At 68.1% G+C, this 48904-nt stretch carries 46 protein-coding genes and 1 other RNA gene; 26 read left to right on the top strand and 21 right to left on the bottom strand.

The genetic code is table 11. The annotated features are described in order from the left end of the window. From ACR2JI_RS12280 to rnpB, 4 genes are all read left to right on the top strand, one after another. Window positions 1-366 (top strand): histidine phosphatase family protein (locus ACR2JI_RS12280; protein ID WP_526390349.1); only part of this gene is annotated, 366 nt, incomplete at its 5' end. Continuing rightward, a complete protein-coding gene (locus ACR2JI_RS12275) occupies window positions 363-1007 on the top strand; it encodes an SAM-dependent methyltransferase (RefSeq protein WP_526390348.1) in 645 nt (214 codons plus the stop codon). The genes ACR2JI_RS12280 and ACR2JI_RS12275, both read left to right, overlap by 4 nt. Before the next feature lie 13 nt (window positions 1008-1020). After that, entirely contained in the window at window positions 1021-2067 is a 1047-nt protein-coding gene (locus tag ACR2JI_RS12270) for a class I SAM-dependent methyltransferase (protein ID WP_526390347.1), read from the top strand. Window positions 2068-2110: 43 nt separating this feature from the next. Beyond that, window positions 2111-2531: RNase P RNA component class A (rnpB, locus tag ACR2JI_RS12265), an RNA gene on the top strand. A gap of 16 nt (window positions 2532-2547) precedes the next feature. Here the strand turns inward: rnpB and ACR2JI_RS12260 are convergent. Beyond that, the gene (locus ACR2JI_RS12260; RefSeq protein WP_526390346.1) at window positions 2548-4065 is read right to left on the bottom strand and encodes a CYTH and CHAD domain-containing protein; all 1518 of its coding nucleotides are present in this window, start codon (window positions 4063-4065) and stop codon (window positions 2548-2550) included. Window positions 4066-4262: 197 nt separating this feature from the next. On the opposite strand from ACR2JI_RS12260, the gene ACR2JI_RS12255 reads away from it, so the two are divergent. Together ACR2JI_RS12255 and ACR2JI_RS12250 are read left to right on the top strand one after the other, a co-directional pair. Continuing rightward, on the top strand, window positions 4263-6128 hold the full coding sequence (locus ACR2JI_RS12255; RefSeq protein ID WP_526390345.1) for a fatty acyl-AMP ligase: 1866 nt from the start codon (window positions 4263-4265) through the stop codon (window positions 6126-6128). A 28-nt stretch (window positions 6129-6156) separates the two neighbouring features. Beyond that, window positions 6157-6939: an enoyl-CoA hydratase/isomerase family protein gene (locus ACR2JI_RS12250; RefSeq protein WP_526390344.1), complete on the top strand. Its 783-nt coding sequence runs from the start codon at window positions 6157-6159 to the stop codon at window positions 6937-6939. On the opposite strand, the gene panB is transcribed toward ACR2JI_RS12250, so the two are convergent. Continuing rightward, window positions 6936-7775, bottom strand: coding sequence for a 3-methyl-2-oxobutanoate hydroxymethyltransferase (gene panB / locus ACR2JI_RS12245; RefSeq protein WP_526390343.1), 840 nt, complete (start codon window positions 7773-7775; stop codon window positions 6936-6938). The genes ACR2JI_RS12250 and panB overlap by 4 nt on opposite strands. Before the next feature lie 173 nt (window positions 7776-7948). On the opposite strand from panB, the gene ACR2JI_RS12240 reads away from it, so the two are divergent. From ACR2JI_RS12240 to ACR2JI_RS12230, 3 genes are all read left to right on the top strand, one after another. Beyond that, on the top strand, window positions 7949-9352 hold the full coding sequence (locus ACR2JI_RS12240; RefSeq protein WP_526390353.1) for a WS/DGAT/MGAT family O-acyltransferase: 1404 nt from the start codon (window positions 7949-7951) through the stop codon (window positions 9350-9352). Between the two features lie 80 nt (window positions 9353-9432). Continuing rightward, the gene (locus tag ACR2JI_RS12235) at window positions 9433-10986 is read left to right on the top strand and encodes an alpha/beta fold hydrolase (protein ID WP_526390342.1); all 1554 of its coding nucleotides are present in this window, start codon (window positions 9433-9435) and stop codon (window positions 10984-10986) included. A gap of 68 nt (window positions 10987-11054) precedes the next feature. After that, window positions 11055-12584, top strand: coding sequence for an alpha/beta fold hydrolase (locus tag ACR2JI_RS12230; RefSeq protein WP_526390352.1), 1530 nt, complete (start codon window positions 11055-11057; stop codon window positions 12582-12584). 9 nt (window positions 12585-12593) lie between these two features. Here the strand turns inward: ACR2JI_RS12230 and ACR2JI_RS12225 are convergent, their stop codons facing one another. Continuing rightward, complete coding sequence (locus ACR2JI_RS12225) at window positions 12594-12866, bottom strand: hypothetical protein (RefSeq protein WP_526390341.1); 273 nt, start codon at window positions 12864-12866, stop codon at window positions 12594-12596. Window positions 12867-13018: 152 nt separating this feature from the next. Here ACR2JI_RS12225 and glnA (ACR2JI_RS12220) point away from each other — a divergent pair, with 152 nt between their 5' ends. Genes glnA (ACR2JI_RS12220) through ACR2JI_RS12205 form a run of 4 tightly spaced genes read left to right on the top strand, consistent with a single transcriptional unit; the run spans window position 13019 to window position 18841 of the window. Then, window positions 13019-14359 (top strand): type I glutamate--ammonia ligase, encoded by a 1341-nt coding sequence (gene glnA, locus ACR2JI_RS12220; protein WP_526390340.1) that lies wholly within the window; start codon window positions 13019-13021, stop codon window positions 14357-14359. A 10-nt stretch (window positions 14360-14369) separates the two neighbouring features. Beyond that, entirely contained in the window at window positions 14370-17339 is a 2970-nt protein-coding gene (locus ACR2JI_RS12215; RefSeq protein ID WP_526390339.1) for a bifunctional [glutamine synthetase] adenylyltransferase/[glutamine synthetase]-adenylyl-L-tyrosine phosphorylase, read from the top strand. A 4-nt stretch (window positions 17340-17343) separates the two neighbouring features. Continuing rightward, complete coding sequence (locus tag ACR2JI_RS12210; RefSeq protein ID WP_526390338.1) at window positions 17344-17970, top strand: PaaI family thioesterase; 627 nt, start codon at window positions 17344-17346, stop codon at window positions 17968-17970. 10 nt (window positions 17971-17980) lie between these two features. Then, on the top strand, window positions 17981-18841 hold the full coding sequence (locus tag ACR2JI_RS12205; RefSeq protein WP_526390337.1) for a TIGR03619 family F420-dependent LLM class oxidoreductase: 861 nt from the start codon (window positions 17981-17983) through the stop codon (window positions 18839-18841). A gap of 26 nt (window positions 18842-18867) precedes the next feature. Here ACR2JI_RS12205 and ACR2JI_RS12200 read toward each other — a convergent pair whose 3' ends face one another. After that, the gene (locus ACR2JI_RS12200; RefSeq protein ID WP_526390336.1) at window positions 18868-19161 is read right to left on the bottom strand and encodes a helix-turn-helix transcriptional regulator; all 294 of its coding nucleotides are present in this window, start codon (window positions 19159-19161) and stop codon (window positions 18868-18870) included. A gap of 123 nt (window positions 19162-19284) precedes the next feature. Here ACR2JI_RS12200 and ACR2JI_RS12195 point away from each other — a divergent pair, with 123 nt between their 5' ends. The 4 genes from ACR2JI_RS12195 to ACR2JI_RS12180 are packed head-to-tail and all read left to right on the top strand — an operon-like array spanning window position 19285 to window position 24408. Further along, window positions 19285-20826, top strand: a complete 1542-nt coding sequence (locus ACR2JI_RS12195; protein ID WP_526390335.1) for a proton-conducting transporter transmembrane domain-containing protein — start codon at window positions 19285-19287, stop codon at window positions 20824-20826. Continuing rightward, window positions 20823-23423 (top strand): putative inorganic carbon transporter subunit DabA, encoded by a 2601-nt coding sequence (locus ACR2JI_RS12190; RefSeq protein ID WP_526390334.1) that lies wholly within the window; start codon window positions 20823-20825, stop codon window positions 23421-23423. Before ACR2JI_RS12195 ends, ACR2JI_RS12190 begins: the two co-directional genes overlap by 4 nt. Beyond that, the gene (locus ACR2JI_RS12185; protein ID WP_526390333.1) at window positions 23420-23743 is read left to right on the top strand and encodes a P-II family nitrogen regulator; all 324 of its coding nucleotides are present in this window, start codon (window positions 23420-23422) and stop codon (window positions 23741-23743) included. Before ACR2JI_RS12190 ends, ACR2JI_RS12185 begins: the two co-directional genes overlap by 4 nt. A gap of 38 nt (window positions 23744-23781) precedes the next feature. Beyond that, window positions 23782-24408 (top strand): carbonic anhydrase, encoded by a 627-nt coding sequence (locus ACR2JI_RS12180; RefSeq protein ID WP_526390332.1) that lies wholly within the window; start codon window positions 23782-23784, stop codon window positions 24406-24408. A 5-nt stretch (window positions 24409-24413) separates the two neighbouring features. On the opposite strand, the gene ACR2JI_RS12175 is transcribed toward ACR2JI_RS12180, so the two are convergent. From ACR2JI_RS12175 to glnA (ACR2JI_RS12165), 3 genes are all read right to left on the bottom strand, one after another. Beyond that, window positions 24414-25067 carry a hypothetical protein gene (locus tag ACR2JI_RS12175; RefSeq protein WP_526390331.1) on the bottom strand — a complete coding sequence of 218 codons (654 nt, stop codon included), beginning with the start codon at window positions 25065-25067 and terminating at the stop codon, window positions 24414-24416. Between the two features lie 131 nt (window positions 25068-25198). After that, entirely contained in the window at window positions 25199-25753 is a 555-nt protein-coding gene (locus tag ACR2JI_RS12170; RefSeq protein WP_526390330.1) for a hypothetical protein, read from the bottom strand. A gap of 101 nt (window positions 25754-25854) precedes the next feature. Beyond that, window positions 25855-27294, bottom strand: coding sequence for a type I glutamate--ammonia ligase (glnA, locus tag ACR2JI_RS12165; RefSeq protein WP_526390329.1), 1440 nt, complete (start codon window positions 27292-27294; stop codon window positions 25855-25857). Window positions 27295-27448: 154 nt separating this feature from the next. Between glnA (ACR2JI_RS12165) and ACR2JI_RS12160 the strand changes: the two genes are divergently transcribed. Together ACR2JI_RS12160 and ACR2JI_RS12155 are read left to right on the top strand one after the other, a co-directional pair. Then, window positions 27449-27907: an RDD family protein gene (locus ACR2JI_RS12160; RefSeq protein WP_526390328.1), complete on the top strand. Its 459-nt coding sequence runs from the start codon at window positions 27449-27451 to the stop codon at window positions 27905-27907. Between the two features lie 114 nt (window positions 27908-28021). Then, window positions 28022-28930: a hypothetical protein gene (locus tag ACR2JI_RS12155; RefSeq protein WP_526390351.1), complete on the top strand. Its 909-nt coding sequence runs from the start codon at window positions 28022-28024 to the stop codon at window positions 28928-28930. A 31-nt stretch (window positions 28931-28961) separates the two neighbouring features. On the opposite strand, the gene ACR2JI_RS12150 is transcribed toward ACR2JI_RS12155, so the two are convergent. Genes ACR2JI_RS12150 through sucB form a run of 5 tightly spaced genes read right to left on the bottom strand, consistent with a single transcriptional unit; the run spans window position 28962 to window position 33990 of the window. Next, the gene (locus ACR2JI_RS12150; RefSeq protein WP_526390327.1) at window positions 28962-29714 is read right to left on the bottom strand and encodes a DUF4191 family protein; all 753 of its coding nucleotides are present in this window, start codon (window positions 29712-29714) and stop codon (window positions 28962-28964) included. Window positions 29715-29720: 6 nt separating this feature from the next. Further along, the gene (gene lipA / locus ACR2JI_RS12145) at window positions 29721-30656 is read right to left on the bottom strand and encodes a lipoyl synthase (protein ID WP_526390326.1); all 936 of its coding nucleotides are present in this window, start codon (window positions 30654-30656) and stop codon (window positions 29721-29723) included. Continuing rightward, the gene (lipB, locus tag ACR2JI_RS12140) at window positions 30653-31339 is read right to left on the bottom strand and encodes a lipoyl(octanoyl) transferase LipB (RefSeq protein ID WP_526390325.1); all 687 of its coding nucleotides are present in this window, start codon (window positions 31337-31339) and stop codon (window positions 30653-30655) included. The genes lipA and lipB overlap by 4 nt, the downstream gene beginning before the upstream one ends. Before the next feature lie 13 nt (window positions 31340-31352). Beyond that, window positions 31353-32264: a TIGR01777 family oxidoreductase gene (locus tag ACR2JI_RS12135; protein WP_526390324.1), complete on the bottom strand. Its 912-nt coding sequence runs from the start codon at window positions 32262-32264 to the stop codon at window positions 31353-31355. A gap of 16 nt (window positions 32265-32280) precedes the next feature. After that, on the bottom strand, window positions 32281-33990 hold the full coding sequence (sucB, locus tag ACR2JI_RS12130) for a 2-oxoglutarate dehydrogenase, E2 component, dihydrolipoamide succinyltransferase (RefSeq protein ID WP_526390323.1): 1710 nt from the start codon (window positions 33988-33990) through the stop codon (window positions 32281-32283). A gap of 105 nt (window positions 33991-34095) precedes the next feature. Here sucB and ACR2JI_RS12125 point away from each other — a divergent pair, with 105 nt between their 5' ends. Continuing rightward, complete coding sequence (locus ACR2JI_RS12125) at window positions 34096-35049, top strand: alpha/beta fold hydrolase (RefSeq protein ID WP_526390322.1); 954 nt, start codon at window positions 34096-34098, stop codon at window positions 35047-35049. Between the two features lies 1 nt (window position 35050). Here ACR2JI_RS12125 and ACR2JI_RS12120 read toward each other — a convergent pair whose 3' ends face one another. Continuing rightward, complete coding sequence (locus ACR2JI_RS12120; RefSeq protein ID WP_526390321.1) at window positions 35051-36568, bottom strand: leucyl aminopeptidase; 1518 nt, start codon at window positions 36566-36568, stop codon at window positions 35051-35053. Between the two features lie 63 nt (window positions 36569-36631). Between ACR2JI_RS12120 and gcvT the strand changes: the two genes are divergently transcribed. The 3 genes from gcvT to ACR2JI_RS12105 are packed head-to-tail and all read left to right on the top strand — an operon-like array spanning window position 36632 to window position 39226. Continuing rightward, window positions 36632-37735: a glycine cleavage system aminomethyltransferase GcvT gene (gene gcvT, locus ACR2JI_RS12115; RefSeq protein WP_526390320.1), complete on the top strand. Its 1104-nt coding sequence runs from the start codon at window positions 36632-36634 to the stop codon at window positions 37733-37735. Window positions 37736-37768: 33 nt separating this feature from the next. Continuing rightward, the gene (locus ACR2JI_RS12110) at window positions 37769-38083 is read left to right on the top strand and encodes a hypothetical protein (RefSeq protein ID WP_526390319.1); all 315 of its coding nucleotides are present in this window, start codon (window positions 37769-37771) and stop codon (window positions 38081-38083) included. Window positions 38084-38119: 36 nt separating this feature from the next. Further along, on the top strand, window positions 38120-39226 hold the full coding sequence (locus ACR2JI_RS12105) for a branched-chain amino acid aminotransferase (protein ID WP_526390318.1): 1107 nt from the start codon (window positions 38120-38122) through the stop codon (window positions 39224-39226). On the opposite strand, the gene ACR2JI_RS12100 is transcribed toward ACR2JI_RS12105, so the two are convergent. The 6 genes from ACR2JI_RS12100 to ACR2JI_RS12075 all read right to left on the bottom strand — a co-directional run bounded on the left by ACR2JI_RS12100 (window position 39223) and on the right by ACR2JI_RS12075 (window position 43996). After that, on the bottom strand, window positions 39223-40410 hold the full coding sequence (locus ACR2JI_RS12100; protein WP_526390317.1) for a sensor domain-containing diguanylate cyclase: 1188 nt from the start codon (window positions 40408-40410) through the stop codon (window positions 39223-39225). The genes ACR2JI_RS12105 and ACR2JI_RS12100 overlap by 4 nt on opposite strands. A gap of 131 nt (window positions 40411-40541) precedes the next feature. Next, window positions 40542-40988, bottom strand: coding sequence for a pyridoxamine 5'-phosphate oxidase family protein (locus tag ACR2JI_RS12095; RefSeq protein ID WP_526390316.1), 447 nt, complete (start codon window positions 40986-40988; stop codon window positions 40542-40544). Between the two features lie 19 nt (window positions 40989-41007). Beyond that, window positions 41008-41754: an adenosylcobinamide-GDP ribazoletransferase gene (locus ACR2JI_RS12090; RefSeq protein WP_526390315.1), complete on the bottom strand. Its 747-nt coding sequence runs from the start codon at window positions 41752-41754 to the stop codon at window positions 41008-41010. Continuing rightward, the gene (gene cobT / locus ACR2JI_RS12085) at window positions 41751-42779 is read right to left on the bottom strand and encodes a nicotinate-nucleotide--dimethylbenzimidazole phosphoribosyltransferase (protein WP_526390314.1); all 1029 of its coding nucleotides are present in this window, start codon (window positions 42777-42779) and stop codon (window positions 41751-41753) included. Before cobT ends, ACR2JI_RS12090 begins: the two co-directional genes overlap by 4 nt. Next, window positions 42779-43318 carry a bifunctional adenosylcobinamide kinase/adenosylcobinamide-phosphate guanylyltransferase gene (locus ACR2JI_RS12080; RefSeq protein WP_526390313.1) on the bottom strand — a complete coding sequence of 180 codons (540 nt, stop codon included), beginning with the start codon at window positions 43316-43318 and terminating at the stop codon, window positions 42779-42781. Before ACR2JI_RS12080 ends, cobT begins: the two co-directional genes overlap by 1 nt. A 9-nt stretch (window positions 43319-43327) precedes the next feature. After that, window positions 43328-43996: a DUF3043 domain-containing protein gene (locus ACR2JI_RS12075; RefSeq protein ID WP_526390312.1), complete on the bottom strand. Its 669-nt coding sequence runs from the start codon at window positions 43994-43996 to the stop codon at window positions 43328-43330. A gap of 36 nt (window positions 43997-44032) precedes the next feature. On the opposite strand from ACR2JI_RS12075, the gene ACR2JI_RS12070 reads away from it, so the two are divergent. Both ACR2JI_RS12070 and ACR2JI_RS12065 read left to right on the top strand, forming a co-directional pair. Beyond that, on the top strand, window positions 44033-45106 hold the full coding sequence (locus ACR2JI_RS12070; RefSeq protein ID WP_526390311.1) for a glycerate kinase: 1074 nt from the start codon (window positions 44033-44035) through the stop codon (window positions 45104-45106). An 87-nt stretch (window positions 45107-45193) separates the two neighbouring features. Beyond that, window positions 45194-45562 carry an iron-sulfur cluster assembly accessory protein gene (locus tag ACR2JI_RS12065; RefSeq protein WP_526390310.1) on the top strand — a complete coding sequence of 123 codons (369 nt, stop codon included), beginning with the start codon at window positions 45194-45196 and terminating at the stop codon, window positions 45560-45562. Between the two features lie 87 nt (window positions 45563-45649). On the opposite strand, the gene ACR2JI_RS12060 is transcribed toward ACR2JI_RS12065, so the two are convergent. After that, window positions 45650-46288, bottom strand: a complete 639-nt coding sequence (locus ACR2JI_RS12060; protein ID WP_526390309.1) for an Rv0361 family membrane protein — start codon at window positions 46286-46288, stop codon at window positions 45650-45652. A gap of 85 nt (window positions 46289-46373) precedes the next feature. Here ACR2JI_RS12060 and ACR2JI_RS12055 point away from each other — a divergent pair, with 85 nt between their 5' ends. Further along, entirely contained in the window at window positions 46374-47351 is a 978-nt protein-coding gene (locus tag ACR2JI_RS12055) for a carbohydrate kinase family protein (RefSeq protein WP_526390350.1), read from the top strand. A gap of 4 nt (window positions 47352-47355) precedes the next feature. On the opposite strand, the gene asnB is transcribed toward ACR2JI_RS12055, so the two are convergent. Beyond that, a partial coding sequence (gene asnB, locus ACR2JI_RS12050) for an asparagine synthase (glutamine-hydrolyzing) (protein ID WP_526390308.1) occupies window positions 47356-48904 on the bottom strand: 1549 nt, incomplete at its 5' end.

Here is a 48904-nt window from a genome sequence, read left to right as displayed (position 1 = left end):
ATCGAGACCGACTTCGGCGACTGGGAGGGGCTCACCTTCACCGAGGCCGCCGAGCGCGACCCCGATCTGCACGGCCGCTGGCTGCGCGACACCGGTCTGCGGCCGCCGGGCGGCGAGAGCTTCGACGAGGTGCAGAGCCGCATCGAACGGGCCCGGGAGCGGATCATCGCCGAGCACGGCGCCTCGACGGTCCTGGTGGTCTCGCACGTGACCCCGATCAAGACCCTGCTGCGGCTGGCACTGGGTGCGGGTATCAGCATCCTGCACCGGCTCCATTTGGACCTCGCGTCGCTGAGCATCGCCGAGTTCTACCCGGACGACGGAGCCTCGGTCCGGTTGGTCAACGACACGTCCTACCTGCGATGACCGATCCGTCCGGCGACAGCTACGCCACCTGGGAACAGCACTACACGGCCAAGCCCCAGGTCTGGAGTGGGCGGGTCAACACCCGGCTGGCCGAGATCGTCCCGGAACTGGCCGGCACCCGGGCGCTGGACCTGGGCTGCGGTGAGGGGGCCGACGCGATCTGGCTGGCCGAGCACGGTTGGACCGTCGTGGCCGTCGACGTCTCCGACACCGCGCTCGCGCGGGCCCGCGCCGCCGCGCAGGACCGCGGGGTGGCCGACCGGATCGAGTTCTGTCAGTACGACCTCGACAGTGGTTTCCCGCCGGGACTCTTCGATCTGGTGTCGGCGCAGTTCCTGCACAGTCCGGTGGAGAAGGACCGGCCGACGATCCTGCGCCGGGCGGTCGCTGCGGTGGCTCCGGGCGGAACCCTGCTGATCGTCGACCACGCCGCCGCACCGCCGTGGGCGACCCGGATGCATGACCATGTGTTCGCCGGCGCCGAGTCGGTACTGGCCGGGCTGGCCCTCGACGACGCCGAGTGGGAACACGTCCAGATCGGTCGCGTCGAGCGCATCGTGAACGGACCGGACGGCGAGCCGGCGGCGCTGACCGATAACGTGGTGCGGATTCGGCGGTCCCGGCCGCCGCGAACGGGCTAGGGGGATTTCAGACGTGGACACACCGCTGGGCTCGGCCGACGCCTCGCTGCGCCGGGCCGTCACCCGACGCCTGCACCGCCGCGGGGTGGTCAAGGGGGAGATCGTCCTGCCGGCCGTGCCGGGCATGGTCGAGGAGTACGTCACCACCCTCGATGACACGTTCAAGGCGATCGGCGTGCACTTCTCGGATGAGGATTTCGACCATATGCGCGGCATCCTCAGGGCTCAGCTGGCCGAAGCGTATGCGGCATCACCGCGCTCCGACATCGTCATCGGCTACGAGTCACCGGTGGGACTGACCGCCACCTACACCATCAACACCCGCTGGTTCAGCGTCGCCGGGGCCTATGACAACTGGATCGCCACCCGCGAACCTCCGCTGTTCGGCACCGAGCCCGACGCCCGGGTGTGGGACCTGGCCGGCGAAGCCCCCGACCCGGCCGGCTTCCGGGTGCTCGACATCGGCGCCGGCACCGGGCGCAACACCCTCGCGCTGGCCCGTCGGGGCCATCCGGTCGAGGCTGTCGAGATGACCGGCGGATTCGCCGACATCATCCGGTCCGAGGCGGCCAGGGATTCCCTCGACGTCCGGGTGATCCAGCGGGACGTCTTCACGACCCTCGACGATCTGCGCACCGACTACCAGCTGATCCTGCTCTCGGAGGTGGTGTCGGACTTCCGCAGCACCGAACAGCTGCGCGGCCTGCTGGAACTGGCCGCGCACTGCCTGGCCCCCGGAGGGCGCCTGCTGTTCAACATCTTCCTGGTCCGCTCCGGCCACACCGTCGATGCCGCGGCGCTGGAGTTCGGCCAGCAGGCCTACACCTCGATCTTCACCCGGCGGGAACTGGCCGACGCGGTATCGGGTCTGCCCCTGGAACTGGTCGCCGACGATTCGGTCTACGAGTACGAGAAAGCCCACGTGCCGGCGGATAAATGGCCTCCCACCAGTTGGTATGAGAACTGGACCAGCGGGCTGGACGTCTTCGACGTCCCGCGCGAACAATGCCCGATCGAGATGCGCTGGCTGGTCTACCGCAAGGGCGCCCACGCGCAGTAGTTCGCGGATTAGGTCGGCACGGCAGTACGTTATCGGGTGCGGACGAGTTGGCCGGGCGACCGCGGCCCGACGTATGTCGGGTCGAGGAAAGTCCGGACTTCACAGAGCAGGGTGATTGCTAACGGCAATCCGAGGTGACTCGCGGGACAGTGCCACAGAAAACAGACCGCCACCGCACCCGTAAGGGCCGGTGGTAAGGGTGAAACGGTGCGGTAAGAGCGCACCAGCATTCCGGGTGACCGGGATGGCTTGGTAAACCCCACCCGAAGCAAGGCCAAGAGGCCGCACCCGTGCCTTCGGGCTCAGGGTGCGGCTGCGCAGGCGCTTGAGGGCTGCTCGCCCGAGCCTGCGGGTAGGCCGCTCGAGGTACCCGGCGACGGTGTGCCCAGATGGATGGTCGTCGCCGCGGCCCGGCGTCACGTCGGGCAGCGGAACAGAATCCGGCTTACAGGTCAACTCGTCCGCCCCCCGGGGGCGCTGTCAGGACTTGCGAACGCTGCGCCGCAGCGCCCGCAGGGCGTCGCCGAGTTCCCGCTCGCTTCGCCGGGCCAATTCATATTCCTGTTGGAAGAGCACGCCGTAGGTGAAGGTGTCCTCACCGGCGGCGTGTGCGGCGGCCACCTCCTCGAGCAGGTGCGTGCGGCTGATCACACTGTCCTGGTGATCGCCGAGCAGGCTCTGGATTGCCTTGGCCCGATCCGAGACCTTGGCGTCACCGGTCGCGGCCGCGACATAGCGAAGTCTCTTGGCGGCCTTGCGGATTCGATGCAGGGCTTCGTCGTGATCCTCGGCGGTGTCGGCAGCGGCCACCGCCCTGGCGGCCTTGCGCACCCGGTGGTAACTCGATGCGATGGTGGCCGGCGGATGTTCGGCATCGGGTGCGGAAACCGGAGCCGCAACGACCTCGTCGAGCGCGTCGAGCAGGCGGAAGTAGCGTTGTGAACGCATCGCCTTCAGTGCCCGGTTCAGACCCCCGTGATAGCGCTGCCAGGCGCCGTTGACAAGTCGTTCGCGCACCGGTCCGCGGACCAGATACGGCGGCAACGAATCCAGGGCGTCGCGGTAACGCTCGGCGAGCACCTCGGCATCCCGGGCGGTCCCCAGCACCCCGGCCAACTCGCGTAGCTCGACGAGGATCGAGGACTCCTCGGTCAGTCCGAAGGCCGCCTCGGAGGCTTGCAGAAGGCTGCGAATCTGACGGGTGGTGACCCGCATCTGATGGACCGCGTCGTCGGCGTCGGCCCGGACCGCACGGTCCCACTCCAGCAGACGGTGGACCTGCTCGGCGACGGCCCGATGCACCGGGTCGGCGGGCGGCGCCGGTTCCTGCCGATGGTCTTGCCGATCCGCCGCGCCCAGGACCTTGGCCAGTTTCGACCCGTGGCCGGCCGGTTTCGCGCCGGCGTCGAACAGCCGGTTGCCCAACCGCTTGAGCAATTCGGGGCCGCCATCGTGCACGCCGTGGGCCAACTCCAGCTCCCACTCGTGCCAGCGCTGTTCGGCCCCGGGGCTGCCGTCGGGGTTCATCGCCCATGCGCTGACCTCGTCATCGGCGAACTCGGCCAGCTCGGCCCCGTCGGCCCCGTACAGCCTCACCACGCTTCGAACCGTCGCGATCCGGGCCACCGGCACCGGTGCGCGCCCCCGCGCGATGGCTGCCACGATGTCGAGGAGTTCGGCGGGCACCTCGGCGCTATCCGCCTGCGACCCGCCGTCCAGGGACGCGTGCACCTCGGTGCGGGCATCGGCGCCGGCCGGCAGTTTCAGGTGCCAACCCGCATCCGAACCGCCGGTCCGGCGGCGCAATGTGATGTGGTGGCGGGCCAGGCCGTGGTCGGGTGTGTCGAAGTAGAGGGCGTCCATCGACTGCGCCGGAAACTTCTCCACCCGGGCCACCGTGGCGATCCCGTCGAACGACGGGAACACCGTCGACTCCGGAACGTCGTATTTCCGCTCAACCTCGACGAAGCGGGCGGTACCCGCTGATTTTGCGCCCATTTCCACCTTCACCAGCCATCGACCCGGACTGCATACGGTCGCCCGCACAGGGTGGCACACCAAAGTGAACACGACGCCGGCATCACCGCGTCCGGGACGGTCCGGGGACGGCGTCAGGGGCACTATCCCGGAAAGGAAATCGCGGCGCGCCCAAGCCCTGGGTGCATCTGGTGCCCCGGAACTCTTAGAATCCACAGATGCGCTGCGGAACGAATGACACCGCCGAGCGGGGTGATCGGCTGCGACTCGAGGATTACCTCGACGAGGCGGGCAACATCACCCTGCCCCCGGAAGTCACCATCACCTCGTTCCTCGACAGCAACATCGCCGAGCTCGGCGACACCGTGTCCTACCGCTACCTGGACTTCGAACATGATCCCGACGGCCGCCCCATCGAACTGAACTGGCAGGAACTGGGGGTCCGGCTGCGGGCGGTCGGGGCGCGGCTGCAGCAGGTCTGTGAGCCCGGCGAGCGGGTGGCGATACTGGCGCCGCAGGGATTGGACTACATCGTCGGCTTCTTCGCCGCGATCCAGGCCGGAAACATCGCGGTCCCGCTGTTCGCCCCGGAGCTTCCCGGTCACGCCGAGCGGCTCGACGCGGTGCTGGCCGACGCGACACCGACGGTGGTGCTGACGACCTCGGCGGGTGCGGAGGCCGTGAATGCCTTCCTGCGCAAGCTGCCGCGGGATCGCCGGCCCCGGGTCATCGCGATCGACGCCGTACCGGATTCGGTTGGCGCCACGTTCGTGCCCGCCGAGCTCAGCGGCGACAGCATCGCCTACCTGCAGTACACGTCGGGATCGACCCGGGCGCCCGCCGGAGTGGAGATCACCCATCGGGCGGTCTGCACCAACGTCGTCCAGATGATCATCTCGGTTGGCCTGGACTGGGACATCACCAGCATCAGCTGGTTGCCGCTGTTCCATGACATGGGCCTGTTGATGATCATGTTCCCGGCCCTGCTCGGCCGTGCCTTCACGCTGATGTCGCCCACGGCGTTCGTTCGCCGCCCGCATCGTTGGATCAGGGAACTCGCTGTCGAGGCCAAACGCGGGCGCACCTTCGCGGCTGCGCCGAATTTCGCCTTCGAGCTGGCCGCCGACCGCGGCCTGCCGCCCGCGGGTGAGGACCTCGACCTGAGCAATGTCGCCGGACTGATCAACGGCTCGGAACCGGTGAACATCGGTTCGATCGACAAGTTCAACGCCGCGTTCGCTCCCTACGGACTGCCGCCGGAGGCCATCAAACCGTCCTACGGGATGGCCGAGGCCACCCTGTTCGTCTCGACCATCGGCCCGCACGCCCGAGCAAGTGCGATCTACCTGGACCGGATCGAACTGGGTCAGGGGCGCGCGGTTCGGGTGGACCCGGACACCCCGAACGCTGTCCCGCAGGTGTCCTGCGGGCGGATTTCGCGCAGCCAGTGGGCCGTGATCGTTGATCCGGCCAGCGAGGCCGAGCTGCCCGACGGCCGAGTGGGCGAAATCTGGCTGCACGGTGAGAACGTCGGTCGCGGCTACTGGGGCCGGGCGCGCGAGACTGAGCTGTCGTTCCACAACAAGCTGCAGGTGCGGCTCGAACAGGGCAGCCACGCCGAGGGTGTCGCGATCAACGACACCTGGTTCCGCACCGGTGACATGGGACTGTTCCTCGACGGCGAGCTCTACATCACCGGCCGGATCAAGGATCTGGTGATCATCGACGGCCGCAACCACTACCCGCAGGACATCGAAGCCACCGTGTCCGCTGCCTCCAAGGCGGTGCGCGCCGGATTCGTCGCGGCGTTCTCGGTACCCGCCGCCGAACTGCCCGCGTCGGCCGGCGCGATCGGGGCCGGGGAGCGGCTGGTCATCGTGGCCGAGCGCGGGCCGGGCGCCGGTAAGGCCGAACCGGGGCCGATCGTGGACGCGATCCGCGCCGCGGTGTCGCGGCACCACACGCTGGCGGTAGCCGACGTGCGTCTGGTTGCCGCCGGCGCCATTCCGCGGACCACCAGCGGCAAGCTGGCCCGCCGGGCGTGCCGGGCCGAGTACCTGGCCGGGGAACTCGGGCAGCGGTAACCCGGCGTCACCGGATAACGTTCCGGACGTGAGCGAATACCAGACCCTGAGCTTCGACCGGACCGGACCGATCGCGCGGATCGTCCTGAACCGCCCCGATGCCGCCAATGGGATGAACGACGTGATGACCCGCGAACTCGCGGCCGTCGCCGAACTGTGCGCGGTGGCCGAGATCAAGGCCGTGGTGCTCACCGGGGCCGGCCGGTTCTTCTGCGCCGGGGGTGACCTCAAAGCGATGGCCGCGTCCCCACTGGGTGCGGGGTCATTCGTCAAGGGCATCGCCGACGATCTGCACCGGGCCATATCGACGTTCGCCCGCATGGATGCCGTCCTGATCACCGCTGTCAACGGCACCGCGGCCGGAGCCGGCTTCAGCCTCGCGATCGCGGGCGATCTGGTGCTGGCCGCCGACACCGCATCCTTCACGATGGCCTACACGAGGGCCGGACTGAGCCCGGACGGCAGCGCGTCCTACTACCTGCCGCGCCTCGTCGGCGTGCGCCGGGCGCAGGAGTTGATGCTGACCAATCGGACGCTGACCGCTGCCGAGGCCGCCGACTGGGGTCTGATCAACGACGTGGTGCCAGGCGCCGAACTCGAGGCCAGGGCGACGGCTCTGGCCGAGCAGATGGCTTCTGCGGCAAAGGGTTCCAGCAGCGCGGTCAAGAAGCTCCTACTGGCGTCGTTCGGGTCCGGGCTTGAGGAGCAGATGGAATTCGAAGGCCGGCTGATCGCGCAATGCGCCGACAGCGCCGACGGTGGTGAGGGCATCGACGCGTTCCTCAACAAGCGCACGCCGAGTTTCAGCTAGAAGCTGTGCTCCTCGGCGGGGAAGGCCCCGCTGGCCACCTCGTCGGCATAGGCGGTCACGGCGCGACGCAGCTCGGCGCCGACCTCGCCGAACCTCTTGACGAACTTGGCGGTCCTGCCGGTTGTGAGTCCGGCCATGTCCTGCCAGACCAGCACCTGAGCGTCGCAGCTGGGGCCGGCGCCGATCCCGACGGTCGGGATGGTCAGCTTGCCGGTGATCTGGGTGGCCAGTTCGGCGGGCACCATCTCCATGACCACCGCGAAAGCGCCGGCCTCCTGAACGGCGATCGCATCGTGCACGGTCTGTTCGGCGGCGTCTCCGCGACCCTGCACCCGGAACCCGCCCAGGCTGTTGACGCTCTGCGGGGTGAAACCGATATGAGCCATCACCGGGATCCCGGCCGCGGTCAGGGTGGCGATCTGGTCGGCGACCCGTTCGCCGCCCTCGAGCTTGACCGCGTGCGCGCCGGTCTCCTTGAGGAAGCGGGTCGCGGTGGCCAGCGCCTGAGCGGGGCCACCCTCGTAGGTGCCGAACGGTAGGTCGGCGATCACCAGGGCGTGCTCGGCGCCGCGGACGACGCCGCGAACCAACGGAATCATCTCGTCGATGGTGACCGGAACGGTGGTGTCGTAGCCGTAGACCACATTGGCCGCTGAGTCGCCGACGAGCAGGACCGGGATACCGGCCTCGTCGAACAGTCGCGCGGTGGAGAAGTCGTAGGCGGTGAGCATGGCCCACCTGTGCCCCTCGGACTTCCACCGCTGCAGGTGGTGGGTGCGGATCTTGACGGGAGAAGACGTGCGCGCGTCGGCGCCGTAGAGCGACTGCTCTGACATGACATGCCCCAGTGTTAGTCGGTTCGATCCTCGTGGCCCTTGTGCCTGTTCCGGCAGGGTCCCCGGGTTCGGGTGACGTTTTGATTATGCCACCGGCTTCGGGGCACCGATACATCTCGCCGAGTGCACTTCCTCACACCCTCTGCAGGCCTAGCATCGGTTCCATGCAGCATCTGCAGCGGCTCAGCGGCCTAGACGCCAGCTTCCTCTATCTGGAGACACCCACCCAACCGTTGCACGTCTGCTCGGTCCTGGTGCTGGACGCCTCGACCATCCCGGGCGGCTACAGCTTCGGGGGGCTGCGCGCCGAACTGGCCCGCCGGCTGGCCGCGATACCCACCTTTCGGGAGAAGCTGGCCAACAGCTTCCTCAACCTGGACCACCCGGTCTGGGTGGAGGACCAGGATTTCGACCTCGAGCGGCACGTCCACCGCGTCGGCCTGCCCGCTCCCGGTGGTCGCGCCGAGCTCGCCGAGATCTGCGGGCATCTGGCATCGCTGCCGCTGGACCGCCGCCACCCGCTCTGGGAGATGTGGGTCATCGAGGGCGTCGACGGCACCGATGCCCGCAAGGGCGGTCTGCTGGCGGTCATGACGAAGATCCATCACGCCGCCGTCGATGGGGTTTCCGGCGCCGACCTGATGTCCCAGCTGTGCAGTGTCGAACCGAATCCGCCGGCACCGGAGCCGGTGGCAGCCAGCGGTCCGGCCGATCAGTTGCGGATCGCGATCGGCGGACTCGGCCACTTCATCGGTCGTCCGATAGCGTTGGCTACCAACGTGATTCCCGCGACGGTGAACACCATCGTCGACACCGTGAAAAGGGTCACCGGTGGTGGCCCGGCGATGGCCGCACCGTTCGCCGCCCCGCCGACCCCGTTCAACGCCAGCGTCACCGCCCAGCGCAATGTCGCCTTCGCCGAACTCGACCTCAAGGACATCAAGACCGTCAGGAGCGCGTTCGGGGTGAAGGTCAATGACGTGGTGATGGCCTTGGTCTCGGGCGTGCTGCGCAATTACCTGCTCGAGCGCGGCGGGCTTCCGGAGTCCTCGCTGGTGGCGATGATCCCGGTCTCGGTGCACGACCGCTCCGACCGGCCGGGCCGCAATCAGGTGTCGGGCATGTTCTCCAGCCTGGAGACCCAGATCGACGACGCCGGCGAGCGACTGATGGCGATCGCCGAAGACAACAGTGCCGCCAAGGAGCACAGCTCTGCCATCGGTGCCACGCTGCTGCAGGACTGGAGCCAGTTCGCCGGACCGGCCCTGTTCGGTCTGGCGATGCGGCTCTATGCCAGCAGCAACCTCACCGAGACCCGGCCGGTGCACAACCTGGTGGTGTCCAATGTGCCCGGCCCGCAGGTCCCGCTGTACTTCCTCGGCGCAGAGGTGAAGGCGATGTACCCGCTGGGTCCGATATTCCACGGGGCGGGCCTGAACATCACCGTGATGTCGCTCACGGGCAAGCTCTACGTGGGCGTGATCTCATGTCCGGCCCTGCTGCCGGACCTGTGGGATCTGGCTGATGGTTTCGCCGTCGGGCTGTCCGAACTGCTGGTGGCCGCCGAGGCCGGCTGACGTCCCGGCTGCCGTCGACCCAGACCCGCCAGGCGGTTGGCCTACCAGGTGATTCCGTCGGCCATGGCAGCATGTTCGCCATGAGGCCGTACCCCGTTTCGTCTTGGCGGCCCCGTGCCGTGCGCACCGCCGTGGTGCTTCCCGCTGTCGCGGCACTGCTGGCCAGTGCCGGGTGCAGCACAGTCGTGGGTGGTACCGCGGTGCTGGCCGAGCCCCAGATCGGACAGCCGGTGGTGTGGGGGGCGTGCCGGCCGGCCGGTGGCGGTGGGGAATCGATGCCGGTTCCGGCCGGCGCCGAGTGCGGCAAGATCGCCGTTCCGATCGACTACGCCAATCCCGACGGTCCGACCGCTGCCCTGGCGATGATCCGATTCCCGGCCACCGGCGACAAGATCGGCTCCCTGCTGATCAACCCGGGCGGTCCGGGGGAGTCCGGTATCGAAGCTGCCACAAGCCTGGTCGAAACCATGCCGCCGAGCGTGCGCAAGCGTTTCGACCTGGTCGGGTTCGACCCGCGCGGCGTGGGATCGTCGACCCCGGCGCTGTGGTGTAACTCCGATGCCGACAACGATCGCCTGCGGGCCGATCCGCAGGTCGACTACAGCCCCGAGGGCGTCGCCCACATCGAGCAGCAGACCAGGGAGTTCGTTCAGCGCTGTACCGACAAGATGGGCGCCAACTTCCTGGAGAATGTCGGGACCGCCAGCGTCGCCAAGGATCTCGATGCGCTGCGTGCCGCGGTTGGCGACGAGAAGCTGAACTATCTCGGTTTCTCGTACGGCACCCGGATCGGCGCCGCCTACGCGGAGGCTTACCCGGAGAAGGTGCGGGCGATGATCCTCGATGGCGCGGTTGATCCCAACGCCGATCCGATCCAGTCCGACATCGACCAGGCCGAAGCGTTCCAGAAGGCGTTCAACGACTATGCCGCCGACTGCGCGCAGGATCCCGAGTGCCCGCTGGGCGAGGATCCGGACAAGGCGGTCGAGGTCTACCGCAGCCTGGTGAATCCGTTGGTGGACAAGCCGATGCCCACTCGCGATCCCCGTGGCCTGAGCTACAGCGACTCCATCGTCGGCACCATCATGGCGCTGTACTCGCCGAACCTGTGGCGGCATCTGACCCGGGGTCTGACCGAAATGACCAAGGGGCGCGGAGACACCATGCTGGCGCTGTCCGATATGTACATGCGCCGGGATCAGCTGGGCCGCTACACCAATGCCACCGACGCCCGGGTCGCGGTCAACTGTGTGGACCAGCCGCCGATCACCGACCGGGCGAAGGTGATCGAGGAGGATCGTCGGCTACGTGAAGTCGCCCCGTTCATGAGCTACGGGGAGTTCACCGGCCACGCGCCGCTGAGCACCTGCGCGTTCTGGCCGGTGCCGCCGACGAGTACCCCGCACGCCGTGGCGGCCCCCGGCCTGCCGCCGGTGATGGTGATCTCGACCACCGGCGATCCGGCCACCCCGTACCAGGCCGGAGTGGATCTGGCCAGGCAGCTCGGTGGAGCTTTGTTGACGTTCACCGGAACTCAGCACACGGTGGCATTCCAGGGTCAGCAGTGCGTCGATGACTTCGTCGCCGCGTACCTGATCGACCTGCAACTGCCGCCGGAAGGCGCGACCTGCTGAAACCGCCGCGTTTCTGAGACCGACGTGTGACCGTTCGGCACCGTTGACCGGTGGCGGGCCGTGTCACGATGGCGGCCATGACACGAACGAGTCACGTCGGCTCGGCCTCGATGGTCTACGGGTTCCTCTGTACCGCAATGACGGTGGTCATCGCGACCGGGTCGGCTGCCGCTGCCCCCGGCCCGGGGCAGACCGTGCCGCAAACGGCCTGGAAAGGCTGCGAGGACGTCATATCGGACGCCTATCTGCCGACCGCTTTGTGTACCACCGTCGCGGTTCCGATCGATCAGGCGAATCCTGCTGGGCCACAGGCGCAATTGGCTGTCATCAAGATTCCCGCCACCGGAAAGCGGCTCGGTTCACTGCTGATGAACCCGGGTGGTCCCGGCGCATCCGCCGTAGACGCGGTGGTGAACCTCTCCGACGCCATATCGGGCAGCGCGGTCAGTGAGCATTTCGACCTGGTCGGGTTCGACCCGCGCGGAGTGGGTCACTCCACACCGCAGACCAGGTGCCGCACCGATGCCGAGTTCGACGCTTGGCGCCGCGAGCCGATGGTCGACTTCAGTCCGGCCGGAGTGTCGCTGATCGAGCAGCTTTACCGCAATCTGGCGCAAAACTGTCTGGAACGGATGGGTAAGTCCTTCCTGGCGGGCGTCGGAACCGCTTCTGCGGCAAAGGATATGGATGCGGTGCGTCAGGCGCTGGGCGATGATCAGATCAGCTATCTCGGTTACAGCTACGGCACCGAACTGGGGACGGCATATGTCAATCAGTTCCCCAACCGGGTTCGGGCCATGGTTCTCGACGGAGCTATCGATCCACAGCAGGATCCGATCGACTCGCTGGTCGAGCAGATGGCCGGATTCCAGGTGGCCTTCACCGACTATGCGGCCGACTGCGCCAAGTCGCCGTCCTGCCCGCTGGGCGCCGACCCTGCTCAATGGGTGAACCGCTACCACCAGTTGGTGAACCCACTGGTGTTCAAACCCGGCGCGACCGACGACCCGCGGGGGCTGAGCTATGCCGACGCGATCACCGGGACGATCAACGCGCTGTATGCCCCGCAGTACTGGAAGTACCTCACCAGTGGCCTCATCGGACTGCGCCGGGGCGCCGAGGCCGACGATCTTCTGCTGCTCGCCGACGAGTATCAGGACCGTGACGAGGACGGTCACTACAGCAACGGCCAGGACGCGTTCAACGCCATCCGCTGCGTGGATCAGCCCACCCCGATGGACCCGGCGGTATGGGCCGAGGCCGACCGCCGTATCCGGGAGCGGGCGCCGTTCCTGGCCTACGGGAACTTCACCGGTTTCGCCCCCCGGGACCTCTGCGCGTTCTGGCCGGTCCCGGCGACGCAGGCGCCGCATCAGGCTGCGCCCGCCCCGGCCGGAAGTGTGGTCGTGGTGTCGACCACGCATGACCCTGCGACGCCGTATCAGGCCGGGGTGAATCTGGCCCGCCAGCTCGGCGCGCCACTGATCACCTACGAGGGCACCCAGCACACCGCGGTGTTCGACGGTGACGCCTGCGTCGACGACACGGTGGTGCGATTCTTCGTCGACCGGGTGGTGCCGGGGAACCTGCGCTGCTAGCGCAGGTGGTCAGTTACCGGTGATGACGTTGCCGGGCAGCGCGGTCGGCGCCGCCGGAGCCTTGATACCGGGGGTGAACGAATTCGGACCGCCGGGGGTCAGGGTGGGCGCCTTCTCGGTGGGAGAGGGCGCTGCACCGGACGAACTCGGCGCGGTCTGCGACGGCTCATTCGTTTTCGCCGGCTTTTCGCCGCTCGGTGAACAACCCGAGAGGGCCGTGACGCCGACGACGGCGAAGCCGCCGAGCAGCAGGGTGATGCGACGGGTGTGAGCTGTTCTCATGGTGCTGGTGTCCTCCCTCGACTGTTCCGGCGCGGCCCCGGGGCCATAGTCCGGACTCCGGCTCTATATTCGCACGTCAACGCGTAACCGACAGTGCCGGGCAGCCGTCGGGATGTAACACGGAGTTAACAGCGGATGCCTACGCTCGGGTGATGGACCGGCAGAAGGAATTCGTGCTGCGCACCCTCGAGGAGCGGGATATCCGATTCGTCCGGTTGTGGTTCACCGACGTCCTCGGATATCTGAAGTCGGTGGCGATCGCGCCGGCCGAACTCGAGGGCGCCTTCGAGGAGGGCATCGGATTCGACGGATCCTCGATCGAGGGTTTCGCCCGGGTCTTCGAATCCGACACCGTGGCCCGGCCCGACCCGTCGACCTTCCAGGTGCTGCCGTGGACCACCAGTGCCGGACAGCACCACTCGGCGCGGATGTTCTGCGATATCACCATGCCCGACGGATCTCCGTCCTGGGCGGACAGCCGTCACGTGCTGCGCCGCCAACTGGCCAAGGCCAGCGATCTGGGATTCACCTGTTACGTGCATCCCGAGATCGAGTTCTTCCTCCTCGAGCCCGGTCCGTACGACGGGTCCGAACCGGTGCCGGCTGACAACGGTGGCTATTTCGATCAGTCCGTTCATGATTCGGCCCCGAACTTCCGCCGCCACGCCATCGACGCACTTGAGCAGATGGGCATCTCGGTGGAGTTCAGCCACCACGAGGGCGCGCCCGGCCAGCAGGAGATCGACCTGCGCTACGCCGACGCGCTGTCGATGGCCGACAACGTGATGACCTTCCGCTACGTGGTCAAGGAGGTGGCGCTTGCCGAGGGTGCGCGGGCGTCGTTCATGCCCAAGCCCTTCGCCGAATACCCCGGTTCGGCGATGCACACCCACATGAGCCTGTTCGAGGGCGAGACCAACGCGTTCCACAGCGCGGATGACCCGCTGCAACTCTCCGATGTCACCAAGTCGTTCATCGCCGGGATCCTCGAGCACGCCAGTGAGATCAGCGCTGTCACCAACCAGTGGGTGAACTCCTACAAGCGACTGGTCCACGGGGGAGAGGCGCCGACGGCGGCGTCCTGGGGCGCTGCCAACCGCTCGGCCCTGGTGCGGGTGCCGATGTACACCCCGCGCAAGGCCGCATCGCGACGTATTGAGGTGCGCAGCCCTGACTCGGCGTGCAACCCGTACCTGACCTTCGCGGTGCTGCTCGCCGCCGGACTGCGTGGTATCGAAAAGAACTATCAACTCGGACCGCAGGCAGAGGACAACGTCTGGACCCTGACGCCTGAGGAACGCCGCGCGATGGGCTATCGGGAGTTGCCGTCCAGCCTCGGCGTGGCCCTGGGCGAGATGGAGAACTCCGAGCTGGTCGCCGAGGCGCTCGGCGAGCACGTCTTCGACTACTTCCTGCGCAATAAGCGCGCGGAGTGGGAGGAGTACCGCAGCACCGTGACTCCGTTCGAGCTCAAGAAGTATCTGTCGCTGTAGCGTCGTGGGCGTGGCCAAACCCTCGACCGAGCGTCCGCGCCTGCCGAGCGTCGGCCGGCTGGGGCTGGTCGAGTCCTCGGCTCCCGGGCACCTGGCCAAACTCGGCTGGGACAACGACGTCCATGTGGAACTGCTCTGGTCGCTGTCGCGCGCGGCCGATGCGGACTCCGCGTTGCACACCATGGTCCGGCTCGCCGAAGCCCTCGGAGACGACTGGCAGCAACTCGATGCCGCGCTGCTCAAGGACCGGTCACTGCGCGGTCGGCTGTTCTCGGTGCTGGGCGCCTCGCTCGCCCTCGGCGACCACCTTGTGGCCAGGCCGAGATCCTGGCACCTACTCGAAGGGGAACTGACACTTCCCGCCATCGCGGAGATGCGTCGGGCCTTCGCCGAGTGTGTTGCCGAATTCGGTTCGGCGGCAACCGAAATCGCGCCGCGGCTGCGTACCGTCTACCGCGATCAGTTGTTGATCCTGGCTGCCCTGGACCTGGCGCCGACCGTCGAGAACGAGCCGGTGCTGTCGTTTCCGACGGTCGGGGCGCATCTTGCTGATCTCGCCGACGCGGCCCTGGCCGCCGCCCTGGATGTGGCGATCGCGACAGTGTGCGATCAGGACACCCCGGCGCCGCGGCTGGCGGTGATCGCGATGGGTAAGTGCGGCGCCCGGGAGTTGAACTACGTCAGCGACGTCGACGTGATTTTTGTCGGCGAGAACGCCGACCCGGTGACCACCCGGGTGGCCGGCGAGATGATGCGACTCGGATCGGAGGCGTTCTTCGAAGTCGACGCCGCTCTGCGGCCGGAGGGGAAGGCCGGCGCCCTGGTGCGCACCCTCGATTCGCATATCGCCTACTACCAGCGGTGGGCCAAGACCTGGGAGTTCCAGGCGCTGCTGAAGGCCAGACCCGCGGTCGGCGACGCCGAACTCGGGCAGCGCTACGTCGACGCGCTGATGCCGATGGTCTGGACGGCGTGCGAGCGTGAGGATTTCGTGCCCGAGGTACAGGCCATGCGCCGGCGGGTCGAGTCGCTGGTCCCGGCCGGGATGCGGGACCGGGAGATCAAACTGGGAACCGGTGGCCTGCGCGACGTCGAGTTCGCCGTCCAACTGCTTCAACTCGTCCACGGACACACTGACACCTCACTGCACGTCGCCTCGACGGTGGACGCCCTTGCGGCGCTGGGGGCGGGCGGCTACGTCGGTCGCGACGACGCCGCCAACCTCAGCGCATCCTATGAATTCCTGCGTCTGCTCGAGCACCGTCTGCAGCTGCAGCGGCTCAAGCGCACTCACATGCTCCCCGCCCCCGACGATGATGAGGCGCTGCGGTGGCTGGCCCGGGCCGCGCATGTCAGGCCGGACGGCACCCGGGACGCGCTGGGGGTGCTGCGGGAGGAGATCAAGCGACAGAACCTGCGGGTGTCCCGGCTGCACGCGAAACTCTTCTACCAGCCGCTGCTCGAATCAGTGGGCCGCGCAGTAGGTTTCGCCTCCGGGATGTCCTCGGAAGCGGCTGAACGGCAGCTGGCCGCGCTCGGTTATGAAGGTCCGCAGAGCGCGCTCACGCACCTGGGTGCGCTGGTCAATGAGAGCGGGCGCCGCGGGCAGGTGCAGTCGGTGCTGTTGCCGCGGCTGCTCGACTGGTTGTCAGACACCCCCGATCCGGACAGCGGTCTGCTGGCCTACCGCCGGATCAGCGAGGCCCTGGCCGAGCAACGCTGGTATCTGGCCACCCTGCGCGACGAGAGTGCGGTGGCCAAGCGGCTGATGCGGGTGCTGGGGACCTCGGCCTTCGTGCCGGAGTTGCTGATGCGCGCACCGGAGGTCATTCAGTCCTACGCCGACGGGCCGGCAGGCCCCAAGCTGCTCGATATCGACCCCGAAGGGGTTGCCCGCGCGCTTGTCGCCTCGGCCGGCCGGCACCCCGACCCGGTTCGGGCCATCGCGGCCGCGCGCACCCTGCGCCGGCGTGAACTGGCCCGGGTGGCCTCGGCGGACCTGCTCGGCATGCTCGACGTCGGGCAGGTTTGTACCGCACTGACCTCGGTGTGGGTAGCGGTGCTGCAGTGCGCGCTGGAGGCCGTGATCCGGGCCAATACCGATGACGGCGCGCAGCCCCCCGCGGCCATTGCGGTGATCGGGATGGGCCGCCTCGGCGGGGCTGAACTGGGGTACGGCTCCGATGCGGACGTGATGTTCGTCTGCGAACCGACCCCGGGCAGCGACGAGACCCACGCGGTCAAATGGTCGGTGTCGGTCGCAGAGCAGGTCCGCAACCTGCTCGGGGCGCCCAGCGACGACCCACCACTGGAGGTCGACGCCAACCTCCGGCCGGAGGGCCGTAACGGACCGCTGGTGCGCACCCTGGCCTCGTATGCGGCCTACTACGAGCAGTGGGTCCAGCCCTGGGAGGTGCAGGCACTGCTGCGCGCGGCCCCGGTCGCCGGTGACGAGGACCTGGGCCGGCGGTTCGTGGAGATCGCGAACCGGACCCGCTACCCCGATGGAGGTGTATCGGTGGAGTCGGTACGGGAGATCCGCCGGATCAAAGCGCGGGTCGACGCCGAGCGGCTGCCGCGCGGCGCCGACCCGAACACGCACACCAAACTCGGTCGCGGCGGACTGGCCGATGTGGAGTGGACCGTCCAGTTGCTGCAGCTTCGCCACGCCCACCAGGTGCCTGCACTGCACAACACGTCGACCCTGCAGGCCCTGGACGCCATTGCCGCCGCCGGGCTGATCGACGAGACCGACGCCGAGCAGCTGCGCGAGGCCTGGCTGACCGCGACCCGGGCCCGCAATGCACTGGTACTGGTGCGGGGCAAGGCAGTCGATCAGCTGCCCGGACCCGGCCGACAGCTCAATGCGGTCGCGGCGGCGGCCGGCTGGAGCGGTGGAGACGGTGGGGAGTTTCTCGACAACTACCTGCGTGTGACCCGGCGCGCGAAAGCTGTCGTGAACAAGGTCTTCGGAGGCTGACGGCATGCAGACCGAGTTCGGGCTCATCGATGCCGAGGGATACGCGCAACTGCACGACCGCTACGCGCCACTGACCGCCGCGGTCCGCGACCTGGTGGACGCCAGCCTCAAGACCGGGGTGGACGCGGACACCATCGGTGCCGCCACGGCGGCGGTGGAGGCCGTCACCGAGATGTTGCGCCGCAATCAGCAGCAGACCCCGCGGCTGCGTCGCGAGGACACCGGGCGTCCGGTCGTGTGGTCCAACCCTGTTGTCGGGGAGCGTAATCCGCTGGCGCCGCCACTGGAGGTCCGGCACGATCCCGACGGCCGCTACCGAAGCGAATTCACCCTCGGGTCGGTCTACGAGGGCCCGCCCGGGCTGGTGCACGGCGGAATCAGTGCTCTGGTACTCGACCACCTGCTCGGTGAGGTGGCGAGCAGTGGCCTGACGAGACCCATGTTCACCGGGACGATCACGCTCAGATATCTGCGTGGGACTCCGCTGGGTGCGTTGCATGCGGAGGGTTTCATCGACCGCCGCGAAGACCACAAGATCTACGCGCGCGGATTCATCGGCGATGCGCAGGGACCGACGGTAGAGGCCGAAGGGGTTTTCATCATGCCGGCATGGGCCCGGACAACCGAATGAGGTTCGCACGATGAAGTTCTATGTCAGCAGCGCGTTTCTGAACATCAACGAGATCGTCGAAATAGCCAAGGCGGCGGACGATCTCGGCTACGAGGGCATGGCCATTCCAGATCACGTGGTGAATCTGGAAACCCTGTCGACGCCGTATCCGTACACCCCGGACGGAGAGCGCCGATGGCAGCCGTTCACCGACTGGGCGGATCCGTGGGTCCTGATCGGGGCGCTGTCGCAGGCAACCCACCGGCTCAAGTTCGTCACCACCGTCTACATCCCGGCGATGCGCGACCCCTATTCCGCGGCGAAGGCGATCGGGACCGCGGCCTGCCTGTCGGGTGGTCGGGTGGAACTCGGTATCGGGGTCGGCTGGTGCGAGGAGGAGTTCGACCTACTGGGCCAGCCCTTCGCCAAGCGGGGTAGGCGCACCGACGAGATGCTTGAGCTCATGAAGGAGTTGTGGAAGCCGGGCTGGACCGAGTTCGACGGCGAGTTCTATCAGACGCCCCGGCTGGAGATGACCCCCACGCCGCCGCCGATCCCGGTCTACGGCGGCGGCCTCTCCGATATCGCGCTTCGCCGCGCGGCCCGCAACGACGGCTGGATCGGTGACCTCATCGGGCTGGACCAGGCGATCGCCTCGGTCCGGCGGATAGCCGAGTTGCGCGCCGAAAAGGGTTTGGGGATGGACGATTTCCCGGTGATCACCCCGCTCAACGACGCCTTCCTGCCCGAGCACTATCAGCGCGCCCAGGACGGCGGCATCTCGGCGGTGCTGACCATGCCGTGGATGTTCTACTCGGGGCCCAACGGGTCACTGGCCGAAAAAATCGACGGGATGCGTAGGTTCCGGGCCGACTTATCGCTGGATGACTGAGTGTCGTCCGGCCCGAGAACGGAGGGTCAGGCTCCGCCGCCCGATTTCTGGTCGTGGAGCACCCCGAGGATCACGCCCACGTTGTAGCCACGCTCCACCGGGTGGCGCAGTGGACGGTTGGCCTTGACGCGATAGGTGTTTCGCCGGCCCTCTCGTAGCCGGTCCAGGTAGCCGGCCTCGACCAGATCGCTGACGATCCGCTGTGCCGCCCGTTCGGTGACGCCAACCCGTTCGGCGACGTCCCGTAACCGGATGCCCGGATCGCGAGCGATGCACAGCAGGGTGTGGGCGTGGTTGGTCAGGAAAGTCCATTCCGCCATGCGCCGAACTGTACTTTGGCTGATCGTCGTCGGTGCAGTAGGCACGCCAGAGAGCAGCGGAATACCCCACTTATGAAACACGAAGCTTGACACCCGATAATTAATACACGTACTGTAAGTCTCATGTTGGAGATCATGAGTGCGGTGCTGGCGGGAATGGTGGTACTCCCGGCCCTGATGGCGGTGGTGGCATTCGGCGCCGGTCAGCGGGGGCCCCGGCTGACCGGCCGGCTCGGCGCGGGCGTGGCCGGACTCGGCTTCGCGGGCGCGGTGGTCCTGTTGGTTCTGGCCGGCAGCGGGGATCCGGTGTCGGTCAGCGTGGGTCCGCTGGACCTGGCTGCCGACCGGCTTGCGGTGGTTCTGCTGCTCCTGGTGTTCGGAGTCAGTGCGATCGTCCAGAGCTTCGCGTTGCGCTACCTCGCCGGTGACCCCCGGGCTAACTGGTTCGTCGGGGGAGCCGGGTTGCTCACCGCCGCCTCGGCCGGACTGATGACGGTCAGCAGCCTGCTGGGCCTGGCCGTGTTCTGGACCGCCGCCGGGGTGGCGCTGTGTCTTCTGCTGGGGATGTACTGGCACCTGCCGGCAGCCCGCGACGGTGTGCGCCGCACCGCGCTCGCCTTCCTGATCGGCGACCTGGCGCTGTGGTCGGCGGTCGGAGTGGCCACCGCCACCTGGGGGCACATCGACCTTCGGGATATCCAGGCCGGACAATTCGGCGGGGGCCTCACCGGCGTCCTGGCGATCCTGGTGGTGGTGGCCGCGCTGTCGCGGTCCGCACAGATTCCCTTCCATCGGTGGCTCCCGGCGACACTGACCGCACCCACCCCGGTCTCCGCACTGCTGCACGCCGGGGTGGTCAATGCCGGCGGCATCCTCCTGATCCGGCTGGCGCCGCTGGCCACCGACGATCTCGCCCGCGTCCTGGCCATTCTCGCCGGGACGGCCACGATGGCCTACGGCGCCGTGGTGATGATGGTCAAGCCCGATGTCAAAGGCGCCCTGGTGAACTCGACGTCGGCCCAGATGGGGTTCATGATCCTGACTTGCGGATTGGGACTCTGGGCCGCCGCGGTCATCCACCTGGTCGCCCACGGCTTCTACAAAGCGACCCTCTTCCTCTCCTCCGGGTCGGCGATCGCCTCCCGTCGTCGCCATGAGGCGCTTCCGGCCGCTGCGCGGCTCACCGGTCGCGCAAAGATCCTCGCGGCCATCGCGACTGCGGTGGTGCCCACCGTCTCGGTGCTCGCCGCACTCGCGGTGGCGCCGGTGCACGCCGGAGACCACGCTGCCGAACAGGCACTGCTGGGCTTCGCCTGGGTGACCGCGGCGGCCATCACCTGGGGCTGGCTGCAGCGTCGCCCCGATCCGGCCGGGGTGGCCGGTGTCGCAGCCGTCCTCATTCCGGGGACCATCGCCTACCTCGCGGTGGTCAATGCGATCAGCGGCTACCTGGACCCCGCGTTGCCGCCGTCGGCCCTGCCGGCGCCGGTGGTCTGGATCGTCACGCTGACCGCCCTTGCCGCGCTCGCCGCTCTTGCTGCGGCTCGCAGGATTCCGGGCACCGAGCGATTGCAACGGGTGCTTTACGCGCGCGCGCTCAGCGCCGGACATCTCGGAACGTCCCGCACCATCTCGCCCGCTCTACTGACAGGAGTCCGCTCGTGAGTATCGCCCCCGATCTCGACACCCCCCATCTCGACACTCGACGGTCCCGGTTGCGCGCCGACGTCAGCCTGGCGTCCCGCGTGGTGCCGACGCACTACCCGCTGGAGTCCTTCATCGCGGTGAACCCGCTGGCCGGACTTGAGGGAATGCCGTTCGAGCAGGCGATCCGCCGGGCCGGCGACCTCTACGGAATGGCGGGAACCCTCGGCGAGTCGGCGTTCCGCGAATTGCACCGCGACGCCCGGATCACCGATGCCGACCTGGATCGTGCACTGGCTCGCCGCTATCCCAATCTGGCCGGCGAGCCGGAAGTGCGGCTGGGCGGCCGGGGGTTCAGCCCGCTGGAGATCCTGCGCGCCGAACTTCTGCACGGAATCGGCGCGCCGAATGCCAAGCGCCGCTTCGTGACTCGCTCGGAGAAATCCGCACCCGAGGTCGCCGCGGCGGTCGACGCCCAGACGTCGAAGTGGTGCGCGGCATTCTTCGGCGATGCGGCGTGGCCGATGCCGGGCCGGGATAGGGGCTTCTATCAGGCTTGGCGGGAGTTGGCGCCGGCGGATCGCAGCATCGGCCGTGCTGCGCGGGCCGAGTTGCGTCGGCTGACTGAGCGCGCGGAAGACGCCGTGCTCGAGGCGCTGGCCCGGCTGGCGGTGACCGACGACGAGCGAATCGGCTACCTGCAGGGTCACCTGACCCGGATGCCGGGCTGGGCAGCCCACGTCCAGTGGTGCGGTGGCCGCGACGCCGGCATCGACCTGATGGAGTACCTGGCGATGCGGCTGACCTACGAGGTCCTGCTGATGGAGCATCGGATGCGGCGCGGCCGGTCCACCGTGATCGCGGAAAGTGTCGACGATCAGCAGGCGGCTCCGTCGGCCAGACAGCGCGCAGCCCACCTGATGGAGGTACTCGGTATCCCCGGATCCGATGATGCGAATCTCGCGGTGATCGCCCGGATACTGACGGTTCTGCCGGTGAGCACCCGGGAGATGTTGTGGCAGAACGCATTCGAATCGCACTATCGCGACACTCTGCTCGCCTCGCTGGACCGTCCTGAGCCGGCGACACCGCGTGGTCGGGCGCACACCCAGCTGGTCGCCTGCATCGACACCCGCTCGGAGGGTCTGCGGAGGCGCCTGGAGTCTCTCGGCGGCTACCAGACCTTCGGCTTCGCCGGCTTCTTCGCGGTAGCCATCCGTTTCACCGACATCCTCGGCGGCGCCCCCAGCGATCTCTGCCCGGTGCTGATCGCGCCCAACCACGACATCACCGAGAAGCCGACGCCGGAGGCGGCCGACGCTGCAGCGGATCGGCTCGCCGGAGCCACCCAGATCGCGGGGGCGGAATCAGCCTTCCATTCCGCCAAGGAGTCCCTGGCCGCACCGTTCACGCTCGCCGAGGCCGCCGGATGGGCGGCCGCCCCGCTCGCGGCGGCCAAGACGCTGATGCCGACCGTCAGCGCCGGCATCCGGCGCCGGCTTCGCGACGTGATCGCACCGGCCGCGCCGACGGTGATCGATCTCGACGCCATGCCACTGGCCGAGCAGGTACTTTTCGCCCAGGTTGCGCTGACCACGATGGGCCTGACCCGAGAGTTCAGCCGCCTGGTGGTGATGTGTGCGCACGGCAGCACAACAGAGAACAACCCGTACCAGGCGTCCCTGGACTGCGGTGCCTGCGGCGGGCAGCCCGGTGCACCGAACGCCCGCACCGCCGCGGCCATCCTCAATCGTGCGGAAGTCCGAGAGGGGCTGCGCGACGTCGGCATCGACATTCCGGAACAGACCTGGTTCGTCGCCGCCCAGCACGACACCGCCGTGGACCGGGTGACCGTGCTGGACCCGCATGTGGTGCCGGCTGACCGTCGCGCCGAACTGAGCCGACTGGAGCGCGACCTCGCCCGGGCCGGCGCGGCGCTGGCCGCCGAGCGTTGCGCAACGCTGCCCGGCGCGTCGGGGGGTCTCTCGCCGGATCGGGCGGCGGGCCACGTCGCCGACCGGTCCTCGGACTGGGCCCAGGTGTATCCGGAATGGGGCCTGGCCGGCAACGCCGCGTTCATCGTGGCGCCCCGCGCGGTCACCGCCGGGCTGGATCTGCAGCGGCGCACCTTTCTGCACTCCTATGAGGCAGAGGTCGACTCCGATGGATCAGCGCTGGAAACCATTCTCACCGCGCCACTGGTGGTCGCGCAGTGGATCAACTGCCAGTACTACTTCTCCACTGTCTCGCCGCAGGTATTCGGCGCCGGCACGAAGACCATCCACAACGTGGTGGGCGGTGTCGGGGTCATCGCCGGTCACACCGGAGACCTTCAACTCGGGCTGCCCTGGCAGTCGGTCAGCGATGGTGAGCGACTTCTCCACGAACCGCTTCGTCTGCAGGCGGTGGTGCAAGCGCCGCTGGGGCGTATCGACGCCATCGTCGAGCGAAACCCCATCCTGCAGAAGCTGTTCGGCAACGACTGGGTCGGGTTGGCTGCGCGGGCCGACCCCGACCAGCCCTGGCAACGCTGGACCCGCTCTGGCTGGCGCCCCTGGACCGAGAACCCGAGCAGAGAACAGATTGACCCCACCCACAACAAGGAGTTGATTCCATGACCGCACCAACGTTGACCAAGATGACCAAGATCGAGGTCGTCGTAGCCGGGGCGGAAGCACCCGCGGTACGCGAGTTGATCCAAAGCGTAGGCGCCACCGGCTACACCAGCCTCTCGGGAGTCTCGGGGCTCGGACACGGTGGCTATCACCAGGGCCGGCTGCTTTTCAACCAGCAGGCCACCCTCGAGCTCATCATCACGGTGGTCTCCGAGGACAAGGTCGAAGCCCTGCTGGCCGGCCTCCGTCCGTTGCTTGACGCCTCGTCCGGAGTCATGTTCGTGACCGAGACCTACGTCAGCCGTCCCGAGTACTTCAACTAAAGAAACCTGGATACAGGACAACGGAAAGGATCACTGCGATGTCTCTCACCACAACGCTCGACCCACTGACCGCCTGGCAGCGGCTGTGCTCCGCCAACAAGCGGTTCGCCGTGCCCGCCGACGCCCGTCGCCGGGGTCTGATCGAGGAGCAGCCGACCGCGGTGGTCTTCCGCTGCTCCGACGCCGGACTGGCCGGCGAGGCGGTCTTCGGCCAGAGTTGGGGATCGCTGATCGACGTCAGCACCTGGGGCCACGTGATCGACTCCGGCGTGCTGGCCTCGCTGGAGTATGCGGTAGGCAGACGAGAGGTACCGCTGATCGTTGTCCTCGGCCACCATGACTGCCACGCCATGCGGGCGGCGATGCGGGCGTGGAACGAGGCCGACATGCCTACCGACGCGACCCGTGCGACGGTCGAGCAGGCCATCACCTCGATGGTGCGGCGCGGCACCCGGGCCGATTCACTGGAATCGGTGAGCTCGGCCCACCTCGTCGAGACCGGCCTGGCGCTGCTGGAGCGTTCGCCGGTGATCGCACGGAGGGTCGATTCCGGCGAGTGCGCCATCGTCTGCGCCGCTGCTGAACACGGCACCGGGCGGTTGCGGGTCTACGCGACCATCGGATCCGTCGGCGAAGTGGACGACTCGCTGCTCGAGTGCATCTGAAGGACTCAGCGAGCGTTGAACCCGGGCTCGGAGACGATCGCCTCGGTGAGCGGATCGCTGTAGTTCGGGATCTTCTGCGGTGTCGCCACGATCGACGGATCCTGCTCGGCGGGCATGGGTCCGGACTGCGGGGCCGGTGCGCCTTCGGCGACCGGGGCGAGCTCGGCCACCTCGGGTCCCGCGTAGATCGGAGCGGTCGGGTACAGCGCCGGTCCCGAACCCGTCTTGGTCAGGACGAAGGGGACCGCGAGGCTCTCGGCCGCGGAACCACAGTCGCCCTCTGCGGTGTTGATGGACATGTAGCCGGTCATCGCGGTGGCGTCCCAGGAGTAGTTGTTGACCCCGGGTGCGCTACCGCCGTCGCCGCACAGGACGGCATCGGACTGCTGGACGAACAGGATCCACGATCCGACGGTCCAGTGGGCATTCGCGGACCATGGCGCGCGGCTACCGCTGCCGGTGGAACTCACGAACACGCAGTGGTCGTCATCGGGGTCGGAACAGGGGCTGACCGTCCAGGTCGCCGACTCGCCGTCCTCGGCCTCGAACGTGTAGGTGCCCACTGCGTTGGGATCTGCGGCGCTGGCCGGACCGGCCAGGCCGATCCCGGCAGTACCTGCAACAAGTGCCGACACCATCATCAGACGGGTCCAGTTCATGACGCTCCTCAGTTCGGGCACGCGCGTATCAGCTGTCACGTGGGTTTCACGATATTGGATCACGTCGGGACCGATCTCGCATCACAGACCGCCTGCGTCGGCCGCGGCGGCCGATTCCGGGAGGGCTCCGGTCAGGGCTGCGCGGGGAGTTGGAGGGTCCCGCCGACTGCGGTCAGAGTAAACCCGTTATCGCCGGTCGAGCAGCTGACCGAGCCCTGAAATCCCACAGCGCACCAAGCTGCGCCGTTGAGAACCCGATAGCCCTGGGCCAGCACATCGACATCGCGCGTGAAGGTCTGTGCATCGGATTGGACGTAGGTGGCCGGTTCGCCTGGACCGGCAACGGTCTGGTTCGTACCGGGCGGCGGCAGGGGGCAGTCACGCCCGCCGCAACTGTAGAAGCCGGGCGGTCCCGGCTCGCCCGCCTGAACCGGGGTGCCGTCGGGCCACCGGCCGGGGACGATATCGCAGCCCACGGTGCCGTCGGGCCCGATGCCGCAGCCGCCGCCCTCGAACCCCATCGGTCTGAAGAAGATCCAGCCGGGGTCGGCCGGCGTGGTGAAGTCTCCCTGTGCCACCGGCCAACTGCCGGGATCGGCCGGCTCGGCGGTGGCTGTCGGGGAAGCGCCCACGGTGGCGGCGGACACCAGCCCGAGCACCGCGACCGCACGAAGGAGCAGGGTCATGGTCTGAAGTTAACGTGGCTGTCAAGAGCCGGCGAGGTCTGATGTGCAAAGTGCAGCGGCCCGCCCGGCGTTTGCCGGACGGGCCGCTGCACTTTGCCTGGCTACACGTCGTAGTAGAGCGCGAACTCGTAGGGGTGAGGACGGATCTGCACCGGCAGGATCTCGTTCTCCCGCTTGTAGGCGATGTAGGTCTCGATCAGATCGGGGGTGAACACACCGCCCTCGGTGAGGTAATCGTGGTCGGCCTCCAGTCTGTCGATGACCGCCGACAGCGATGTGGGCGCCTGCGGGATGTTGGCGGCCTCGTCCGGCGGCAGCTCGTAGAGATCCTTGTCCACCGGAGCCAACGGCTCGATCTTCTTCTTGATGCCGTCGATGCCGGCCATCAGCATCGCCGAGAAGGCCAGGTACGGGTTGCCGGAGCTGTCCGGGCAACGGAACTCCAGGCGCTTGGCCTTGGGGTTGTTGCCGGTGATCGGGATGCGCACGCAGGCGGAGCGGTTGCGCTGGCTGTAGACCAGGTTGATCGGGGCCTCGTAACCCGGAACCAGGCGCTTGTAGGAGTTCACCGTCGGGTTGGTGAACGCCAGCAGTGACGGCGCGTGGTGCAGGATGCCGCCGATGTAATGCCGGGCCATATCCGACAGGCCGGCGTAGCCGGACTCGTCGTGGAACAGCGGCTTGCCGTCCTTCCACAGCGACTGGTGGGCGTGCATGCCCGACCCGTTGTCCCCGAACAGCGGCTTGGGCATGAAGGTGACGGTCTTACCGGCCTGCCAGGCGGTGTTCTTGATGATGTACTTGAAGAGCAGCACGTCGTCGGCCGCGGCCAGCAGGGTGTTGAACTTGTAGTTGATCTCGGCCTGCCCGGCGGTGCCCACCTCGTGATGGCCGCGCTCCAGGGTGAAACCGGCGTTCTGCAGGTTGGTGGCCATCTCGTCGCGCAGATCGTCGTAGTGGTCGTACGGGGCCACCGGGAAGTAGCCGCCCTTGGGGCGCACCTTGTAGCCGAGGTTGGGGGACCCGTCGGCCTCGAACGGCTCACCGGTGTTCCACCAGCCCGACTCGGAGTCGATCTCGTAGAAGGTGCCGTTAAACTTGGAGTCGAAGGACACCGAGTCGAAGATGTAGAACTCGGCCTCGGCACCGAAGTAGGCGGTGTCGGCGATTCCTGTGCTGGCCAGGTAGTTCTCCGCTTTGCGGGCCACATTGCGCGGGTCGCGGGAGTAGGGCTCCCGGGTGAACGGGTCGTGCACGAAGAAGTTCAGATTGACCGTCTTGGCGGCGCGGAACGGGTCGATCCGAGCTGTCTCGGGGTCCGGCAGCAGCATCATGTCGGACTCGTGGATCGACTGGAAACCGCGCACCGATGAGCCGTCGAAGGCCAGTCCGTCCTCGAACACGCTCTCGTCGAACGCCGAGGCCGGGATCGAGAAGTGCTGGACCACACCGGGCAGGTCGCAGAACCGGATGTCGACGTATTCGACCTTCTCGTCCTTGATCAGCTTGAAGATGTCGTCGGCATTCTTGTGCTTCGACACGTAGTGCTCCTTTGTGTGCAGTCGTTTCGCCTAACCCGGGCTGACGCTAGGGAGGCGACGTTTCGGCGTCGTCAACCAATTGTTTCGCTGACGTTACGGGTCGATGGGTTTCCGGCCTAGCGGAGGTACGAGGAACCTCGCCTATCCTCAAATAATGGCGGGTGAGATCGGATCGTGGCTGTCCGGACCGGAATCGGTGGGATCGAAGTCGGGCTACCCCGGGGAGCAGCTGGGGCTGCCGCAGGCCGGACCGGGATCGCTGGCCCGGATGGGTCGCCGGCTGGGCGCGCTGGTGGTCGATTGGTTCATCGCCTACGGTCTGGCCGGACTGGGCCTGTCGCTGGGCCTGGTCAGCATGCCGGTCCTGTCAACGGCGGTGCTGGGAATTTGGTTCGTCCTCGGCGTCATCTCGGTGCGGCTGTTCGGGTTCACTCCCGGCCAGTACCTGCTCGGTCTTCGGGTTGACTCAGTCGATAACCGTCTGCACGTCGGCACCGGCCGGGCAGTCGGCCGCGGTCTGCTGATCGCGCTGGTGATTCCGGCCCTGTTCACCGACGCCGACGGCCGCGGGTTCCAGGACCGGCTGACCGCGACAGCGGTGGTTGTCCGCTAACAGGCGCCGAGCGCCCAACCTTGCAGGCTTTTAGTCGCACTTTGCCTGCCGCACGGGGCACTCGACGGGGCTGTGGAGCAGTGTGACGGGGATCGCGCGTGATCTGAGACCGTCATCGCCGTGGGTGTGTTTCGTGCTGGGGAGGCCCTGGCCGCCGGTGACGTGTCCCGATATGAGTTGGCAGCCCACCACCGACGCCTGTTACCTGGGGTGTGGACTCCCCGAACCGGCACGCCGACGCTTGCCGACCGGATTCGTGCGGCATGGTTGTGGTCGGAACGCCGGGGCGTCGTGTGCGGTCTGGCCGCCTCCGCCCTGCACGGTGCCGCCTGGGTCAGCGGCGATATCCCGATCGAACTGAATCTCGACCGGCACACGTCGCCGAGGGGGGTCGTTGTCGGTCGGGACACCCTGCTCGACGGCGAGGTGATCACCCTCGGTGGCATCGCGGTGACGACCGTGGCGCGGACTGCCTTCGACCTCGGCCGGCGCGGCCGGCGCGATGTCGCCCTGGAGCGCCTCGACGCACTGGCCCGGGCGACGCGATTCGATGCCGGGGATGTACTGGCCGTGTTCGACGCTCATCGCGGCGTCAGAGGGCGGCGGCGGGTGCCGGGTCTACTGCGCTTCGTCGACGCGGGAGCGCAGTCGCCGAAGGAAACTTGGCTTCGGCTGGTGCTGATCGAGGCGGGCTTCCCGCGCCCACAGACCCAGATCCCGGTGCCGGCCCCGGACGGATATCACCGCTACTTCCTTGACCTCGGATGGCCCGAGTACATGGTCGCCGTGGAGTACGACGGTGAACAACACCGGACGGACCCGGCGCAGTACCGCGCTGACGTGTTGCGGGCTGAGTACATCGACGGGCTCGGCTGGCGGCGCATCCGGGTACTCGCGGGTCACCGCCGCGAGGACGTCATCGCCCGGGTTGCGCGGGCAGGAGTGCCGCGCGACTTCATCGAGTGCGCCGACTGGCAGACGGCTACTCGCACAAAACCTGCGCCTCCAGGCACTCGACGGTAGGGGTGTCAGCGCCTTCGGACGCTGCGCTGATTCAGCGCCTTCGGACGCTGCGCTGAACGCCGCGCATCTTCGCCTGGGGCGGCAGCGGACCCTTCGGTATGGCGGCAGGGCCCGCCTTGGTGCCCAGCGCGACGAGCTTGTTCTCCAGGGTGTCCATCTGCTTGACGCTGATATTGACCGGCAGCTTGGTCAGGTGGCGTTCCAGCTTGTCCAGCGGAACCTCACCCTCCTCGGTCCCGACCATCACGTCATAGATGGGCATTTCGCCGATCAGCCGGGCGGTGCGCTTCTTCTCCTGCGCCAGCAGCGACTTGACCCGGGCAGGGGACCCCTCGCCCACGAAGATCACGCCAGGGCGGCCGATGACCCGATGTACGGCGTCGAAATGGCCGTTGACCGCCACGCCGGGGGTGACCCGCCACTTGCCCCGCATGTTCTCCAGCGCCCACGCCGCCGCCCCGGTCTGACCCTCGGCCTTGCGGTAGACGTTCTTCTGGGCCCGGCGGCCGAAGACGACGAATGCCACCATCAGGCCGAGTGCGACGCCCAGCACGATCATCAGGTACATCGTGAATCCGCCGGTGTAAAGACCCAACGCGACTGACAGCGCCAGGACCAGCGCGAACGCGCCGATCATGTAGGGCAGCAGCCGCTTGTCCTCTTTGCGCTGCATCCGGAAGGTCTGCCACAACTGGGTGCGGCGCTGCTTGGACTGCGCTTTGCGGGTGGCTTTCGCTTCGGCCTTGGCGGCTTTGAGCTCGGCCGGGGATTGGGATTTAGCCATAGCTGCTCAGGATACGGACGGCCGGCGCACCAGCGAAGCCTGCTGGTAGAGCCGCCCTGCCCGGTAGGACGACCGGACCAGCGGACCGGCCAGCACGCCGGCGAAACCGAGGCCTTCGGCGTAGGCGGCCAGTGCGGTGAACTCGTCGGGATGCACCCACCGCTGCACCGGATGATGCCGGGGCGAGGGCCGCAGGTACTGGGTGATGGTGACGATGTCGCAGCCGGCGCTGTGCAGATCGGCCAGTGCTTCGTGTACCTCGTCGATGGTCTCGCCCATGCCCAGAATGAGATTGCTCTTGGTCACCAGGCGCGCGTCACGGGCAGCGGTGATCACTTCGAGGCTGCGCTGGTACCGGAAGGCCGGACGGATCCGCTTGAAGATCCGCGGAACGGTTTCGAGGTTGTGCGCGAACACTTCTGGGCGGGAATCGAAAACTTCGCGCAACAACTCCGGCTCCCCGTTGAAGTCGGGGGCGAGTAGTTCGACGCCGGTGGACGGGTTGAGCTTCTTGATCGCCCGGACCGTCTCGGCGTAGAGCCACGCGCCGCCGTCGGGCAGATCGTCGCGGGCCACCCCGGTGACGGTCGCGTACTTCAGGCCCATCGCGGCAACGCTCTCGGCGACCCGTCGGGGTTCGTCGCGGTCGAGGTCGGCGGGCTTGCCGGTATCGATCTGGCAGAAGTCGCAGCGCCGGGTGCACTGCTCGCCACCGATCAGGAAGGTGGCCTCGCGGTCTTCCCAGCACTCGTAGATGTTGGGGCAGCCGGCTTCCTCGCAGACGGTGTGCAGCCCCTCGCGACGAACCAGGCTTTTGAGCGCGGTGAACTCCGGCCCCATCCGGGCCCGGGTCTTGATCCAGGGCGGCTTGCGTTCGATCGGGGTCTGGGCGTTGCGCACTTCGAGCCGCAGCAGTTTGCGGTTGCCCGGCTCGACGCTCATGACTGTGATGCTACGGCAGTTGACACAGGTAAACGGCCGTCGATTGCGTCACATACCGCCGCAGCTGTCCGCTCGCGGACCTCCTCGACGCTCACCTGTCTGCCGAGCTCGGCTGTCAGGGATGTCACCCCGGCATCGGGGATCCCGCACGGCACGATGCTCGAGAACGCGGCCAGGTCGCAGTCACAGTTGAGCGCGAACCCGTGCAGGGCGACGCCCCTTGCCACCCGGATACCGATCGCAGCGATCTTGCGCTCCGGGCGATGCGTGCTTGCGGGCAGCCATACCCCCGAGCGACCCGCCACCCGGCCGGTCTCAAGGCCCAGGCCGGCGCACACGCTGATCAGTGATTCCTCAAGGCGCCGAACGTAATTCACCACATCCAGTGGTTCGGCCAGGCCGATCACCGGGTAGCCGACCAACTGTCCGGGCCCGTGCCAGGTGATCTTTCCGCCGCGGTCGACATCGACGACGGGGGCTCCGTCTTCGGGTCGCTCGTGGGCTTCGGTCCGCCTACCGGCGGTGTAAACCGATGGATGCTCGAGTAGCAGCAGGGTGTCCGGACCGCCGGCGACCCGGGCGTCGGCCAGCTCCCGCTGTAGCTGCCAGGCGTCGGCGTAGTCCACCGCGCCGAGGTTTCGGATCGCGATCGGATCTGCGCTGGACCGGATCGATTGACGCACGGTCTCGACGGTACTACCGGCTCGCGGTGCCGGTGCCGGTCGCGTAGGCCAGTGCCTCGCCGATGGTGCTGTGGTGGAAGGCGAAGCCGGCCCGCTCCAGGGCGGCCGGGATGGCGCGCTGTCCGCCCAGCAGGCCCTCGTCGGCGAACTCTCCGAGCAGTGTCTTCAGGGCGAAGCCGGGCACCGGCCACGGTGCGGGCCGTCCCACGGCGCGGCCCAGTGCGGCGGTGAACTCGGCATTGGTCACCGGGGCCGGTCCGGTGAAGTTCACCGGACCAGAGAGCCGATCGTCGTTGATCGCGAACAGCAGTCCGCGGATCTGGTCCTCGAGGCTGATCCACGGCATGTACTGCCGTCCGCCGCCGAGCCGTCCGCCGAGGCCGAGGGCGAACAGCGGGCGCAGCTTTCCCAGTACCCCGCCGCCGGGGGAGAGCACCAGTCCGGTACGGGCGAGCACCACCCGGGCTCCGGACTCCTGCGCGGGCAGGGTCGCGGCTTCCCAGTCAACGCAGAGCCGGGCGAGGAAACCCGTTCCGGCCGGGGCGGTTTCGTCGACGATGCGGTCGCGGGTGTCGCCGTAGTAGCCAACTGCGCTGGCATTGATCAGCACCGGCACGCCGGCATCTGCCACCGCTTCGGAGATCACCTCGGTCGGGTCGATACGACTGTCGCGCAGGCTCTGCTTGAAGGCGCCCGACCAGCGTTTGTCGCCCACCCCGACACCACACATATTGACCACCGCGTCGACTCCGTCGAGGGCGGCGGAGTCGAACTCGCCGCTGTCGGGGTCCCACCGCAGTTCGTCGAGCCCGGCCGGGGCGCGACGCACGATCCGCAGCACCCGGTAGTCGGCGGTGCGCAGCGCGGCGACCAGCGCCGAGCCGATCACACCGGATGAGCCGGCGATGGCGACGGTGCCGCTCACCTCGGGGGTGCCCAAATCACAGACCCAGTTCGGCCTCGAAGGCCCCTTCTTCGAGCCGCCGCTTCACGGTGGTGAGGAACCGGCCGGCGTCGGCGCCGTCGATCAGGCGGTGGTCGTAGGTCAGCGGCAGGTAGCAGATCGAGCGGACGCCGATCGACTCGTTGCCCATCTCGTCGGAGATCACCCGCGGGCGTTTGACGATCGCGCCGGTGCCCAGCATGGCCGCCTGCGGCGGGACCAGGATCGGGGTGTCGAACAGCGCGCCCTGGCTGCCGATGTTGGTGATGGTGAAGGTGCCGCCGGAGAGTTCGTCGGGCTTGAGATCACCGGAACGGGCCCTCGCGGCGATGTCATTGATGGCTCGCGACAGCCCGGCCAGCGACAGATTGCCGGCGTTGTGGACAACCGGCGAGAGCAGGCCCTGGTCGGTGTCCACCGCGAAGCCCAGATTCTCGGTGTCGTAGTAGGTGATCTCGCCGGCATCCTCGTTGTAGCTGGCGTTGATGTTCGGGTGCGCCTTGAGCGCATCGATGACGGCGCGGGCGATGAACGGCAGGTAGGTCAGGTTGACGCCTTCCCGCTCGGCGAAATCCTTCTTCGCCCGGGCCCGCAGCCCCACGATGCGGGTCATGTCGACCTCGTGGGTCTGGGTGAGCTGGGCGGTGGACTGCAGCGACTCGCGGGTCTTCTTCGCGGTGAGCTTGCGGACCCGGTTGGCCTTCTGGGTCGTGCCACGCAGGTGGGCCAGCGGCGAGGCCGCCGCGGCCTGCGCGGTGGCGGGTGCTGCCGCCGGTGCCGGTACCGCGGCTGCCGGGGCTGTGCGGGGCTCGGCGGCGGCCAGCACATCCTGCTTGCGGATACGGCCACCGACACCGGTGCCCTTGACCGCTGCCAGATCAATGCCCTTCTCGCCTGCCAGTTTGCGCACCAGCGGGGTGACGTAGGGGGCTCCGTCACCGGCTTCGATGCGGCCCGCCGGGGTGGGATGCGCCGGTGCCGGTGCCGGTGCCGGGACGGGCGCAGGCGGGGGAGTCGCAGCTTGCGGAGCCGGGGGTGCCGCCGGTGCGGGGGCCGGAGGTGCAGGCGGCGGCGGCGTCGGCGCGGCCTGCACAGCGGCACCAGCGGCGCCGATCTTGGCCAGCTCACCGCCGACGGCGACGGTGTCATCCTCCTCGGCGGTGATGCTGAGCAGGACGCCCGACGCGGGGGACGGGATCTCGGTGTCGACCTTGTCGGTGGAGACCTCCACGAGGGGCTCGTCAACGGCCACCGAGTCTCCGACCTTCTTCAGCCACCGGGTCACGGTGCCTTCGGTGACCGACTCGCCCAGGGTGGGCATCAGCACCGGGATGCTGGCACCGCCGGAGGCAGCCGCGGGTGCCGGTGCGGCGGCGGGTGGAGCCTGCGGCTCAGGCTGGGTGACCGGCTGTTCGACGGGGGCGGCGGGTGGGGCAGGCGGGGCTGCCGCGGCCGGTGCTGCCGCCTCCCCGGCCTCCCCGATGACGCCCAGTTCGCCGCCGACGGCGACGGTGTCGTCCTCGTGGGCCACGATCTTGGTCAGCACGCCGGAGGCCGGCGCGGGAATCTCGGTGTCGACCTTGTCGGTGGAGACCTCCAGCAGCGGCTCGTCCACCACGACGGTGTCGCCCTCCTGCTTGAGCCACCGGGTGACGGTGCCCTCAGTCACACTTTCACCCAGGGCGGGCATCTGGACGGACACAGCCATGCTGGCTCCTTAAAACGTCGGATCGGCCTCAGACTTACCACAGCGAGCGTCCCCATCCTGTCATTCCTTTGCGCCACCCGGCAGCCGAGTAGGGTCAATTCTCTGATGGCAACGCGCTACGTCGAGGCCCCCGACGGAACCCGCATCGCGGTTTACGAGGACGGCAACCCCGACGGTCCCACCGTCGTGCTGGTGCACGGCTGGCCTGATTCACACGTCCTATGGGACGGCGTCGCAGCGTCGCTGGCGCAGCGTTACCGGGTCATTCGCTATGACAATCGGGGGGCCGGCGCCTCGGATGTACCCACGCCGGTCGCCGCCTATGCGCTGGCCCGACTGGCTGACGATTTCGGCGCCGTCACCGCTGCACTGTCCCCGGACTCGCCGGTGCACGTGGTGGGCCACGACTGGGGTTCGGCGTTGATATGGGAGTACCTGAGCCGCGCTCCCCACAGCGGTCAGGGGCCCGCCGACCGGGTCGCGTCCTACACCTCGATCTCCGGACCGGACCCGGGCCACCTGAGCCGCTACATCCGCGCGGGGCTGGCCCGTCCCTATCGGCCGCGCCGGTTCGCCCGCGCGCTCTCCCAGGCGGCACACTTCAGCTACATGATCGGGTTCTCGATCCCGGTGTTGGCGCCGGCGGCGATGCGGGCGTTCCTGGCACAGGCGATCAACCGGCTGGCGATCACCGGCGGCATCCCGCGTGAGCGGCGATTCCAGGGCGACACCTTCATCGCTGACGCTGTCAACGGCCTGAAGATCTACCGCGCCAACTTCTTTCGTGCACTGGCGCAGCCCGGACGTGACCGCTACGTGTCGGTACCGGTGCAACTTCTGGTCAATACCCGGGACAATTTCGTGCGGCCGTGGGTGTACGACGACACGGTGCGCTGGGTGCCGCAGCTGTGGCGGCGGGATCTGCCGACCGGTCACTGGCTGCCGATGGCCAACCCGCAACTGGTGGCCGACGCCGTCGATGAGCTGATCACCTATCTCGGCGGGGGACAGCCCTCTGCAGCGCTGCTGCGCGCCCGAGTCGGCCGGCAGACGGTGTGAGTCACCCGTTCTTCGCGATGTCCTCCAGGGTTGCGAACAGCGTCCGCACCGGCACCCCGGTTCCGCCCTTGGGGGTGTAGCCCCACGGCCCGCCGGTGTTGTACGACGGCCCGGCGATATCCATGTGCACCCACTGGACACCCTCGGCCACGAATTCCCGCAGGAACACTCCGGCCACCAGCATGCCGGCGAACCGCTGCGAGCTGATGTTGGCCAGATCGGCGACCGTCGACTTCAGGTCGTCCTTGAGTTCATCGGGAAGCGGCATGGGCCAACCGTTTTCGCCTTCACGCTGTGACAGCGCCGCCACCCGGTCACGGAACTCCTCGCTGCCCATCACGCCCGGGATACGGGCGCCGAGTGCGACGGTCTGCGCGCCGGTCAGCGTAGAAGTCTCGATCAGGTAGTCGGGGGAGTCCTCGCACGCCCGCACAATCGCGTCGGCCAGGATGAGCCGGCCCTCGGCGTCGGTGTTGAGCACCTCGACGGTGACGCCGCCGTACTGGGTGAGCACATCACCGGGGCGCTGCGCGGTGGACGAGGGCATGTTCTCGGCCATCGGGACCGTGGCGATCACGTCGATCGGCAGCTGCTGGCTGGCCGCGAGCACCATCGTCGCGATCACCGATGCCGCCCCGGCCATATCGGAGGTCATGTGGTGCATCGAGGCGGCCGGCTTGATCGAGATGCCCCCGGTGTCGAAGGTGATGCCCTTACCGATCAGGGCCACTTTCTTGGCGTTCTTGCGGCCCTTGCCGCCGCGGTAGGTCATCCGCACCAGCCGGGGCTGGTTGGCGGACCCCTTGCCGACCCCGATGATCCCGCCGAAGCCACCCTTGGCCAGTGCCTTCTCGTCGAGCACCTGGACCTCGATACCGGCCATCGTGCCCAAAGCCTTTGCCCTCTTTGCGAATTCGTCCGGGTGCAGGTGGCTGGGCGGGGTGTTGACCAGATCGCGGGCGGTGGCCACCGCCGAGGCCACGGCCACGGCCCGTTCGGCCGACGCCTTAGCGCCGCGGGCGGTGCTCAGGGCGGTGATCTTGGACAGCAGCGGCTCCTTGGGAGCGGTGCGGGCGCTGCGGAACTCGTGCATCTGATAGGCGCCCAGGATCAGGCCCTCGACGGCCGCTTCCAGGTGCAGCTCGGACAGCGTCGTGATGACCGTCCCGACACCGGACAGTGAGCGCGCCGCCACTCCGGAGGCGCGGCGGATCACTTCGGCGGGCCACTCGTCGCGCGGGGCGCCGAGGCCGACCGCCAGCACACTGGTCACCGGCAGCGACGGGATGGGCAGCCGGGTCAGCTGCTCGACGCCACCCTTGGCGCCCAGAGCCCGCAGTGCAACCTCGATCTCGCCGATCGCCTCGGCGTCCAGAAACGGACCGCCGACGACGGTGGGCGCTCCGTCGTTATCGGGATCGGAAACGATCGCGACGATCAGCACAGCCGCCGACGAGCGCTTGGGCAGCGTGGTCGCGACGGTGACGGTGGGGGCCTGGTAACCGGGTTGGGTGCTCACCTGCGTCACCCTAACGGGCCGGTGGGTCCCGGCCCGTGACGATGCGGTCTAGGGTTGGTCGCCGTGAGCGACGAATCGGAGTTGTTGCACGGCCCACTGGAAAGCCGCCACCGCGACCTTGGTGCGACCTTCGCGGCCTTCGGGGGCTGGCTGATGCCGGTCGCCTACGCCGGCACCGTTGGTGAGCACACCGCGACCCGCGAGGCGGTCGGACTGTTCGATGTGAGCCATCTGGGCAAGGCTCTGGTGACCGGCCCCGGGGCGGCGGATTTCGTCAACTCCGCACTGACCAACGATCTGCGCCGGATCGGTCCGGGGCGGGCTCAGTACACCCTGTGCTGCGCCCCCGACGGGGGCGTGATCGACGACCTGATCGCGTACTACGTCAGCGATGACGAGGTTTTCCTGGTGCCCAACGCGGCCAACACCCGGGCGGTGGTCGCCGCACTGCGGGAGGTCGCGCCGCAGGGGATCTCGGTGACCGATGAGCACCGCTCCTACGCGGTGCTCGCGGTACAGGGTCCGCGTTCGACCGAGGTGCTCTCCGCGCTGGGGCTGCCGACGGAGATGGACTACATGAGTTACGCAGACGCCGAGTACGACGGTGTGCCGGTGCGTGTCTGTCGCACCGGCTACACCGGTGAGCACGGCTTCGAGTTGCTGCCGTCCTGGGACGCGGCTCCGTTGGTGTTCGACGCACTGGCTGCCGAGGTGCAGCGGTGCGGCGGCCAGCCGGCCGGCCTCGGCGCCCGGGACACCCTGCGCACCGAGATGGGTTATCCGCTGCACGGTCACGAGCTGTCACTGGACATCTCGCCGCTACAGGCACGCTGCGGCTGGGCGGTCGGCTGGTCCAAGGATGCGTTCTGGGGCCGCGATGCGCTGCTGGCTGAGAAGCAGGCCGGCCCGCGCCGGCTGCTGCGTGGACTGCGGGCCATCGGGCGCGGTGTTCCCCGGGCGGACATGACCGTGCTGCGCGCTGCGGCGCCGGTCGGCATCACCACGTCGGGGACCTTCTCGCCCACGCTGAACGCGGGGATCGCGCTGGCCCTCATCGACGCTGACGCCGGTATCGCCGACGGCGACGTGGTCGGCGTGGACGTCCGCGGCCGGGCGCTGGACTGCGAGGTTGTCACGCCGCCGTTCGTCGACGTCAAGACCCGCTAGCCTGTCGTCGGGGGCAGACGAGAGGCTGGGGACATGGGATCACACAAGGCTGCAATCGTGGCCCTGCTCGGCCTGCTCATGGTGGTGCCGGTGTCGGCCTGCACGGTCACCAAGACATCTGGGCCCTCGGATCAGGTGTTCCTCGATATCCTGTCGGGGCCGCTGAGAGATCAGTTCTCGGATTCGCAGCTGCTCGCCGAGGGTAAAAAAGTGTGCGATGCCAGGGCCCAGGGCCAGAAGTGGGACCAGCTCGAAGAGATGGTGGCCAAGGATCTGAATCTGCCTCCCGGTAACGGTCTGGCGGGTCAGTTCATGGGCGGGGTCGACGGCGGATTGTGTCCGCCGTAGGGCTGAGGCGCTCACAGGCGGTTATACAATCGCGCAATGTCCCACGCACTGCTCGACTTCGCCGTCGAACGCTCCGCGCGTCCGGCGAGTGCGGCGCGGCGTGCGGAGATCCTGGCTGACCCGGGATTCGGGAAGTTCTACACCGACCACATGGTCTCGGCGCTGTACACCCGTGAGCGCGGCTGGTACGAGGCCCAGGTTCGGCCCTACGGCCCGATCGAACTGGACCCGTCGGCGATCGTCCTGCACTACGCCCAGGAGATTTTCGAGGGCCTCAAGGCCTACCGCTGGGCCGACGGGTCGATCGTCTCGTTTCGTCCGGAGGCCAACGCCGCCCGGCTGCGGGCCTCGGCTCGCCGGCTGGCCATCCCAGAACTACCCGACGAGATCTTCATCGAGTCACTGCGGCAGCTGATCGCGGTGGACCACGAGTGGGTGCCCCCAGCGGGCGGTGAGGCCTCGCTATACCTGCGGCCGTTCATCATCGCCACCGAACCCGGACTCGGGGTGCGGCCTTCGGCCGAATATCGCTACATGGTGATCGCCTCGCCGGCCGGCGCCTATTTCAAGGGCGGGATCAAACCGGTCAGCGTGTGGCTGTCCACCGAATACGTCCGGGCCAGCCCGGGCGGCACCGGCGCGGCGAAGTTCGGTGGTAACTACGCGGCATCCCTGCTGGCTCAGGCGCAGGCCGCCGAGCACGGCTGCGACCAGGTGGTCTGGCTGGACGCCATCGAACGCCGTTACGTCGAAGAGATGGGCGGCATGAACCTGTTCTTCGTCTTCGGCAGCGGCGGTTCGGCACGACTGGTGACGCCGGAACTGAGTGGATCGCTGCTGCCCGGTATCACGCGGGATTCGTTGTTGCAGTTGGCCGGTGACGCCGGCTATGCCGTCGAGGAACGCAAGATCGACGTCGCCGAATGGCGCAAGGGTGTGGCCGCCGGGGAGATCACCGAGGTCTTCGCCTGCGGCACAGCCGCAGTGATCACTCCGGTGGCTCAGGTGAAGTACGACGAGGGCGAGTTCACCGTCGGTGATGGGTCTCCCGGTGAGGTGACGATGGCCCTGCGCGACACCCTGACCGGCATACAGCGTGGTCTGTTCGCGGACACGCACGGCTGGATGACCCGGCTCGGCTAGCTCCCGACGACGGTGTTGCGGCCGACCCGTTTCGCTTCATAGAGCGCCCTGTCGGCGCGGCCCAGCCATGAGGCCAGGTCGTCATCATCGGCGAGTTGCGCGACGCCGACGCTCACGGTGACCGTGCCCACTCCGGAGAACGGTGTATCGGCGATCTGGCGGCGGATCTTCTCTGCCCGGCCGACGGCGTCCGCAATCGCACATTCGTGCAAAAGGATGACGAATTCCTCTCCGCCCCAGCGGGCCGCCACGTCGGTGTCGCGCACCGCCGCGAAGAGTCGGCGCGCCATCTCGACGAGAACCTCGTCCCCGGCCTGATGGCCGAAGCTGTCGTTGATGGCCTTGAAGTTATCGATATCGACCATCAGCACAGATGCTCGTCGCCTCGGCCGTTCGGGTCGCATGGTCTCGGCAAGCAGTAATTCACTGCCTTGATGGCGATTCCACACGCCGGTGACCGGATCGGTGATCGCGAGCCGCTTCAGTTCGGCCTCGAACGCTTTGCGCTCGCTGATATCGCGGGTCACGCCGAGTAACTCAACGACGCGACCGTTGGCGTCCACCATGGGTATGACCTGAAGTTCGCCGGTCATGATCGAGCCGTCCCTGCGGTAGTACTCCTGCTCGCCGCGGAAGACCGGCGGCTCGGTGCCGGCCGCTATCGCGGCGAACACCCTCTGGAAGTGCTCGGTGACTCTGGCTGCCGATGCGGGTGGATGGATCTCCTCGACCGGTTGGCTCATGGCCTCTTCAGGCGTGAAGCCGCGTACCCGTTCCACGGCAGGGCTCACATAGGTGATGGTGCCATCCAGCGCCATCGTCCAGATCACGTCGTAGGCGTTCTCCGCGAGCAGCCGGCTTCGCTGCTCGGAGCGGCGCAGTTCGGTTTCAACCTCCCGCAGTTCGGTGATGTCGAGCACGACGCCTTCCTGGACCACCGAACCATCGGGGCGTCCGACGGCCCGGATCCAGGCGCGGCTGAACACAGAACGACCGTCGAGGTGGCGCCATTTCGCGTCCATCGTCAATTCCTGGCCGGGACTCATCATCAGGGTTTCGGTCAACAGGTCAGCAGATTCCGGGTCGATACGTCCCAGGACTGTCTCGGCATCGACCGGAGTTCCTGCGGTCACTGGTATTCCGAGGCGGGTCTGCAGCGCGGTGCCGAGATATTCGAATGCCACGTCCGGTTGTATCCGCAGAACGTAGAAAACCAGGCCGCTTCTGTCAGCGACCCGTTCGAACCACTCCGATTCAGGCAGACCGTCATCCCTGGACAATGTTGGCCCCCCGGGTGTCGGTGTGGTCTATCAGGCTAACGGACATCGGCGTTTGAAACGACTTCGAACCTTCCGGTCCTGTCGTGCAACCGAATTCGGTACACCGACCCTCGTCGCAGTGAAGACACCTCCGGTGGCCGCTGATGTGGAGGGAACTTCAGCAGGGGCATGATGTGCTCGACGAGCAGTGCCATTCCGGCGTCCCAGTCCGCGCCCCTGCACTCCTCGAAGGTTCCCCAGGCGATGACACTGCGCCAGTTGGACATATCGTCGACGTGCTCGACTTCCACGCACACCTCGGGATGTTCCTGCATCGCTCGCAGTTTCGCACCAGCCATGGCGTGCCCCCAGATGTATGTCCCGTCATAGACATAGGTCACCGGCACGACGTAGACCCGGCCGTCGCTGATACACCCGATCCGGGCGATCACCTCGCCGCGTAACAATTCGTCAATCTGCACCGTGGTCAATTCGCCGAGCATGGGACCCCTTGTTTGCACCTCAAATTCGGACGATGAGTCCGAAAAATGTCAGCGTGGTCGCTAGTTCGATCGCCGCTCCGATGACATCGCCGGTGACGCCGCCGAAGCGGCGAACGCAGTGCCGGATCGCCGCGGCCGAGATGAGCAGGGCCAGCAGCACCGCAAGCGGTCCCTGCCAGAGCCGCGGGGTGGCCGCCGTCGACATCGCAGCCACCGCCAGCACCCAGGCGGCCAGCACGGCGGGGGACTGGGTGCCGGCGACGCAGGCGCCGAGGGTGCTTCCGTGGGCCGCCGGGATTCCCCGGCGGGTGGCCAGCACGGCGGCCACCCGACCGGTGGCGATGGCGCTGACCGCACCGGCCGCACCGGGCCACCCGGCCGGCAGCGCGGCCAATGCGCAGGCTTGCGCGAGGATCACCACCACCACCGCCACGACCCCGAACGGACCGGCCGAGCCGTCTCGCATGACGGCCAGGGCCCGTTCCGGCGGCCCGTAGCAGCCCAGGCCGTCGACGGTATCGGCCAACCCGTCGAGGTGCAGACCCCGGGTGAGCAGGGCCAGCACCGTCACGGCCAGCAGTCCGGCCAGCAGGCTGTGCGCTCCGAATGCCCACCTGCCGGCCCACAGTGTCGCCGCGGCGCCGAGTCCCAGCAACGCTCCGACAACCGGCAGCGCGGCGATCGTGCCCCGGCCCGGGGCGACGCCGGAGCCGGACGTCGGCACCACGGTGCCGAACCCCAAAGCACTTGACAGAGCGGCGATCACGGGGTCTCGTAGCCTGAATCGTCGATCACCGGACCGGACACACCGGCATCGGTGAACGTTGCCATCGACGCCAGCACCGCCACCGCGGCGCGCAGTATCGGCAGCGCGACGACTGCCCCGGTGCCCTCGCCGAGTCGCATTCCCAGATCGACGATCGGATCCAGGCCCAACTGGTCGAGCGCCAACGTGTGTGCGGGTTCGGTCGAGCGATGCCCCGCCTGCCACCAGGCCCTGGCTCCGGGGGCAAGGCGTTCGGCGACCAGAGCCGCGGCCGTGACCACCAGGCCGTCGAGGAGCACCGGAGTGCGGCGCACCGCGGCCTGGGCGCAGAAACCCGCCATCGCCGCGAGGTCTGCGCCACCACTGGTGGCCAACAGGGCGAGTGGTTCGGCCTCAAGCCGACGGGCCCGGTACAGCGCGTCGCGGACCGCCGCGGTTTTGCGTGCCCAGCCCGCATCGTCGATGCCGGTGCCGCGACCCACCACGGTGACCGGCTCGGCTCCGGTGAGGGCGGCCACCAATACCGTTGCCGCAGTGGTATTCCCGATACCAAGATCCCCGGCGATCAGGAGGTCGGCGCCGGCATCGACCTCCTCGTCGGCGATTCGCCGGCCGGCCTGTACCGCTGCCACCGCCGCGTCGTGGCTCAACGCATCCTGTGTGGCGATGTTGCCGCTGGCCTGGCCGACGGCCATGTCGACCAGGCGCACCGTCGCGCCTGCGGCCTCGGCCAGGACGTTGATCGCCGCCCGGCCGGATTCGATGGTGGCCACCATCTGAGCGGTGACCTCGGACGGATAGGCCGACACGCCCGCCGCGGCGACGCCATGATCGCCGGCGAACACCACCACCCGGGCGCGGCTGAATTCGGTTGGGGGACATTGCCCCTGGCAGGCGGACACCCAGACCGAGAGATCCTCGAGACGACCCAGTGCCCCGTTGGGTTTGGTCAGCTGATCCTGACGGCGGCGCGCCGCTGCGCCCGCCCGGGCATCGGGCGCTGCGACCTCGTCGAACTCCTGCATCAGGAGGACTCCCGCGACGCCGGCTTCACCCAGACCGGCTGGCCGGCGACGATGAGGACGACCCGATCGCAGACTTCGGCGAGCCGGCGATTCAGTGCTCCCAGTTCGTCGGCGAACCGCCGTCCCGCAGCGGTGGCGGGCACCACGCTCATCCCCACCTCGGGGCTGACCAGTACCAGCGGAGCGGCGAAGTCGCCGACCGCGGCCAGTAATTCGCTGACCTCGTCCTCGATCGGGCTCGGTTCCCAGTCGCGGCGGTCCAGTGTGCGGGTGAGCCAGCCGCCGAGATCGTCGACCAGGGTCGGTGTGCGCGATTGGTCACGCAGGTGGGTGCTGAGCTCGTCGGTCTCCACCGTGGTCCACGCCGGCGGGCGTCGCGCGCGGTGCGCGGCGATCCGGTCGGCCCATGCGGAATCGGAATCGGGGAGCGGCCCGGTGGCGATGTAGCGAACGTCGCGGGAACCTGATTCGCGGCCGATCGCCACCTCGGCCCAGTCCGACTTGCCGGACCTGATCCCGCCGAGCACCAGAATGCGCACGCCGCGCGCTCAGACAACCTTGTCGCCGAGCGCGACCTTCGGTCGCGGGGTGCGCATCCGGCGAATCTGGGTGGCTCGGCCCACCGCGTAGAGGCCCAGCTTCCAGTGCGTCTCGGCGTTGTCCGGGAATTTGGCGTCGACGGCCTTGTTCACCTTGCGCGCCAACAGAAATCCATCGATACCCATGATGATCATGACCAGCAGCATCGCCGGTGACATGTAGGGCTGCAGTTGCGGCAGTCCCATGGAGAAGAAGATCAGGGCCAGTGCCGCGGGCATGAAGAAGCCGAGAATATTGCGGCGGGAGTCGACGACGTCGCGCGCGTAGCGGCGCACCGGACCCTTGTCGCGCGGCAGCAGGAAGGCCTCCTCGCCGTCCATCATCCGTTCGCGGCGAGTGTTCAAAGCGGCGCGGCGCTTTTCCTTGTCGGCCTTCCGTTCCTCTTTGGTCATCGTGCTGCGCAGCTCCTTGCGGCGCTTGCGGGCCTCGGCTGCGGTGGCCGGTGCCGGCGCCACCGGACCGCGGCGCTTCTCGGCGGTGCTGCGCTTGGGCGTCGGGCGTCCCTTCGGCGCGGTCACCTTGGCGGCGGTACCGGTCTGGTCCGGATCAGGCGCCACGGCGTCCCGGGAGTCGGACGTACCGTCGGCGTCGTCGTTCTTGCGGCCCAGCAGCTTCACGTGTGCCAGATTACCGGGGGGATCTAGCCTGCATGAGTGCGTGTGCTGATCGCTCCGGACTGCTTCGGTGACAGTCTCACCGCGGTAGCCGCCGCGCAGTCCATCGCGGCGGGCTGGCAGGCGGCCCGCCCCGACGACGTGCTGGTGGTGGCGCCGCAATCCGACGGCGGGCCGGGATTCCTCGCCGTGCTGGCCGCCAGCGATGCCGGCCTGGAGGTCCACCACGTTCGGGTCAGTGGGCCGCTGGACGATGAGGTGGACGCCGAGTGGCTCTTGGACCCCGGTGATCGGACGGCGTACCTGGAATGCGCACAGGCCTGCGGCCTGGCACTGCTGGGCGGCCCGCCGACACCCGGAACCGCGGTGGCGGCGCACAGCCGCGGGGTCGGCGAACTGATCGACGCCGCGCTGCGCCGTGGCGCCCGCACCATCGTCGTGGGTCTTGGCGGCAGCGGGTGCACCGACGGCGGCCGCGGGATGGTGAGCGCCCTGGGCGGACCGGGTCCGGCCCTGGCCCGCCTGACCGGGGTGCGGCTGATCGCCGCCACCGACGTTGAGAACCCGCTGCTGGGAGCCCGGGGTGCGGCGCAGGTGTTCGGCCCGCAGAAGGGCGCCGATGAGGTCACCGTGGCGCTGCTGGAGGCGCGGGTTCTGGCATGGGCCGATGAACTGGAGGCCGCCACGGGACAGGTCGTGCGTGCCAGGCCAGGCGCAGGCGCTGCCGGCGGTCTCGGTGCGGCCCTGCTCGCCCTGGGCGGACACCGGGAGTCCGGCGCCACCGTCATCGCCGACCACACCGGTCTGGCCGCCGAGATCGCCGCGGCGGACCTGGTGGTCACCGGTGAGGGCCGCCTCGACGATCAGTCCCTGCATGGCAAGGTGATCGGCGCGTTGGCCCGGATGGCCGCTGCTGTCGACGCGGGCGGCGTTCCGGTGCTGGTCCTGGCGGGTCAAGTCGCTCTGAGCCCGGCAGAATTGCAGCAGGCCGGGGTGGTTGCAGCGCACTCGCTGGCCGATTACTGCGGTTCGGTGCGCCGAGCCATCGAGGAGGCCGCCGAAGCGCTCACCGGACTGGCTGAGCGGACTGCGGCCGGACTGCCTCGGGAATAGCGCGGGCAGCAGGTACCGTTGACGGGGTAGGCCGCGCTGAATGGGCCTGGACAGACATTCGCACCACATCCGCGTGAGGGAGACCTGATGACTGTGTCCGATGAGACGGCCACTTCAACCGACACCGCCGCCCACGGCGTGACGTTGACCGACGCTGCCGCCTCCAAGGCCAAGGCACTGCTGGAGCAGGAGGGTCGCGACGACTTGGCGTTGCGTATCGCCGTCCAGCCGGGTGGCTGCGCCGGTCTTCGCTACAACCTGTTCTTCGACGATCGCGCCCTCGACGGTGACCTGACCGTCGATTTCAGTGGCGTCAAGCTGACCGTCGACCGGATGAGCGCCCCCTATGTGCTGGGCGCGAGCATCGACTTCGTCGACACCATCGAGAAGCAGGGCTTCACGATCGACAACCCCAATGCCACGGGGTCGTGCGCCTGCGGCGACTCGTTCAACTGACCGGCTGAGAGTTCAGTTCAGTACTGGGGCTGGATGCAGTCCTTCACTGCGTTCAGTACTGGGGCTTGATGCAGTCCTTCACTGCGTTCAGTACTGGGCAGACGTCCGCAGCAGGTACGAGCAGACCAGAATCTGGTCGTCCTGCCGCAACAGCTGGGCCACGCCCTGTTCCTGGTCGCGATTGCTCCGCGCCGCCGTGCGCGTCACCTTCATGGTGAACAGCACCTGCGCCTGATACGACGACGACAGCACGATCTTGTCGATCGAGGTCACCTCGGCCTGGCTGAACTGCTTGCGGAACGCGTCGCTGCTCAGCCGGGCCAGCGCCAACTCCGACCTTCGCTCCTTGAGCGCGTCGAACATGCCGCAGGTGTTGTTCCTCGCGATCACTTCGGTGTCCGCTGTCGACAGCGCGGTCAGGTAGTCCTGGATCGCGGTCGTGGCGGCGGCATCGGTGAAAGCCCCCGAACCCGCCGACGGCGCGCGTCCGCCGACCAGCACGACCGCCGCGACCAGTGCGCCGATCACGCAGAGGCCTCCGAGAGCCCACCACAGTGCCCGCCGGCGCCGCGGAGCAGGGGAGTAGCTCACCGGCGGTGGCAGGGGACCGGGATACCCGGCGGGATAGCCGACCGGAAACGGGAGGGCATCGCCGGGGAAGGGCGGCTGTCCGCCGGGCTGACCTGCAGAGCCGACCGGCTGGTACGGCGGGTACGGGCCGGCCATGGTGGGTCTCCTGAGACTTGTTCGGTCGAGTTGGCCATATAGTCGCACGGTCAGCCAGCCAGTGAAATGAAGGGTGGACACCTACGTGACCATCGCCGTGACCGGATCCATCGCCACCGACCACCTGATGCGCTTTCCGGGGAAGTTCTCCGAGCAACTCCTCGCCGAGCACCTGCAGAAGGTTTCGCTCAGCTTCCTCGTCGACGACCTCGTCGTGCATCGTGGCGGCGTCGCCGGAAACATGGCCTACGCCATCGGTGTTCTGGGCGGGCGGCCCGCGCTGCTGGGTGCGGCCGGTGTCGACTTCACCGACTACCGGGAATGGTTGGAGTCCGCCGGTGTCAACTGCTCTCAGGTCCTGATCTCCGACTCCCAGCACACCGCGCGGTTCGTCTGTACCACCGATCTCGATATGGCGCAGATCGCGTCGTTCTACCCGGGCGCGATGTCGCAGGCGCGAAATATCAAGCTGGCCAACATGATTGCAGATATCGAGGCGCCCGAGCTGGTGATCGTCGGAGCCAATGACCCGGAGGCGATGTTCGCCCACACCGACGAGTGCCGCGAGCTCGGACTGGCCTTCGCTGCCGATCCGTCCCAGCAGCTGGCGCGGTTGAGCGGCGAGGAGATCCGCCGGCTGGTCGACGGCGCCACCTACCTGTTCAGCAATGACTACGAGTGGGACCTGATGCTGTCCAAGACCGGCTGGACCGATGCCGACGTGCTCGCTCAGGTGGGCCTGCGCGTCACCACCCTGGGCGCCGACGGAGTCGATCTGGTCAGCGCCGACGGCACCAGGATCCACGTCGGTGTCGTGCCGGAGACCGCGCAGGTGGACCCGACCGGCGTCGGTGACGCCTTCCGGGCCGGCTTCCTCACCGGCCGCGGTGTGGGCCTGGATCTGGAGCGCGCCGCCCAACTCGGTTCGCTGGTCGCCGTTCTGGTGCTGGAGACCACCGGCACCCAGAACTGGACCTGGGATCTCGACGTCGCCAACACCCGGCTGACCGGGGCCTACGGGGCTGCGGCCGCGGAGGAGATCGTGGCAGCGCTGAAGGGCTGAACCCCTACAGCTGAACCGGGTAGTGCGGTTCGCTGATTGTCGGCATGATGCTGCGCTCGACGAAGATGGCATGCCAGAGCAGGAAGATCAGCACCGTCCACAGCCGTCGGCTGTGGTCACTGACGCCGGTGCGGTGCTCGTCGAGCATGGTGCGTACCGCCGCCAGGTCGACCAGATGCCCCGCCTGGGAGCTGCCCACCATCTCATTGGCCCACTCCAGTAGTTCGCCGGCGCGCAGCCAGTGCCGGATCGGGACCGGGAAACCCAGTTTCGCGCGGTTGAGTACGTGCGCGGGAACGATCGGCTCCAGTGCGCGGCGCAGCGCGTACTTGGTGGTGGTCCGGGTGATCTTCTGGTCGAACGGGAGCCGGGAGGCCACCGCGAACACCTCGGGATCCAGGAACGGCACCCGCAACTCCAGCGAGTTGGCCATCGTCATCTTGTCGGCTTTGACCAGGATGTCGCCGCGCAGCCAGGTGAACAGGTCGATGTGCTGCATGCGGGCGACCGGGTCCCAGTCGGGGGACTGCGCGTACACCGATGCGGTCACGTCGGTGTGGGTCCAGTCCGGGTTGAAATCGGGCAGCACCGCGCGCAGTTGCTCGTCGGAGAAGCTGCGGGCGTTGCCGTAGTAGCGCTCTTCGAGTGTCAGCGAACCGCGGTGTAGCAGGCTCTTGCCTCGCATTCCCTCCGGTAGCGGCCGGGAAGCCTTACCCAGCGACTTGCGCAACGACTGCGGTAGATAATCGAATCCCTTGAGCGACAACGGTTCCCGATAAATCGTGTAGCCGCCGAAGAGTTCGTCGGCACCTTCGCCGGACAGCACGACCTTGACGTGTTTGCGCGCTTCGCGTGCGATGAAGAACAGAGGCACCAGTGCAGGGTCGGCAACCGGCTCGTCGAGATACCAGACAATCTCGGGAAGGGCCTCGACGAATTCGGACTGGCTGACCACCTTGGTGACGTGGCGGGCGCCGATCGCCTCGGCGGAGGCGACGGCCACGTCGACTTCGGAGAACCCCTCGCGTTCGAAGCCTGTGGTGAAGGTGATCAGCCGGGGGTTGTGCCGGATGGCCAGCGCCGCGATCGCCGTCGAGTCGATACCGCCGGACAGGAACGCCCCGACCGTGACGTCGGCGCGCATGTGTTTGGCAACCGAGTCCTCCAGGACGGCGGTGATCTCGTCGTAGCGGGCTTGTTCGGACCCCGGCCGGAAGGGAACCGCCGAGAAGCGAGGCTCGAAATATCGGTGCATCCGGGGCGCTTCGCCGGGCCGGACGATCGCATAGCAACCGGACTCCAGCCGTCGAACCCCCCGGTGCAGGGTCTCGGGCTCGGGGACGTACTGCAGGACGGTGTAGTGCTGCAGGGCCCGGGAGTCGATGCCGAGATCGGACCCCAGAATGCCGGCCAGGTCCAGCAGGCACTTCTTCTCGCTGCCGACCGCGGTGCCGCCGGGTCCGGTCGCCATGAACAGCGGCTTGATCCCGAACGGATCGCGGGCGCAGAACAGCTCGCGGCGCGCGGTATCCCACAGTGCGAACGCGAACATC

Source organism: Mycobacterium sp. (genome assembly GCF_051006775.1).
Taxonomy (GTDB): domain Bacteria; phylum Actinomycetota; class Actinomycetes; order Mycobacteriales; family Mycobacteriaceae; genus Mycobacterium.
This window is presented reverse-complemented; position numbering and strand designations above follow the sequence as displayed.

Bases quoted from the DNA above. Each gene is read 5' to 3' on its own strand.
- ACR2JI_RS12275 (WP_526390348.1), top strand. From the start codon at position 363: ATGACCGATCCGTCCGGCGACAGCTACGCCACCTGGGAACAGCACTAC.
- ACR2JI_RS12260 (WP_526390346.1), bottom strand. From the start codon at position 4,065: ATGGGCGCAAAATCAGCGGGTACCGCCCGCTTCGTCGAGGTTGAGCGG.
- ACR2JI_RS12255 (WP_526390345.1), top strand. From the start codon at position 4,263: ATGCGCTGCGGAACGAATGACACCGCCGAGCGGGGTGATCGGCTGCGA.
- panB (WP_526390343.1), bottom strand. From the start codon at position 7,775: ATGTCAGAGCAGTCGCTCTACGGCGCCGACGCGCGCACGTCTTCTCCC.
- ACR2JI_RS12235 (WP_526390342.1), top strand. From the start codon at position 9,433: ATGAGGCCGTACCCCGTTTCGTCTTGGCGGCCCCGTGCCGTGCGCACC.
- ACR2JI_RS12230 (WP_526390352.1), top strand. From the start codon at position 11,055: ATGGCGGCCATGACACGAACGAGTCACGTCGGCTCGGCCTCGATGGTC.
- ACR2JI_RS12225 (WP_526390341.1), bottom strand. From the start codon at position 12,866: ATGAGAACAGCTCACACCCGTCGCATCACCCTGCTGCTCGGCGGCTTC.
- glnA (WP_526390340.1), top strand. From the start codon at position 13,019: ATGGACCGGCAGAAGGAATTCGTGCTGCGCACCCTCGAGGAGCGGGAT.
- ACR2JI_RS12210 (WP_526390338.1), top strand. From the start codon at position 17,344: ATGCAGACCGAGTTCGGGCTCATCGATGCCGAGGGATACGCGCAACTG.
- ACR2JI_RS12205 (WP_526390337.1), top strand. From the start codon at position 17,981: ATGAAGTTCTATGTCAGCAGCGCGTTTCTGAACATCAACGAGATCGTC.
- ACR2JI_RS12200 (WP_526390336.1), bottom strand. From the start codon at position 19,161: ATGGCGGAATGGACTTTCCTGACCAACCACGCCCACACCCTGCTGTGC.
- ACR2JI_RS12195 (WP_526390335.1), top strand. From the start codon at position 19,285: ATGTTGGAGATCATGAGTGCGGTGCTGGCGGGAATGGTGGTACTCCCG.
- ACR2JI_RS12185 (WP_526390333.1), top strand. From the start codon at position 23,420: ATGACCGCACCAACGTTGACCAAGATGACCAAGATCGAGGTCGTCGTA.
- ACR2JI_RS12180 (WP_526390332.1), top strand. From the start codon at position 23,782: ATGTCTCTCACCACAACGCTCGACCCACTGACCGCCTGGCAGCGGCTG.
- ACR2JI_RS12175 (WP_526390331.1), bottom strand. From the start codon at position 25,067: ATGAACTGGACCCGTCTGATGATGGTGTCGGCACTTGTTGCAGGTACT.
- ACR2JI_RS12170 (WP_526390330.1), bottom strand. From the start codon at position 25,753: ATGACCCTGCTCCTTCGTGCGGTCGCGGTGCTCGGGCTGGTGTCCGCC.
- ACR2JI_RS12160 (WP_526390328.1), top strand. From the start codon at position 27,449: ATGGCGGGTGAGATCGGATCGTGGCTGTCCGGACCGGAATCGGTGGGA.
- ACR2JI_RS12150 (WP_526390327.1), bottom strand. From the start codon at position 29,714: ATGGCTAAATCCCAATCCCCGGCCGAGCTCAAAGCCGCCAAGGCCGAA.
- lipA (WP_526390326.1), bottom strand. From the start codon at position 30,656: ATGAGCGTCGAGCCGGGCAACCGCAAACTGCTGCGGCTCGAAGTGCGC.
- sucB (WP_526390323.1), bottom strand. From the start codon at position 33,990: ATGGCTGTGTCCGTCCAGATGCCCGCCCTGGGTGAAAGTGTGACTGAG.
- ACR2JI_RS12125 (WP_526390322.1), top strand. From the start codon at position 34,096: ATGGCAACGCGCTACGTCGAGGCCCCCGACGGAACCCGCATCGCGGTT.
- ACR2JI_RS12110 (WP_526390319.1), top strand. From the start codon at position 37,769: ATGGGATCACACAAGGCTGCAATCGTGGCCCTGCTCGGCCTGCTCATG.
- ACR2JI_RS12105 (WP_526390318.1), top strand. From the start codon at position 38,120: ATGTCCCACGCACTGCTCGACTTCGCCGTCGAACGCTCCGCGCGTCCG.
- ACR2JI_RS12095 (WP_526390316.1), bottom strand. From the start codon at position 40,988: ATGCTCGGCGAATTGACCACGGTGCAGATTGACGAATTGTTACGCGGC.
- cobT (WP_526390314.1), bottom strand. From the start codon at position 42,779: ATGCAGGAGTTCGACGAGGTCGCAGCGCCCGATGCCCGGGCGGGCGCA.
- ACR2JI_RS12065 (WP_526390310.1), top strand. From the start codon at position 45,194: ATGACTGTGTCCGATGAGACGGCCACTTCAACCGACACCGCCGCCCAC.
- ACR2JI_RS12060 (WP_526390309.1), bottom strand. From the start codon at position 46,288: ATGGCCGGCCCGTACCCGCCGTACCAGCCGGTCGGCTCTGCAGGTCAG.